Origin of the sequence: Kumtagia ephedrae (assembly GCF_003012745.1) — a bacterium.
In the GTDB taxonomy this organism is placed as follows: Bacteria; Pseudomonadota; Alphaproteobacteria; order Rhizobiales; family Rhizobiaceae; genus Kumtagia; species Kumtagia ephedrae.
This window is the reverse complement of the sequence record NZ_PXYK01000005.1, coordinates 226,755-281,810: the sequence shown is the minus strand read 5'-3', so window position 1 is coordinate 281,810 and position 55,056 is coordinate 226,755. Positions and strand designations below refer to the sequence as shown.

At 66.0% G+C, this 55,056-nt stretch carries 56 protein-coding genes and 1 tRNA gene (1 of these 57 cut by a window edge); 33 read left to right on the top strand and 24 right to left on the bottom strand.

Annotated features, from left to right (window positions below; all coding sequences use genetic code 11):
• The 5 genes in view from C7I84_RS07480 to C7I84_RS07460 are tightly spaced (each overlapping or abutting the next) and all read right to left on the bottom strand, a layout consistent with a single transcriptional unit that may run on beyond the window.
• Positions 1–776: the 5' portion of a GspE/PulE family protein gene (locus tag C7I84_RS07480; RefSeq protein WP_106771518.1), read on the bottom strand. It extends 553 nt beyond the left edge of the window; 776 of the gene's 1,329 nt are visible here — the first part of the coding sequence; the start codon lies at positions 774–776; its stop codon lies off the left edge, out of view.
• Positions 773–1,675, bottom strand: coding sequence for a ComEA family DNA-binding protein (locus C7I84_RS07475; RefSeq protein ID WP_106771517.1), 903 nt, complete (start codon positions 1,673–1,675; stop codon positions 773–775). Before C7I84_RS07475 ends, C7I84_RS07480 begins: the two co-directional genes overlap by 4 nt.
• Entirely contained in the window at positions 1,672–2,226 is a 555-nt protein-coding gene (locus C7I84_RS07470) for a hypothetical protein (RefSeq protein ID WP_106771516.1), read from the bottom strand. Before C7I84_RS07470 ends, C7I84_RS07475 begins: the two co-directional genes overlap by 4 nt.
• Positions 2,223–2,828 (bottom strand): type II secretion system protein GspM, encoded by a 606-nt coding sequence (gene gspM, locus C7I84_RS07465; protein ID WP_106771515.1) that lies wholly within the window; start codon positions 2,826–2,828, stop codon positions 2,223–2,225. Before gspM ends, C7I84_RS07470 begins: the two co-directional genes overlap by 4 nt.
• Positions 2,828–3,889: a PilN domain-containing protein gene (locus C7I84_RS07460; RefSeq protein ID WP_106771514.1), complete on the bottom strand. Its 1,062-nt coding sequence runs from the start codon at positions 3,887–3,889 to the stop codon at positions 2,828–2,830. Before C7I84_RS07460 ends, gspM begins: the two co-directional genes overlap by 1 nt.
• A 67-nt stretch (positions 3,890–3,956) precedes the next feature.
• Here C7I84_RS07460 and C7I84_RS29645 point away from each other — a divergent pair, with 67 nt between their 5' ends.
• Positions 3,957–4,265 (top strand): hypothetical protein, encoded by a 309-nt coding sequence (locus C7I84_RS29645; RefSeq protein WP_133170069.1) that lies wholly within the window; start codon positions 3,957–3,959, stop codon positions 4,263–4,265.
• A gap of 333 nt (positions 4,266–4,598) precedes the next feature.
• On the opposite strand, the gene C7I84_RS07455 is transcribed toward C7I84_RS29645, so the two are convergent.
• Complete coding sequence (locus C7I84_RS07455) at positions 4,599–5,354, bottom strand: helix-turn-helix domain-containing protein (RefSeq protein ID WP_106771513.1); 756 nt, start codon at positions 5,352–5,354, stop codon at positions 4,599–4,601.
• Between the two features lie 128 nt (positions 5,355–5,482).
• On the opposite strand from C7I84_RS07455, the gene C7I84_RS07450 reads away from it, so the two are divergent.
• Positions 5,483–6,799, top strand: coding sequence for an LLM class flavin-dependent oxidoreductase (locus tag C7I84_RS07450; RefSeq protein WP_106771549.1), 1,317 nt, complete (start codon positions 5,483–5,485; stop codon positions 6,797–6,799).
• Entirely contained in the window at positions 6,793–7,320 is a 528-nt protein-coding gene (locus tag C7I84_RS07445) for an NAD(P)H-dependent oxidoreductase (protein ID WP_106771512.1), read from the top strand. Before C7I84_RS07450 ends, C7I84_RS07445 begins: the two co-directional genes overlap by 7 nt.
• Before the next feature lie 197 nt (positions 7,321–7,517).
• On the opposite strand, the gene C7I84_RS07440 is transcribed toward C7I84_RS07445, so the two are convergent.
• The 4 genes from C7I84_RS07440 to C7I84_RS07425 all read right to left on the bottom strand — a co-directional run bounded on the left by C7I84_RS07440 (position 7,518) and on the right by C7I84_RS07425 (position 14,495).
• Entirely contained in the window at positions 7,518–8,417 is a 900-nt protein-coding gene (locus C7I84_RS07440) for a phosphorylase family protein (protein WP_106771511.1), read from the bottom strand.
• Positions 8,418–8,429: 12 nt separating this feature from the next.
• Entirely contained in the window at positions 8,430–11,087 is a 2,658-nt protein-coding gene (locus C7I84_RS07435) for a glycosyl hydrolase family 2 protein (protein WP_106771510.1), read from the bottom strand.
• 5 nt (positions 11,088–11,092) lie between these two features.
• Positions 11,093–13,327, bottom strand: coding sequence for an MGH1-like glycoside hydrolase domain-containing protein (locus C7I84_RS07430; RefSeq protein WP_245428340.1), 2,235 nt, complete (start codon positions 13,325–13,327; stop codon positions 11,093–11,095).
• An 88-nt stretch (positions 13,328–13,415) separates the two neighbouring features.
• Positions 13,416–14,495: an ABC transporter substrate-binding protein gene (locus C7I84_RS07425; protein ID WP_207770976.1), complete on the bottom strand. Its 1,080-nt coding sequence runs from the start codon at positions 14,493–14,495 to the stop codon at positions 13,416–13,418.
• Positions 14,496–14,757: 262 nt separating this feature from the next.
• Between C7I84_RS07425 and C7I84_RS07420 the strand changes: the two genes are divergently transcribed.
• Genes C7I84_RS07420 through C7I84_RS07405 form a run of 4 tightly spaced genes read left to right on the top strand, consistent with a single transcriptional unit; the run spans position 14,758 to position 18,005 of the window.
• Positions 14,758–15,621, top strand: coding sequence for an ABC transporter permease (locus C7I84_RS07420; RefSeq protein ID WP_106771509.1), 864 nt, complete (start codon positions 14,758–14,760; stop codon positions 15,619–15,621).
• 10 nt (positions 15,622–15,631) lie between these two features.
• Positions 15,632–16,414, top strand: a complete 783-nt coding sequence (locus C7I84_RS07415) for an ABC transporter permease (RefSeq protein WP_106771508.1) — start codon at positions 15,632–15,634, stop codon at positions 16,412–16,414.
• A 1-nt stretch (position 16,415) separates the two neighbouring features.
• Positions 16,416–17,489: an ABC transporter ATP-binding protein gene (locus C7I84_RS07410; protein WP_106771507.1), complete on the top strand. Its 1,074-nt coding sequence runs from the start codon at positions 16,416–16,418 to the stop codon at positions 17,487–17,489.
• Positions 17,490–17,513: 24 nt separating this feature from the next.
• Entirely contained in the window at positions 17,514–18,005 is a 492-nt protein-coding gene (locus tag C7I84_RS07405) for a MarR family winged helix-turn-helix transcriptional regulator (RefSeq protein ID WP_106771506.1), read from the top strand.
• Between the two features lie 104 nt (positions 18,006–18,109).
• On the opposite strand, the gene C7I84_RS07400 is transcribed toward C7I84_RS07405, so the two are convergent.
• From C7I84_RS07400 to C7I84_RS07390, 3 genes are read right to left on the bottom strand one after another with little or no spacing between them, the layout of a single operon-like run.
• Positions 18,110–21,619, bottom strand: a complete 3,510-nt coding sequence (locus C7I84_RS07400; RefSeq protein ID WP_106771505.1) for a molybdopterin cofactor-binding domain-containing protein — start codon at positions 21,617–21,619, stop codon at positions 18,110–18,112.
• The gene (locus tag C7I84_RS07395) at positions 21,616–22,104 is read right to left on the bottom strand and encodes a (2Fe-2S)-binding protein (RefSeq protein ID WP_106771504.1); all 489 of its coding nucleotides are present in this window, start codon (positions 22,102–22,104) and stop codon (positions 21,616–21,618) included. The genes C7I84_RS07400 and C7I84_RS07395 overlap by 4 nt, the downstream gene beginning before the upstream one ends.
• A gap of 31 nt (positions 22,105–22,135) precedes the next feature.
• Positions 22,136–22,645, bottom strand: a complete 510-nt coding sequence (locus tag C7I84_RS07390; protein ID WP_425351306.1) for a MarR family winged helix-turn-helix transcriptional regulator — start codon at positions 22,643–22,645, stop codon at positions 22,136–22,138.
• A gap of 325 nt (positions 22,646–22,970) precedes the next feature.
• On the opposite strand from C7I84_RS07390, the gene C7I84_RS07385 reads away from it, so the two are divergent.
• From C7I84_RS07385 to C7I84_RS07345, 9 genes are all read left to right on the top strand, one after another.
• Positions 22,971–24,119, top strand: a complete 1,149-nt coding sequence (locus tag C7I84_RS07385; RefSeq protein ID WP_106771502.1) for an FAD-dependent monooxygenase — start codon at positions 22,971–22,973, stop codon at positions 24,117–24,119.
• 11 nt (positions 24,120–24,130) lie between these two features.
• Complete coding sequence (locus C7I84_RS07380; RefSeq protein ID WP_106771501.1) at positions 24,131–24,943, top strand: alpha/beta fold hydrolase; 813 nt, start codon at positions 24,131–24,133, stop codon at positions 24,941–24,943.
• A 3-nt stretch (positions 24,944–24,946) separates the two neighbouring features.
• Positions 24,947–25,702, top strand: coding sequence for a maleate cis-trans isomerase family protein (locus C7I84_RS07375; protein WP_280954216.1), 756 nt, complete (start codon positions 24,947–24,949; stop codon positions 25,700–25,702).
• A gap of 13 nt (positions 25,703–25,715) precedes the next feature.
• Positions 25,716–26,348, top strand: coding sequence for an N-carbamoylsarcosine amidohydrolase (locus C7I84_RS07370; RefSeq protein WP_106771500.1), 633 nt, complete (start codon positions 25,716–25,718; stop codon positions 26,346–26,348).
• Positions 26,349–26,379: 31 nt separating this feature from the next.
• Entirely contained in the window at positions 26,380–27,411 is a 1,032-nt protein-coding gene (locus C7I84_RS07365) for a 2,5-dihydroxypyridine 5,6-dioxygenase NicX family protein (RefSeq protein WP_106771499.1), read from the top strand.
• A gap of 189 nt (positions 27,412–27,600) precedes the next feature.
• The gene (locus C7I84_RS07360; RefSeq protein WP_207770978.1) at positions 27,601–28,323 is read left to right on the top strand and encodes a glycosyltransferase family 25 protein; all 723 of its coding nucleotides are present in this window, start codon (positions 27,601–27,603) and stop codon (positions 28,321–28,323) included.
• Between the two features lie 405 nt (positions 28,324–28,728).
• Positions 28,729–29,784: a tonB-system energizer ExbB gene (exbB, locus tag C7I84_RS07355; protein WP_106771545.1), complete on the top strand. Its 1,056-nt coding sequence runs from the start codon at positions 28,729–28,731 to the stop codon at positions 29,782–29,784.
• Between the two features lie 13 nt (positions 29,785–29,797).
• Positions 29,798–30,274, top strand: a complete 477-nt coding sequence (gene exbD / locus C7I84_RS07350; protein WP_106771497.1) for a TonB system transport protein ExbD — start codon at positions 29,798–29,800, stop codon at positions 30,272–30,274.
• On the top strand, positions 30,271–31,239 hold the full coding sequence (locus C7I84_RS07345; protein ID WP_106771496.1) for an energy transducer TonB family protein: 969 nt from the start codon (positions 30,271–30,273) through the stop codon (positions 31,237–31,239). Before exbD ends, C7I84_RS07345 begins: the two co-directional genes overlap by 4 nt.
• A 9-nt stretch (positions 31,240–31,248) precedes the next feature.
• Here the strand turns inward: C7I84_RS07345 and C7I84_RS07340 are convergent, their stop codons facing one another.
• Positions 31,249–32,484: an ROK family protein gene (locus C7I84_RS07340; protein ID WP_106771495.1), complete on the bottom strand. Its 1,236-nt coding sequence runs from the start codon at positions 32,482–32,484 to the stop codon at positions 31,249–31,251.
• 239 nt (positions 32,485–32,723) lie between these two features.
• Here C7I84_RS07340 and xylF point away from each other — a divergent pair, with 239 nt between their 5' ends.
• From xylF to C7I84_RS07320, 4 genes are all read left to right on the top strand, one after another.
• On the top strand, positions 32,724–33,764 hold the full coding sequence (xylF, locus tag C7I84_RS07335) for a D-xylose ABC transporter substrate-binding protein (protein WP_106771494.1): 1,041 nt from the start codon (positions 32,724–32,726) through the stop codon (positions 33,762–33,764).
• Between the two features lie 115 nt (positions 33,765–33,879).
• On the top strand, positions 33,880–35,232 hold the full coding sequence (locus C7I84_RS07330; RefSeq protein WP_106771493.1) for a sugar ABC transporter permease: 1,353 nt from the start codon (positions 33,880–33,882) through the stop codon (positions 35,230–35,232).
• 11 nt (positions 35,233–35,243) lie between these two features.
• On the top strand, positions 35,244–36,035 hold the full coding sequence (locus tag C7I84_RS07325; protein WP_106771492.1) for an ATP-binding cassette domain-containing protein: 792 nt from the start codon (positions 35,244–35,246) through the stop codon (positions 36,033–36,035).
• A gap of 124 nt (positions 36,036–36,159) precedes the next feature.
• Positions 36,160–37,800, top strand: a complete 1,641-nt coding sequence (locus tag C7I84_RS07320) for a CHASE domain-containing protein (protein WP_106771544.1) — start codon at positions 36,160–36,162, stop codon at positions 37,798–37,800.
• Here the strand turns inward: C7I84_RS07320 and C7I84_RS07315 are convergent.
• The 5 genes from C7I84_RS07315 to C7I84_RS07295 all read right to left on the bottom strand — a co-directional run bounded on the left by C7I84_RS07315 (position 37,797) and on the right by C7I84_RS07295 (position 40,868).
• Positions 37,797–38,048, bottom strand: a complete 252-nt coding sequence (locus tag C7I84_RS07315; protein WP_106771491.1) for a glycine zipper domain-containing protein — start codon at positions 38,046–38,048, stop codon at positions 37,797–37,799. The genes C7I84_RS07320 and C7I84_RS07315 overlap by 4 nt on opposite strands.
• Positions 38,049–38,162: 114 nt before the next feature.
• Positions 38,163–38,489, bottom strand: a complete 327-nt coding sequence (locus C7I84_RS07310; RefSeq protein ID WP_106771490.1) for a hypothetical protein — start codon at positions 38,487–38,489, stop codon at positions 38,163–38,165.
• A gap of 164 nt (positions 38,490–38,653) precedes the next feature.
• A complete protein-coding gene (locus tag C7I84_RS07305; RefSeq protein WP_245428339.1) occupies positions 38,654–39,565 on the bottom strand; it encodes a sensor histidine kinase in 912 nt (303 codons plus the stop codon).
• Between the two features lie 276 nt (positions 39,566–39,841).
• A complete protein-coding gene (locus tag C7I84_RS07300) occupies positions 39,842–40,006 on the bottom strand; it encodes a DUF1328 domain-containing protein (protein WP_027166587.1) in 165 nt (54 codons plus the stop codon).
• Positions 40,007–40,073: 67 nt separating this feature from the next.
• The gene (locus C7I84_RS07295; protein WP_106771488.1) at positions 40,074–40,868 is read right to left on the bottom strand and encodes a response regulator; all 795 of its coding nucleotides are present in this window, start codon (positions 40,866–40,868) and stop codon (positions 40,074–40,076) included.
• Between the two features lie 194 nt (positions 40,869–41,062).
• Between C7I84_RS07295 and C7I84_RS07290 the strand changes: the two genes are divergently transcribed.
• Together C7I84_RS07290 and C7I84_RS07285 are read left to right on the top strand one after the other, a co-directional pair.
• Positions 41,063–41,257, top strand: coding sequence for a NepR family anti-sigma factor (locus C7I84_RS07290; protein ID WP_106771487.1), 195 nt, complete (start codon positions 41,063–41,065; stop codon positions 41,255–41,257).
• Between the two features lie 5 nt (positions 41,258–41,262).
• Positions 41,263–41,811, top strand: a complete 549-nt coding sequence (locus tag C7I84_RS07285) for a sigma-70 family RNA polymerase sigma factor (RefSeq protein ID WP_106771486.1) — start codon at positions 41,263–41,265, stop codon at positions 41,809–41,811.
• A 21-nt stretch (positions 41,812–41,832) separates the two neighbouring features.
• Here the strand turns inward: C7I84_RS07285 and C7I84_RS30935 are convergent, their stop codons facing one another.
• Positions 41,833–42,537 (bottom strand): response regulator, encoded by a 705-nt coding sequence (locus C7I84_RS30935; protein WP_425351305.1) that lies wholly within the window; start codon positions 42,535–42,537, stop codon positions 41,833–41,835.
• On the opposite strand from C7I84_RS30935, the gene C7I84_RS07275 reads away from it, so the two are divergent.
• The 5 genes from C7I84_RS07275 (at position 42,418) to C7I84_RS07255 (ending at position 45,546) form a co-directional block, all read left to right on the top strand.
• The gene (locus C7I84_RS07275) at positions 42,418–43,110 is read left to right on the top strand and encodes a Crp/Fnr family transcriptional regulator (RefSeq protein WP_425351309.1); all 693 of its coding nucleotides are present in this window, start codon (positions 42,418–42,420) and stop codon (positions 43,108–43,110) included. The genes C7I84_RS30935 and C7I84_RS07275 overlap by 120 nt on opposite strands.
• Before the next feature lie 167 nt (positions 43,111–43,277).
• Positions 43,278–43,610, top strand: a complete 333-nt coding sequence (locus C7I84_RS07270; RefSeq protein ID WP_106771484.1) for an ElaB/YgaM/YqjD family protein — start codon at positions 43,278–43,280, stop codon at positions 43,608–43,610.
• A gap of 18 nt (positions 43,611–43,628) precedes the next feature.
• Complete coding sequence (locus C7I84_RS07265) at positions 43,629–44,081, top strand: hypothetical protein (RefSeq protein WP_106771483.1); 453 nt, start codon at positions 43,629–43,631, stop codon at positions 44,079–44,081.
• Positions 44,082–44,174: 93 nt separating this feature from the next.
• Positions 44,175–44,357 (top strand): hypothetical protein, encoded by a 183-nt coding sequence (locus tag C7I84_RS07260; protein WP_106771482.1) that lies wholly within the window; start codon positions 44,175–44,177, stop codon positions 44,355–44,357.
• 205 nt (positions 44,358–44,562) lie between these two features.
• Positions 44,563–45,546 carry a PRC-barrel domain-containing protein gene (locus C7I84_RS07255; RefSeq protein ID WP_106771481.1) on the top strand — a complete coding sequence of 328 codons (984 nt, stop codon included), beginning with the start codon at positions 44,563–44,565 and terminating at the stop codon, positions 45,544–45,546.
• Between the two features lie 60 nt (positions 45,547–45,606).
• Here C7I84_RS07255 and C7I84_RS07250 read toward each other — a convergent pair whose 3' ends face one another.
• Positions 45,607–47,121 carry an alkaline phosphatase family protein gene (locus tag C7I84_RS07250; RefSeq protein ID WP_245428343.1) on the bottom strand — a complete coding sequence of 505 codons (1,515 nt, stop codon included), beginning with the start codon at positions 47,119–47,121 and terminating at the stop codon, positions 45,607–45,609.
• Positions 47,122–47,340: 219 nt separating this feature from the next.
• On the opposite strand from C7I84_RS07250, the gene C7I84_RS07245 reads away from it, so the two are divergent.
• The 3 genes from C7I84_RS07245 to C7I84_RS07235 are packed head-to-tail and all read left to right on the top strand — an operon-like array spanning position 47,341 to position 49,205.
• Positions 47,341–48,273: a VOC family protein gene (locus tag C7I84_RS07245; RefSeq protein WP_106771479.1), complete on the top strand. Its 933-nt coding sequence runs from the start codon at positions 47,341–47,343 to the stop codon at positions 48,271–48,273.
• Positions 48,274–48,286: 13 nt separating this feature from the next.
• Positions 48,287–48,916, top strand: coding sequence for an alpha/beta hydrolase (locus C7I84_RS07240; protein WP_106771478.1), 630 nt, complete (start codon positions 48,287–48,289; stop codon positions 48,914–48,916).
• Positions 48,909–49,205, top strand: coding sequence for a GNAT family N-acetyltransferase (locus tag C7I84_RS07235; protein ID WP_106771477.1), 297 nt, complete (start codon positions 48,909–48,911; stop codon positions 49,203–49,205). Before C7I84_RS07240 ends, C7I84_RS07235 begins: the two co-directional genes overlap by 8 nt.
• Positions 49,206–49,531: 326 nt before the next feature.
• Here C7I84_RS07235 and C7I84_RS07230 read toward each other — a convergent pair whose 3' ends face one another.
• The 3 genes from C7I84_RS07230 to cpdR form a co-directional block, all read right to left on the bottom strand.
• Complete coding sequence (locus C7I84_RS07230; protein WP_106771476.1) at positions 49,532–51,334, bottom strand: NAD(P)/FAD-dependent oxidoreductase; 1,803 nt, start codon at positions 51,332–51,334, stop codon at positions 49,532–49,534.
• Positions 51,335–51,657: 323 nt separating this feature from the next.
• A tRNA-Val gene (locus tag C7I84_RS07225) sits at positions 51,658–51,732 on the bottom strand.
• A 106-nt stretch (positions 51,733–51,838) separates the two neighbouring features.
• A complete protein-coding gene (gene cpdR, locus C7I84_RS07220) occupies positions 51,839–52,201 on the bottom strand; it encodes a cell cycle two-component system response regulator CpdR (protein WP_106771475.1) in 363 nt (120 codons plus the stop codon).
• Positions 52,202–52,388: 187 nt separating this feature from the next.
• Here cpdR and C7I84_RS07215 point away from each other — a divergent pair, with 187 nt between their 5' ends.
• The 3 genes from C7I84_RS07215 (at position 52,389) to C7I84_RS07205 (ending at position 54,932) form a co-directional block, all read left to right on the top strand.
• Positions 52,389–53,279, top strand: coding sequence for an N-formylglutamate amidohydrolase (locus C7I84_RS07215; protein WP_425351304.1), 891 nt, complete (start codon positions 52,389–52,391; stop codon positions 53,277–53,279).
• Positions 53,280–53,535: 256 nt separating this feature from the next.
• Complete coding sequence (gene hisN / locus C7I84_RS07210) at positions 53,536–54,309, top strand: histidinol-phosphatase (protein WP_106771473.1); 774 nt, start codon at positions 53,536–53,538, stop codon at positions 54,307–54,309.
• 116 nt (positions 54,310–54,425) lie between these two features.
• Positions 54,426–54,932 carry a DUF1579 family protein gene (locus tag C7I84_RS07205; RefSeq protein WP_106771472.1) on the top strand — a complete coding sequence of 169 codons (507 nt, stop codon included), beginning with the start codon at positions 54,426–54,428 and terminating at the stop codon, positions 54,930–54,932.
• The last annotated feature ends 124 nt before the right edge of the window (positions 54,933–55,056 follow it).

The window sequence follows — 55,056 nt, the reverse complement described above, 5'->3', positions numbered from 1 at the left end:
CGCACCACTGCCCGCAAGCGCCCGTCCTGGGGAATGCGCCGTTCCGCAATGTTCAATTGCGCCAGGATCTTGATACGCGTCACGATGCCCGCATGCATCGAACGCGCCACGGTCTCTGCGAGTAACAATAGCCCATCCAGACGAACCCGAATGCGTACATTGTCCTCCTGCGGCTCGATGTGGATGTCGGTGGCTCCACGTTCCACGGCCTCGTTGATCACCCGGCTGACCAGCCGAACGACCGGCGCCTCGCGGGCGATGTCGCGTAGTCTGTCCGCATCATTGAGATTGGCGTAAGCGTCGAACGCATCCGCCAAAACCTCTCCTTCCGCGCCCTGCCGGAGGAGCTTAAACTGCGCGGCAATCTGGCTGCGGGTAGCGATATGCAGCGAAGGCATGCGGTCGAGGTGGAAGGCCAGCGCATCGATCGCACCGCGTGAGAAAGGGTCGCTGACAGCCACGGAGACAACGCCGTCGGTCATGCCGAGCGGTAAGATGGAACTGCCTTCGCAGAACGAGAGCCCCACGAGATCGACCAACTGAGCGTCGAGGCCGAAAAGGTCGTTGAACAATGGCAATTGCAGGATCGAGGCGAGATGTCTGGCCAGTTCATCCTCCCGCAACAGGCCAAGTTCGGTCAAGACGATGTCGAATGGATGCGACGTGGAGGTCAGCGCGGCCCTGGCGCGGCCTGCTCCGTCCTGGGACAACGCACCATCGGCAACCAGACGGTTCAGTACCTCGTCCGCAGTCGGCCTTTGCAGATGGACATTCATGGGCCGAGCCCCGCAAGGACTTGAGCGATGTCGCTGGAAAGAGGCGCGGGACATGTGACCTGCGACTGTATATCGCGCGTCTCGTCCCGCGCCGCCAATAGTTTTTCGATGCGTCTGAACGGCCGATCGCGCCGCGTCGACGGCTCAATCAGGTATGCCGAATGACCACGGAAAGGCGATTTCGGCGCCTCTACGGCAACGCTGATCGCCGTCGGAGAACGGGACGCGCCGGCATCCGCATGCGGGCTGGCCGCATTCTCCATCATGATGGCGAGCCGCTTGGGTGCTCGCGACGAAACAACGATGCCCAACCGCGAATGCACTGTAAAAGTCGCATAGAGGGCGGCCGGCGGAATGTCGCGAAGCGGCTGAAAGTCCGAAAGCTCGATAACGGACTCGAACGGTCCCCGCTTCGCGCCGCCGAATATCTCGACTTCCGCGCCGCGCGTTTCGGATTGCGGCTCATAGCTTCGGTAGGTGACGATCGCTTCGGCGAGATCGTCCGCTTGATCTTCGGACACGCCAAGCGCCCTCAAGCCTGTCGCAAGCGTGCTTGCGTCTGCGGCGTTGAGATCGACCAGCCCGGTCTGGTCCTGGAGTTCGGCCGTGACCAAATAGCCCGAAATCTTGCAGACGACAGGTTGGGAATTAAGAGGCAAAGATTGCCGCGTCGCCACTCCGGCGGTCCCCAATTGTCGCATCGCTACCAAGGTCAAGACCGCGTCGGCAAGGCCATCCAGGCGGTCCTGCTGGGCCCGGTTGGCTGCGACCAGCCAGTTGGTTCGGGCCGCCATAGCGAAAGGCGCGACGATCGCTGCCACGAAAAGCAGGAACAATAGCACCGCGACCAGCGCGAAACCGGCATTGTCATGCTCCGGCCGACCCGGCGGCGCGCTCATTCGGTGACACTACTGGCCGGCGCGGCCGAATAAAGGGAAACCGTCAAATTCCGTCCACCACTCTCAAGTGTCACAGCGGCACGGGTAATCGAGACGACTGTCCATCCCGAAACTTCCTCGCCCCGGCCATACCAGCGAAAGTCGCCGCCTTTGGCGGGGCCGATCAGCGCGCGACTTCTATCGGACGTCAGACTGATGCCGGCCAGCCGCAGGTCCGGCATCGTCTCGGCCACCACCGACTCCGGTTCGATTTCGAGAGGGGGTGGCGGTTCCTCGACGAATTCTTCCTCCACGGGTTCGACCGGAGGCGGAACGAAGGGCCTGCGCATGGCATGAAACAGCGGCCGTAAAAGGCTCTCGACAGGCGCTAGCGCCAATTCCCGGTCGGGCTGGTCTGCATCGCCATCGGCCACTTGCGGATAAGACAGGTTCACGGCGTTGTTGGGCTCGATCGGCGAGAGGTCGGGCGGAGTCCGCCACCAGTGGATGTTGAGGAAAGCCATCGCCGCGCTGGCCGCCACAAGAGCAAGAGAGACGGGGGTCCGTATCATTGCACGGTTCCGGCTTGCGGCACGCCGAGATCGGAACGCAGGGCGCCGTAGACACGCAACTGCGCCGATATTTCCGGTGCCTGCCTTACGTTGGGGCCGATCGATCCGCTCAGCCACAGATTGGCGCTGCGCACGATCATTGGCTTCGACGTCTCGACCGATAGCACCGCGTTGTAGACCGCCTCCACAGTGCCGGATATGTCGGCGCCGACACCGACGTAACGCACGCCATTGACCGTCAGGTCGGGGACGTTGCTGATCGACAGTACATTGGCGTTCTGCGCGGTGATCACTTCGCTCAAATGCTTCTGCATGTTGCCGCGGATGACGGCCTCGGTCTCGCCTTCGAGAAATTCGGCACCAGCCGATGGTGAGGCCATCTCCCTTTCCCGCATCAACCCGGCCTTCAGGCCGGCGATCGCCTGCAGGCGGCCGATCGCCTCCCGTTTCTCACGAACCTCCGCGTTGACGTCCAGCACGGAGGACAGCGCCAGTTGGACAGCGAAACCGCTCGCCACAAGCACCATCACGAGCACGGCAAGGGCGATCGCCCGCCGCGCGCGGCGTGAAGCGTTGACGATGCGGGTGACTGGATCCCCCATCACCGCTCCAGCTTCATGACGAGGGTGAAGCGCTCGCCGTCGGCGCCAGGCGCTTTGACGACCGGAGCGGTGAAGGTCGGTCCGCTGAACAGCGGCGAGGCGTCGAGCGTCGCAATCAGCCCGGCGGCGGAAGACGAAAACCCTGAAAACGTCACCTTGTCGTCCTCGATAGAAAGATCGATGATCCAACTGTCGTCGGGCACGAGCCGTGTCAGTTCTTCCAGGATTTTAGCGAGCGGGATCGCCTGGGCGCGCTGCACGCGCACGCTCTCAATTTGCTCGACGCGCCGATTGCGTTCGTCCGACAGCGCGCGCACGGTCTTTACCTCGACTCCGAGCGCCTCGATCTCCGTATCGAGCTGTCTTATCCCTTCCCTGTAATGCCATTGGGCATGACCGAGGGTTGCGATAGCGAGCACGGCCGAGGCGGCGACCACGACTCGGAAAAAGCCGCGCTGCAACCTGTCACGCCAGGCCGGCCGAACGAGCGCGCCAAGTTCTTCGACATATAGCTCAACTGGGCCACCCTCGCTCTCCGCCCGCATGGTGCCGAGGCGTGCCCCGGCCTGCTCGATCGCGGCGAGAAGCGGCTTTAGCGTCTCCCGCTTGACGACGAAATAGCGGTGATCACTGCGATCAGCATCGCCGGTGGCAAACAGCATGATCACGGTGGCTGGATCGAGTGGGGTGGAGGACTGGAGGTCGAGCGCGGCCATAGCGCTAGCGCGGCGGCTGGGTAGGCGGAAGGGAGCAACTTGCCGCTCCAGAAAACGTCCCGAGCCCAGCACAAGGTCGACGATAGGGCGCTTCTTTTCATGAGCGGAACGCACGAGTCCTTCAAGTTCCACCCGCAAATCCTGGGGCTCGAACAATTCCCGCGGTTCGGTCACGTCGCCTGAAGCGCCTGCAGCGTGCCAGCTATGAACAGAGTCCCTTCCCACAACGAGGGTGCAATCTGCAGTTTGCTTTTTCCTGACCGCAGCCGGCGTCATGGCGACGAGTTCCGCCAGCCACCACTCGCCGAAATCAGCCAAATCGTTGCGCAGGGAGAATTGATGCATGCCGTCAGTCCGGCGCGTAGCAGCAGATAAGACGCTCTCTCATTAGCAAAAAACAGGAAAGCGTTCAGTGACCAATGGGAACGGAACCACGAAAATCACAGGTTTGTTTAGATCAGCCGAGCGAGCGGGGGTGAATCAGGAGTGTGACGAGTGTGAATATGGCTGGAAGAAGCCAAAGCCCGTTGGCGAGAAAAATTTCTATCAGTACGCCCCCGATCCTTCCGCTCCAACTTCAGTTTCGGTCAGTGGGCGTTACGCGTGCCGCTGGAAACCGCCGGTAGCTCTCCGCCTGGCACGCTTTCCACCGAAAAGCTTCGGCATGGCCGGCCGTGTTGATCCGGCAGACAGCCTGAATCAGCGTCGCCCTGATTTCTGAATCTCCTTCAATTAGTGCGGGTCATGCTCCAAGACTGTGCGCTTTGCCGGCACAAGAGGAAACAGCTTGCAGCTGAGCCGAGGCAGACAACGCTGGTAGCCAGCCCCCGCAACCAGAATTGCAAAGGCCCCGGTGGAAGCACCGGGGCCTTTGCAATTTTGTCAGCGCCAGGATGCCGGCGATCTCGCAACCAGCTCGATCTCAAGCCGTCCATCCCTGCGGGGTCAGCGTGATTTTCCGAGAAGGGGTGGAAGCACCCTCGGGGGGAGACGGTCTCAGCAGGCATACGTTTTAGCTGCGCAGGAGCGCCGCGGATCCGGTGCCCGGCTCTGTTCAGAATGAACCGTCTTCGGCACTTCTCAGGAGAGCGTGGCGTATGTCGCGGTCGAGCAGGTCGATGTCCAGCCGTTCGCGCAATCGGTTCAGTCGGTAGCGCAGCGTCGAAACATGAATGCCGAGCGCATCCGCTGTTCGCTGGAACCTTCCGTCGTGGAGGGCAAATGCCCGGGCGGTCTCAAGCATGTCGGCACGCTTCTCGCCCGCCAGCTTCAGAACGGCGGGGTGGACCTCGGCGCCGGGCGGCTCGGAATGACGCGTGGCGTCGATGTCGCCCAGCGCCAGAGCCAGGATGGATATGGCAAGCTGGAGCCAAGGCAAGGCGGCCTCCTCCCGGGAAAGCACCCGGCTGGAATGGCAGCTGACGACGAAACCCTTGTTGCCTTGCGTGCGCAAGAGCAGCATCGCCACGGACCGGTAGTCCTGGATGTCCGCATCGAGGCGGTAGAGCGGGAAAGCGGTGCTTTCCCGCATGTCCGGAATGAACCGCGGAGCGCCGCCTTTGAGGAATTCCCGCGCCGGGCTGAGGCCGAGCGGCCACTTGGTTCGCAGGCTCTCGAACAGCGGGCTGACCGGGCCATGCCGGGCCAGCAGCGTGACCGTTCCCGTGGAACCGTCGACCTCCAGCAGACCGGTATTCCGCCATTGCGGGCAAATCCGCGTCACGCCCGCCAGCCCCACGCGAATCCTTGCTTCGCTGCCGGTGCACGCGGCCAGCTCTCTTGCGAGACGATCGACGGCTTCCGGCTGCATGCCGCGCTCTCCTATGTTTCATAGGAAAACAATAGCGCACCCTTCCTATGGATTGAAGGATGCCCTTCCCGCATCGGAAAGGCAGGATGCCGGTCGACGTCCTCCACAACCGATGGAATGGCATTCCCATGCAACGCCAGATGCACCTCGTCGCCTACCTCAAGACCGGCCCGACGGCGCTGCATGCCGGCGGATGGCGGCATCCGGAGGCGACGCTCGCCGACATCTTCGAGCCGGCGCGCTACGAACATGTCGCGCGGGTGCTGGAGGATGCCTGCTTCGACGGCTGCTTCTTCGCCGACCTGTTCGGGCTCTACGACATCCACAAGGGCGGCTTCGACACCTATGTCGAGCGCGGCGGACAGATTTCCTTCCTCGATCCGCTGACCGTCCTGCCGGTCATGGCGCGCGCCACCAGCCGTCTGGGGCTCGGCGCGACGCTGTCGACCACACTTTTCCACCCCTATCACCTGGCGCGGTCGCTGCTTTCGCTCGACGTATTCTCCAGGGGACGCGTCGCCTGGAACATCGTTACGTCGGCGACGGATCTGGAGGCCAGGAATTTCGGGCTCGAGATGCTGCCCGACAAGGACGCCCGCTACGACCAGGCCGACGAGGTCGTCGAAGCCTGCCTGAAGCTTTGGCGAAGCTGGGATGCCGATGCATTCGTTCTCGACAAGACGACGGGCGTCTTCGCCGATCCGTCCAAGGTTCACTACAGCGACCATGCCGGCCGCTTCGTGAAGACGCGCGGTCCGCTCTCCATCCCGCAAAGCGCGCAGAAGCATCCGGTGCTGATGCAGGCAGGCTCCTCCGAGCGCGGCCGGCGGTTCGCGGCCCGCTGGGCGGAGGTCATTTTCGCGGCGCAGAAGGGCAAGGCCGAGATGCAGGCCTTCTACCAGGACATCAAAGGGCGGCTCGACGCGCATGGCCGCCGGCCGGAAGACTGCGCGATCCTGGTGCAGACGAGCTGCATCGTCGGCGAAACGGATGCGATCGCCGCCGAGAAGGCCGCCTATCTCAACGATCTGGCCGACGAAGAGCTGCGGCTGGCAACCACCTCCAGTTCCGTGGGTGTCGATATGAGCCGCTATGAGGACGGCCAGTCGCTGTCGGACCTGGCCGGCAGCCAGGGCATGCAGGGCTCGGTCGATCTGCTCGAGCAGGTGCGCAGGGACGGCGCCCTGTCGATTTCGCAAGCGGCGCGGAAGGCGCTTCCCAACCAACTGGTCGGCTCGCCGGCGACGATCGCCGACCAGCTGGAAGAGCTGTTCCTGGCGCAGGCCTGCGATGGTTTCGTGCTGGCGCCGGCGACTTTCCCCACCAGCCACGAGAGTTTTGCGCGCGCCGTGGTGCCGGAACTGCAGCGGCGGGGCCTGTTCCGCAAGGCCTATCAGGGCAAGACGCTGCGCGAGCATCTGCGCGAGGGGAACGCCGCATGCTGATCGGATTTTCCGCCAATCTCCAGCGGCCGTCGAAGACGCGGGCGCTGGTCGCGGAGATCGTCGAAAGGCTGGGCGACCGTTTCGGACCCGCCAGCCTGCACGATCTCTCCGAGACGGCACGCATGTTCGGCGGCGCCTTGCAGGCAGGCGAACTAACCGGCGAGGCGGCGGACATCCTCGCGGTAATAGAGCGGGCGGATGCACTCGTCGTCGCAAGCCCGGTCCACAAGGGCTCCTACACCGGGCTCTTCAAGCACGTCTTCGACCTCGTCCGGCCCGATGCGCTCTACGGCAAACCGGTGATCGTCGCGGCGACGGGCGGCGGCCCCCGCCATGCGCTGGTCGTCGAGCACCAGATGCGGCCGCTGTTCGGCTTCTTCCGCGCGCAGGTGATGCCTACCGCCGTCTATGCCTGCGATGCGGATTTTTCCGACGGCAAGCTCGTCGACAGGCTGGTGAAGGAGCGCGTCGCCGACGCGGCCGCCGAACTCGGGGACAGCCGTGCCGCCCTGACGGCCTGAGCGAGCATTTCCGTTTTTCTTCGGATCAACGGAACTGCTCTCTATCTCTTTGTTTTTTGCAATTCCGAACGCTGCGCACTTTTGCTGGAACCGCTCTAGAGCGGAATCCGGTCAAGATGGACCGGAATTCCACTCTATCTGTTTGTTTCGTCGCATGATCTTTGTCCAAAAAGTCTGCAACTTTTCGGGATCATGCTCTAGCCGCAGGTGAAACCGCGCTGGTTCTGGGCGAAGCGGATGTCTTCCCTGCGCGTCAGCGTGCGCAGCTTGTGACAGCCGCATTGCTCGCTGAGCGGCGCGCGGATCATGGTGCGCAGGCTGATGCGCGAGGCCGGGTGGCGCAGGCTTTCATGCAGGGCGGTCGAATCTTCCGGCGGCCGGTCCATGACGCCGTCCTGCCAGCGCACGATGAAGCTGGCGGCGACGTAGCAGGCACCGATCTCGCGGGCGAGCGAGGCCTCCGCGCCGGTCGAATGGTTCATCGCGTCGGCTCCCAGGACCTTGTAGGCATGCGCCTCGGCGCGGCTGCCGAAACGCGGCCCCCAATTGTGCGCGAACACGAGCTGCTGATCCTGCCCGACGACGCGGTGCGGATGCGGCCACAGCTCCTCGGCGGTCTCTTTCAGCAGGGCCGCGAGGTGCCGGCAGAAGAGCTGCACGGACTGGCAGGCGGCGGTCATCTTGCCCGACAGCGAGTAGCGCGTCTGCGAAAGGTCGAGCACGTCCCAGGGGATGATGAAATCTCCGGGCTTCAGCATCCGGTTCATCGAACCGGAGGTCGAGTCCGCCAAGATCTTCTTCACGCCGGCTTCCCGCAGGATCCAGGCAACCTTGCGAAAAGCCTCATGGTCGATGGAATCGATCGGCCACCCATGGGCGAAGACGTTGAGAATCCGCCTCGGCTCGCCATCCGGCGTGCCTTCGCCGGAGACCTCGATGACCTGCCAGTTCTCGCTCGGTCCCCAAGGCGTCTCGAACACCAGGCCGCGCTCCCTGACCGAGACGCCGGGCTCCAGCACGTCGTCGGGAAACATGAGACCCCATTGGGCACTGCCGGAAATAAGCGCGAAAGGGGTCTGCGGTATCGTGTCGGCCATGGGAGGAACCTTTCAAGAGGTCAGAATGCGGATATCGCCGACTGTCCGGACCTCGAGGCGCGGCGCGTCGGTGAGGCCGGAGGGCTGGCCCGCGCCGCTTTCATAGGACGTGCCGGGATAGTAGCGGTTGGCGGCGGTGTTGCGGACGCGCAGTTCGACCACGACACGACCGGCGCCCGGGAGAGCGAAGGCGGCCTCGCCGGCGACGTGGCGGCCGGTGACCGCGCCGCCCACCAGGCATTCCGCTGTGCCGGCGAGGCCCGGACAGACGAGATTCCAGTTGCCGCCGGCATCGAGCGGCGGGAGCTCGATCTCGCGGCGGTAGACGCCGGTGCCGGCGAAGGTCTCGAAACCCTGCCTCTCCCAGCCTCGATCCGTCCGGATCGGCTGGAACGGCCCGCCCGCGGAGAAGGTCCAGCCATCGGGCAGCGGGACCGGAGGCGGCAGGTCGGACATCGGCGCCGTCGCCGGCTGTGGGTCGGCCCCGCTGCCGGGCCGGGTTCCGATGCAGAGCAAGGCATGCGCGGCGACCTCGAAGCGGACCGCGCCGCTCAGCCCATAGGCGAAAGGCGACACCGCGCCGGTTTCCGGATGCCAGCGCAGGAGATCGACCGGGCCGTCCGGCAGGGATAGCCGTACGATGCGCCGTTCCGGCTGGTCGTTGAAAAGGGCGAGCCGCATCCCGCCATCGACGCGCGCCGCCGCGGCGAAGGTCGGCCCATGCTCGAAGCGCGCCGGCGGGACGGGAAAGGCAGCGCGGAGAAAGCTTGCGACGGTTTCGTAGTCGGGTTCGTCGACATGGCGGAGCGGCAGGCCGGCGAAGGCTGCGGCCAGTGCTTTGTCGAGGCCGGTCTCGCGCGTCTGCCGGGGCAGGCTGCCCGAGCCGATCAACCGGCCGCCCGCGGTCGCGAATTCCGCGATGATTGTCGCCGTGCGCGGCTCCGCCAGCGTGCTGACCGCCGGCAGAATCAGCGCGGCATAGCGGCCCGACGGCAGGAGCAACTCGCCGTCAAAAATCCGGGCGTCGGCGAGGCCGCTTTCGTCGACGATGTCGAAGCCGATGCCCGACAGCGTCAGGGCTTCGGCCCAAAGCCCGAAATGGCGGCCGCAATCGGAAGCGGGGCCTTCGGCGCGGATGGTATCGAGCGGATAGAGGAGTGCCACCGGGCGGATGGGCTCGCCGTCCTCCAGGAAGGCCGAGAGCCGCGCAAGTTCGTCGAGCACCGAGGGCGCATCCTGCCACCAGGGTTCGAAATTGAAGCCGGGCGCGAAATCGAAGCGTGGATTGGCGCCGGACCTTTCGCCCGGCGCGAAGCCGTCGGTCAGATAGAGCGCATGCAGCACGACGCGGCGTGCGCCCTGCAAGGTGTGGCGGATGGTCTGGGCGCGCAGGCGCTCCAGCGTCAGGCCCCATTGGCCGGCGGTTCCGGCCATGCCGGCCTCCCGGCCGGTCGAATACTGCTCCAGCGTGCAGCGGGCGCGGCCATTGGCGCGGGCGACCGAATCGCCGAGCCTGGCCGCCAGTTGCGGATGATAGTCGGCCGCGTCGACGGACGTCGCCGAGCGGTACCGGTCGACGCCGAAATAGTCGACACCGGGCATCGAGCGCGGGTCGATGCCCGTCAGGCCGTCGTGCAGGCCCCATGTTCCGACGTGAGTCAGCAGTTCGTGCCCGCTGAAGGCCACGCCATGCTTGTCGCACCAGGCGCGCAGCGTGCCGAAGAACGCCTCGTGCAGCCGGTCGGAGTAGGCGCGGAAGAAACGCGTGCGCATCGCCGCAGTGGCCGGCCCGACATCTCCGATCAGCGCGGCGAGCTGCAGCGCCAGCGGTTCGCCGCCGAGCAGGGCCGGCAGGCGTTTGTCCCACAGCAGGCTGTTGCCGACGTCGCCGTGCATGCCCTGCCAGTGATAGAAGCCGGCATAGGGATGATCGAAGAAAAAGCCCTTCGCGTCGGCGTTCGTCGCTGCAAGTAGCGGGCGATAGACTTTTTCGGCAAAACGCTGCGCCGCTTCGGGCATCAGGTAGTTGACGAGGCGCGAGCTGCGGCAGCGGGCAGCGACGAAGACGGTGACCGAGGCGTCGGTATCGGCCGGGATATCGACAGCGCATGAGACGTCGTCGGCCGCGACGATGCCGGCGCGGGAGGTGAGGTCGCGGAAGCGGCCATCCGGTCCATGGCCGGCGGCGGCGGCGATCTCCCACTCATCCCAGAGCGGCGCGGCGCCCTCGTAGCACCAGCGCAGCCCCTCGTCGCCGAGAAATTCCAGCCAGGGGGAGCGGATGTCGCCAAAGGTCGCCTGGGCACTGCCCCGGCGCACCGGCACGGTCAGCCAGAAGAGGTGGCGCTCGCGGAGATGGTCGGCGCCTTCGACCGTTCGTCCGCCGCCGTGGCCGGACATCCAGTTGTATTCGTCGTAAATCTCGATGGCGAGGCCCAGCCGGCCGGCCTCGTCGCAGGCCAGGCGATAGGCGTCGAGGAAAGCAGGCGACAGATAGTCGCCGAGCGGCAGCCCGAGCCGTGCCTGGATCATGATCGTGCCCAGGCCCGACCGGGCGATCTCCGCGAGGCGGGCGGCGATCTCGGCCTTGCCTGGGATATGGTGCCAGAACCAGAAGGCGCCCGGCCGAAACGGCTGGGCGGGAGACTGGAACCAATCCGGGGCTTCCATCGGGGTCAGGCGATCGGCGCCAGGTGGACGACGAGGCGGCGGCCGGCGGCGTCGGGCAGCGAGAACCGCAGGACGCCGGTGTCCCCGGTCGGGGAAACGGTCTCGCCGTCGAGATGCGCCGCAACCATCCGCCCGGGCTCGATCCCCGACAAGGCGATCTCGAAACTGTCGCCGACTTCAGGATGAAGCGTCATCGAGACACAGGTCTCGGCGAGCGTCAGGTTGGCGATGCGGCCGCGGGTCGGGGTCTCAAGCAGCGTTCCGCGGGACGTCGAAAGGGAAAGGGTGCCCTGCACGACGGCAACCGTCACCGGACCTATCGGGCTCTCGACAGGCCCGAGGCTTCCCGGCTCGCCGGTGTTGCGCAATTCCCAACCCGCCCACGGATTGATGTCCATGATATCGGCGACGCCGAGCAGCGGCAGCAGTGCGCCCCAGGAGTAGAACGGGTCGGTGTCGCCCTGATCCATGGCTTCGCCGGTTTCGGCGTTGTAGTTTTCGGCGATCACCCGATCCGCCCACGATTTTTCGAAGAGCTTCATGCATTTGGCGCCGAACGCCCTGGCCTCGGCCTCGAAGCCGTTGCGGCGAAGCGCATGCCAGACGAAATAGTTGACGTTCGGCCATATGCGGCCGCGCCAGTAGACGTTGTCGCGATAGGCCGGGTCGTCGCGGGTGGCGTTGGGGATGACCCATTCGCCGCCGAAGGTGCGGGGGTCGTCGAGATGCTGGAGCAGCCGCCCGGCCTGTTCGGGCGTGGCCGCGCCGCAGATCAGCGGATAGAAGCTCGTCGGCGCCAGGCTCCGCACGAAACCGCCGTTGCGCTGCCGGTTGGCGAAGATGCCGCGCGCCTCGTCCCACAGCTCGGTGCGGATCCTGTCGCGGCTCGATGCCGCCAGGGCGTCCAACTCCTCCGCCTCGCCGGTGCGGCCCAGTTCGCGGGCGATCAGCGCCAGCATCTCGGCGTCGAGCGCCAGCACCGAGTTCAAGCCGACGTCGAAGGTCGAGAGCGTGCGCGTTTCCGGCTCGTAGATCGCTTCGTCATGGGTGGCGGAATTGTCCATGCCGGTCTCGTTGCGCGCGCCGAAGTGCATGCCCTTGTACATGCCTTCGCCGACATCCGACGTGCCGCAGGAGACAAGCCCGCGCCGGTCGGGATCGCGCATTTCGCGCCACCAGAGCTGGTTGCGCCGGAGCGGCTCGTAGACGAGCTCGAGCAGCGAACGATCACGACTGCGCAAAAACATCATCCAGGCCATGAACGCCCCGTTGGGCGCCTGGGTGCGGTCGACCCAGGAATCGTTGACATTGGTGAGGCAGGCGAAATTTCCCTGCGGCGTGGCATTGGCCATTGCGGTCGCCATGTTGTCGAAGCCGAGCCGGCGATCGAACAGGCTGCACATCAGCGCATGGTAGGTGGCGTCGTTGTACCAGACGGCGAAGCCGCCGAGATCCCACATGCGACTGGTCGCGGTAAAATTGCGGTTGTGGGCGGTGTCGCGCAGGGTGTTCCAGCCCATCACGTCGCAAACCGCGTCGAGCGCGCCGGCATTACGGCCGGTCTGGACCGGCAGGGGCGGCGAGGATGCACCCTTGGCGAGGCATTCCCGCGCCTTTGCGATGGCCAGCGCGCGATCGTCCGCGACCGCGGCGGCGAAGCGCGTGTGCTTCGACATTTCGAGCTCGAAGCGCAGCGCCAAGGCCTTCGCCTCGTTGCCGCGGCTACCGAGATAGAAATAGCCGTTGGCGTCGAAATCGGCGACCAGATCGGCGACGCTCCTGTGCGCGGTGACCTGCACCGGCTGGGTGGAGGCGACGACGGCGACGAAGCGCGTTCCGACCTTGATGGTCGCCGCCTGCGCAGCCTCGTCGAAGACGGCGGTCGCGCCATTCTCGGCCGAAAGGCAAAGCGCTACCCAGTAGCGGAGACCCCATTCGCCATGATGCGTGCAGCGCCATTCGCCGTGAAAGGCCCAAGGATCGGTCTTGTCGTAGCGGAAATCCAGCTTCGTGCCGCCATAGCGCGTGTGGAAGGCGATATGCTCGCCGTCGATGCCATGGCGGCCGAGCGTCAGATCAGGCCCCGGAGCGATGGTCGTCGCCTTGCCGGCCCGGCTTGAAAACAGCACGGGCGTCAGGCGGACGCCGAGGGGCAGGAAGACCATCTCGCCCGGCCGGTTGGACCAGGTATTCCAGGCCCGTGCGGCCGGAACGTTGGCATCGACTAGCATCGTCAGCATCCGTGCATGCGGGCCGGTCAGCCTATCCGACCGGCCGAAAAACCGGGACGGGCCTGGCGCCCGTCCCGTCGGTATCGGGCAGTCGATGCTACCGCGCGAACTCCGTCTTGACCTCGGCCCACATGTCCGAGATCTCCTGCCGCTGTTCTTCCGTCAGCGGAAGGGCGAACTTCAGGCGCTCGAGAACTTCCGGGTTGCCCATGACGGTCCTGTTGAAGGCGTCCTCCGGCAACGCCGCGACCGCCTTCGCATTGGCCGAAACGGCCGCGCCCGCGTTCGTGTCCCAGGTGACGTAGAAGTCGGGGCTGATCATGTAGTCGATGAACTTCTCGGCGGCTTCCTTGTTCGGCGCGTCCTTGGCGATCATCATGACGTCGAACCAGGCCGAGGCACCCTCGGTCGGGACGACGAACTCGATCGGCAGCTTGTGGCGCTTGATGGCGCGCGCCGCGCCGCCGGCCCAGATCTCGCCGATGTCGAAGTTCTTGGCCGCGATGCCCTTCATCCACTCGTCCTCGGACGCCCAGAAGGAGCGGATCTGCGGCTTGAGCGCGAGCAGCTTCTCCTTGATCGCCGCCATGTCCGCCGGGTGGTTGATGTCCTGGCCGAGAGCGAGCGCCGCCATCTGGACGTTGTAGATGCCGTCGTCGCGCAAGGAGACGCGGCCCGCATATTTGGGATCCCACAAGGCGTTGACCGAGGTGAGCTTGTCCTTGATGGTCTCGGTGTTATAGGCGAACGAGTTGATGCCCCAGACCCACGGCACTCCCCACGTCTCATCGCCGACCTTGACGATGTCGCTGTCCCTGAACTGCGCGGACACGTCGGCGAAGTTGCTGATCTTGGAGGTGTCGATCGGCTCGATCAGCCCCTCGTCGCGGGTCGCCGGCAGGAAGGGCGTGCCGACCACGACGACATCATAGGCGCCGGGGCTGGTGCGCATCTTGGTGAGCATTTCCTGCTCCGACGTATAGTAGTCGTGGACGACGGTGACACCCGTCATCTCCTTGAACTTCTCCACTGCGAACTTCTCGTCCGTGCCGTAGCCGTTCCAGTTCAGAACACGGATTTCCTGTGCCTGCGCGGCGGTCGTGCCCGCCGCCAGCGACAGCATCGTCGTCCCGGCGAGCGCCGCCGCGGCCGACAGAATGATCTTGCGCCTGTTCATTTTGATGTCCTTCCCCTGGAGAGATGCGCATGCCCGCGCAGTTTCGGTCTCGCGAAGATGCGGTTCCACGCATGTTCGTACACTAACAATATCCAACGGAGTCCCTTGCGCAAGAGGGGAAGGAGGCGAATTTTCGGGCGCAGCGGGCACTTGCGCAAAAATCGACTTGCTAGGGTGGCGGAAACCGGCTTTAGTTCGTATACGAACAGTAAACGGGGAACGCGCCGGCGGCAACGCCCGGCGCCGTCTTGTCGAGGTAGCCATGACCAGCAGCGCCAGACGCCTGCGTGCAATCATCGGCCTGAGTGGGCCGACCGCCCTGTGGCTCACCGTGACGGTCGTGCTGCCGCTGGCGGCCATGTTGGTGTTCAGCTTCCTGACGGTCGTGCCGGTGGGAGGACGCGAGGCGGCGTTCACGCTCAAGCACTATACCGACTTCTTCACCCGGCCGCTCTATCTGACCAACGCCTGGCGTTCGGTTCGGCTCGGCCTGGAAGTGACCTTCTTCTGCGCGCTGATCGGCTATCCGGCAGCCTACATCCTCGCCAAGGCCATCAAGGGCCGCTGGCGCGAGGCCCTGCTCCTGCTCATCGTCCTGCCGTTCTGGAGCAACAGTCTGGTGCGCACCTTTTCGTGGACGATGGTGCTCAGCGACAACGGACTGCTCGCCCGGACGATCCACGGCATCCTGCCCTTCGCGCCCTCCTTCGACCTGCTCTACACCTACCCGGCGATCGTCATCGGACTGGTGCAGTCCTACCTGCCCTACATGATCCTCACCTGCTACATCTCGCTGCAGGCGATCGAGGACAGTCTGACGGAAGCGGCCTACAGCCTCGGCGCGTCGCGCTTCGACGTCTTCCGCCGCGTGATCCTGCCCCTCAGCCTGCCGGGGCTCATCGCCGGCTCGGTCCTGACCTTCGTGCCGGTGCTGGGCGCCTTCATGGAGCCGCGCATCCTCGGCGGCCAGCAGGCCATCATGCTGGGGACGCTGATCGAGAACCAGTTCACGGCCTCGTTCAACTGGCCCCTCGGCGCGGCGCTCGGCTTCATCATGCTGGCAATCGTGCTGCTGATCATGGGCCTGTTCTATCCCGTGCTGAAGAAGCACATCTCGGTCAATTGAGGGTGTGACGATGAACAAGGCAAGCTCCGCCCTCTCGGGCCTGTACCTCCTGCTGATCCTGTTCTTTCTCTACATCCCGATCATCGTCATGATGATCATGTCGTTCAACCGGTCGGAACTCTACCTGCTTCCGTTCGAGTTCGACCTTGTGTGGTACCAGCAGCTTGCGCAGAACGACCAGCTGATCGGCGCGGCGCGCAACAGCATCGTCATCGCGCTGGTCAACACGGTGATCGCGACGACGCTGGGCACGCTGACGGCGCTGTGCTTCGCGCGCTACGAGTTCCGCGGCAAGCGGGTGCTGCAGGGCATGCTCGTGCCGACGCTCACAATGCCGTGGCTCATCACCGGCACGGCGATGCTGATGTTCTTCTTCTGGTCGGGCATCGGCCGCGGACTCCATTCGATCCTGCTCGGCCACGTCGCCCTGTCGCTGCCCTATGTCGTCATCATCGTCGGCGCGCGCCTGCGCAGCCTCGGCGTGTCGATGGAAGAGGCCGCCGCGACGCTGGGCGCGAATGGATGGCAGACCTTCTGGCGCGTGACCGCGCCGCTGATGGCGCCGGGCATCGTGGCGGCGGCACTGTTCGCCTTCGCGATTTCCTTCGACCAGTTCGTCATTTCCTACTTCCTTGCGCCCGTCGGCACCTCGACGCTGCCGGTGCAGATCTACTCGGCCATCCGCAAGGGTTTCACCCCCGAGATCAACGCGATCTCGACGATCATCATTCTCGCCTCGATGGTGCTGATGATCGGTTTCGCCCGCTTTTCCAAGTTCGGTGGAGAACGCTGAAATGAGTGCTGTCGGCATCAGCAACGTCGCGAAGTACTACGGCAAGGTCGCCGCACTCGACGACGTCTCCATGACCGTCCAGGACGGCGAGTTCTTCGGCTTGCTCGGTCCCTCCGGCGGCGGCAAGACCACGCTGCTGCGTGCGATCGCCGGTTTCGTGGAACCGGATCGCGGCGAGATCACCATCGCCGGCAAGGCAGTCTCGAACATCCCGATCAACAAGCGCGACATCGGGATGATGTTCCAGAACTACGCCTTGTTTCCGCATCTGACGGTGGCGGAAAATATCGGCTTCGGCCTCTCCGTCCGTCATCGGCCGAAGGCGGAGATCGCCGAACGTGTCAGGCAGCTGCTGGAGCTCGTCCGGCTGTCCGGTTTCGAGGGCCGCAAGCCCAAGCAGATGTCGGGCGGCCAGCAGCAGCGCATCGCGCTCGCCCGCGCGCTCTCGACCAATCCGAAAGTGCTGCTTCTCGACGAACCGCTGGGCGCACTCGACAAGAAGCTCCGCGAGGAGATGCAGTTCGAGCTCAAGCAGATTCAGCGCGACGTCGGCATCACCACCGTCTTCGTCACCCACGACCAGGAGGAGGCGCTGACGCTGTCGGACCGTATCGCCATCATGAATGGGGGCAGGGTCGAGCAGATCGGTGCGCCACGCGATATCTATGAGCGGCCGCGCACGGCGTTCGCCGCCAGCTTCCTAGGCACCGCCAATTTCTTCGAAGGTGTCGTTTCCGGGCGCGGCGACGGGGTCACCCGGATCGAACTGCCGGACGGGCAGGCGATCTTCACCACCGACGAAGCGCCGGCCGGCGCGAGGGTCACTGCCGCCGTGCGGCCGGAGAAGCTGCTTGCCGGGCCGGTCGGAGCCCAGGGCCAGGAGGGCCGCACGAACACCATCCAGGGTCGCGTCATGGCCGAGGTTTTCGCCGGCAACAGCGTGACGTACAAGGTCGACGCGGGGAACAAGCCGGTGACGGTTTTCGTCCAGAACCGCACCGACGAGCGGTTCGGCCCGGACCAGACCATAGCTTTGACCTGGGCGCCGTATCATACCATTCTTGTTGCGGCCTGAGGGTCGCGCAGAGTGAAGGCCAGGATGGTGAACCGGGGCGTGCCGGAGAAGCGGGAAGGCACGGGCGAGGAGGCGGAAATCTCCGCATCGCAACGCGGCGAGTCACGCGACTATGTGCTCGACGAGCAGGTGGGATTCATCCTGCGGCAAGTCCAGCAGCGGCATGCCGCGCTTTTCACCACCCGTGTCGGCGGCGATCTGACGCCGACCCAATGGGCGGTCCTGGCCAAGCTCGCCGAGGTGGGCGGCATGTCGCAGAACCTGCTGGGCCGCCAGACCGCGATGGACAACGTCACGATCAAGGGTGTCGTGGAGCGCCTGGTCAAGCGCGGGCTGCTGGTCACCAGGCGCGACCCGGCGGACCCCAGACGGTTCTCGATCTCCCTTTCGCCGGCGGGCAGCGCGGTCTACGCGGAGCGTGTCGGGCCGGCGCGGGAAGTCACGCGCGAAACGCTCGAGCCGCTCGACAGCGAAGAGCGCGACGCCCTGCTTCGCCTGCTGTCGAAGCTGCGCTAGACCGATCCTGAGATCCGGGCGATCCCGGTACCGCCCGGCCGCGCGTTCCGGAAGGATACGGCAGCTTGATTCCGAGGTTCGCGTTGGCGGCTTCGAATTCCCGGTTATTTCGTTGCCAGTCGCCTGACCGTGCCTGCCGTGTCGGCCCAGTCCGGCTTCTGCGGCGCGAAGCGGGCGCGCATGTAGTCCGACAACTCGGCGATCGCCTGGTGGGACAGCGATGCGCCGAAGGCGGGCATGGCCATGACCTCCTCACGCTCGCCGACCGGTTCGGGAATGCCGTGCAGGATCGTCTGAATGAGGTTGTCCGGCGTTTCGGTATGGACGTTCGAGTTGAGCGCGAGCGAGGCGACCGGGGCCGTATCGTTGTGGCATGAGGCGCAGGCGCCCTCGAAGAGGCGGGCGCCGACGGGAAAGCGCATCCGTGCTGCCGGTTCCGCGGCGCTTGCGGCTTCGATCGCGCCGGCGCTGGCGCTTCTGGGGTCCGTCGCGGGCTTGTCGTTCAAGCTGGCGAGATAGGTTGCCATGGCGCGGATGTCGGAATCGGGCAAGGGCGCGAGCGACTCGACGACGTGCGCCATCGGTCCGGCAGCCGGACCGTGATCGGCGGCCCGGCCCTTCCGGAGATAGTCGTAGAAGGCATCCTCGGTCCAGCCGACAGGCGAGGCCGAAAGGGCGGTCAGCGCCGGCGCATGCCAGCCGTCGGCATAGCCGCCGCCAAGGTGCCGGTCGCCTTTCACCTCCGCGCCGAGGATGTTGCGCTCCGAGTGGCAGGCGCTGCAGTGGCCGAGCCCTTCGACCAGTTCGGCACCCCGGTTCCATGCCGCGCCGCGGCTTGCATCCTTCGGGACCGGCGAGGAGGATAGATAAAGCGCGTTCCAGCCTGCCATCAGGGGACGGACGTTGAAGGGGAACCGCAATTCGGTCTGCGGCACCTTCCGGGGGGATGCCGGCTGCTGCATGAGATAAGCATAGAGGGCCTGGAGATCGCTCTCGCTCGCCTTGGCGAAGGACGTATAGGGATGGGCCGGGTAGAGGTGGCTGCCGTCGCGGCTCACGCCCTGTCGCATCGCCCGCTCGAAGGCGGGATAGGACCAGGCGCCGATGCCGGCCTCCGGATGCGGCGTGATGTTGGGGGCATGGACGACGCCGAAGGGGGTTTCGAGCGCGCGTCCCCCGGCGAAGGCCAGCCCGTCATTTCCGATGTGGCAGACATTGCAGGCACCCGCGGCGGCGGCCAGCCGCCCACGCTCGATGGCGGCGGCCGAGAACATGTCGGAGGCGGGGCGCTCGACCGGTGCGATCGGCGCGCGCCATGGCAGGACCGCCGCGCCCAGCGCCAGAGCCCCGGCAAAAGCGCCGACCAACGGTCCGGCAACCCGGCGGCGGGCGAATTTAGGCTTCTCCTGCGTCGGGGCCGGGGGCAGCGGGTTGAGCGCCGCGCGCACACGCTCCGGGGTCAGCGGCAGCTCGCGAAAGCGCACGCCGGTCGCATCGAAGATCGCGTTGGTGATGGCCGCGGCGCTGGGCACGGAGGCCGATTCGCCCGCACCAAGCGGCGGTTCGTCCGGCCTCGGCACCATGAGCACGTCCACCTGCGGCACCTCCGGGAACCGCAGGATCGGGTAGGCTCCCCATTCGAGGCTCTGCACGGCGTCGGCGGAGAAGTTCACCTCCTCCTTGAGGACGCGGCTGGTGGACTGGATGACGTTGCCATGGATCTGGTGCCGGACACCGTCGGGATTGACGACCTGGCCGGTGTCCTGACCGCAGACGACCCTGGTGACGGCGATCTCGCCGGTTTTCCTGTTGACCGCCACGTCGGCGACCCAGGCCGACCAGGCGGCCGCCGTTCCGGGGAAGGTGCCGTGCACGTAGACGGCATAGGCGAAACCCCGGCCGTAGAGGATGTCGCCGTCGCCGCCATGCGAGAACGGCCCGGTGTGCGGCTGCCAGTTCGCCCGTTCCGCGACTGCGCGGACAAGGTCGACGGCGCGCGGATCATGCAGGTAGCGCAGGCGGTATTCGATCGGATCGACACCCGCGGCCGTCGCCAGCTCGTCGATGAAGGATTCGTGCGCGAAACTGTTCGGCATGGCCGAAACGCCGCGGAACCACGAAGCGCGCGCGATCGGCGGCATGTCGTGCACCGTCACCCGCATGTTGGCGTATGCGTAGGGCGGAATTGCTGTCCGGTCGCCCATCTGCGCGACGCCGGCGACGGGCGGGATCTTGCCGGTGAGAATGAGCGGCAGCGTCGGCGCGAGGTTCGAGGGGTAGCGTGTCTCGAACTCGTAGGCGGCCGGGCCGCCTTCGAGGTCGAGACCGCCGCGCACGTCGATGACCTGGCCCGCTCCCTTGGGCTCCCAGCCGTGCTCCTGCTCGCGCGTCAGCTGCACGCGCACCGGCTTGCCCGCGGCGCGTGAGAGCAGGGCGGCGTCGGCCGTCACGTCGTCGGCGCAGTTGCGGCCGTAGCAGCCGGCGGCCTCGAGCCGTTCGACGACGATCAGGTCCTCCGGCATGTCCATCAGGCGCGACAGGTCGCTGCGCATCGGGAACGGGTTCTGGGTACCCGACCAGACCGTCAGCCCGTCGGGCCGCCAGTCGGCGACCGCGCAGGAGGGACCGATCGATCCGTGCATCTGGAAGGGCCAGACATAGCTGCGGTTCATGATGTCGCCGACGCCCTTCAGCGCGCGCTCCACGTCGCCCCGGTCGGCCAGCTTGCGGGGCGTCGCCGGATTGTCGCGGATGGCTTCCTCGGGACGGTTCAGGTCGGGGATGGCGGGGATGTCGCGCCAGGTGACCTTCAGCTTCTGCATGGCGAGGATCGCATTCTCCTCGCGTGTGGCGACGACGCCGACGAAATCGCCGATCGTCACGACGCAGACCAGGCCCGGAACGTCCGCGACCGATCCCTCATCCACGCCCGCAAGGCTCGCGCCAACGTGAGGGCCGTGGTCGAAGCCGGCATAAGGCGGCCGGATCACCCGGCCGTGCAGCATGCCGGGCAGCCGCACGTCGTGCACATAGGTGAAGGCGCCGGTGGCCTTCTCGGGAAGGTCGATGCGCGGTTGCGCGCGGCCGACCACACGGTAGGCCGAACTTGCCTTGAGGGCTGCGCCCGCATCCAGGCGCAGGCGGATGCCACGGCCGGCGATGAGGTCGCCATAACGGGCGAAGCGATTGCTTTCCGCCCTCGGCCGGACCACGCCGTCCTCGACCAGCAGGTCGTCCGGCACGCAGTCGAGCTGTTCGGCGGCAAGCCGCACCAGATGCGCCCGGGCGGTGGCGGCAGCCTGACGAAGCGGAATCGCCGTGACCTGGATCGTCTCGCTGGCGATCGTCGGACCCTGGTTCGGGGCCGCCTCGGTGGCGCCGAGCACCATCTCGACGGCCTGGAACGGCACGTCCAGCTCTTCCGCGACGATCTGAGCCAGGGCGGTGCGGATGCCCGTGCCGAGGTCGACATGGCCGTTGAAGGCGCGCACCTTCCCGTCGGCGCCGATGGCGACGAAAAGCTCCTCCCGACCGGTATCCGAGACCCGCGTGACGGTGAGCATGTCGGCGTCGCCCAGATAGGCTGAGATCGGCTTTTCGCGGGGCTGCTTCATGGATGGTCCCGATGCGTTTCGTCCGGGCTGCCGGCTCGCGCCGCGGCGCGCACGGCGTCCAGGATCTCCAGATGCGTGCCGCAGCGGCATAGGTGGTGGCGCAACGCCTCCCGGATCTCGCTCTCGCTCGGATTGTTCGTGCGGCGCAGCAGGGCGACCGTGGCGATGATCATGCCGTTCAGGCAGTAGCCGCATTGCGCCGCGTTCCGGGCAATGAAGGCGGACTGGACCGGGTGGGGCCTTTCGCGGGTCCCCAGGCCCTCCAGCGTCGTGACCGGCCGGCCCTTCAGGGCCGAAAGCGGGACGGCGCACGAGCGAACCGCGCGGTCCGCGACCAGCACCGCGCAGGCGCCGCATTCGCCGAGGCCGCAGCCATATTTGGGACCGTTGAGGGCAAGATCGTTGCGCAGGACGTAGAGCAGCGGCGTCTGCGGGGAGGCCTCGACCTCGACCCGCTCGCCGTTGACCAGAAGTTCGACCGTCATGGCTGCGGCTCTGGCATGTGGCCCGGAATCGTTACTCGAGCGTGTCGGTTCCGATGATCTGCCGCAGAGTGTGCATCAGCGCCAGCCGTTCTGCCGGGTTGAGCCGCTCCACGGTCAATTCGCTGATCCTGCGGGCGCAGGGGATCATCGCATCGAGAACGGTCCTGCCTTCTTCCGTGATCGTCACGATGACCTTGCGGGCATCCGAGGGGTCCTCGCCAAGCGCGACCAGCGAGCGCGCCTGCAGGCGCGCGATGATGCCCCGGATGGTCGCCTGGTCGATCGCGGTCGAGCGGACCAGCTCCCCCTGCGACTGCGGCCCGCGGTCCTTGAGGGCACAAAGCGTCGCGAACTGCACCGACGTCAGCTGCGGATCGGAGGCGTTTGCCTGGAAGATCGCCAGGTGCTTCTGATAGGCGCGACGCAGGAGATAGCCGATCTGCTCTGAAAAGGCGTATTCGTTGTCTGGCTGCCCTGCATCCTGTTTCCCGAGCATTCTCGTTTCCGTCGCTTTCCGCGGCACCTTCAGCGATCCAGGCATGAAGCGCCGAACGCGAGCGGCCGTCAATGTGCGCCGGCGCGCGGCAATGCCCTGCTGCCCGGCCCATGCGCATCGCGTTATGGCGCATGTCGACGACCTTCACTCGGCCCAGCCTTTCATAAAGAGTGCAATCACTTTAATCGTGTTTTACGATGCCCTGTCGATCTCTCGAAATTCATGATGCGAATCAGTGCGATTTGCAAGGGTCTCGCTTCCAAGATGTTCGCCGGTGAGGAGCAAATCTGAAGCAGAAAAAAGTGTAGACACTTGAAATATTCGTCTGTTGGCCGTACTCGTTGCGTGAATGCGCTGCGGAGATAAAGTCATGGCGAAACTACAGAAGATTGCCGTCGTGGGTGCCGGGCTGGGCGGGGTCGCGGCCGGCGCGCTGCTGCAGAAGGCGGGCTTCCAGGTCGACATCTACGAGCAGGCGCCCGCCTTTTCCCGCCTTGGCGCCGGCATCCATATGGGGCCGAATGTCCTCAAGATATTCCGCCGCATGGGGATCGAGGACGCGCTGGTCGCGATGGGGAGCCAGCCGTCCTTCTGGTTCAGCCGCGACGGCGCAACCGGCGACTATCTCTCGCGCATCCCGCTGGGCGACTTCGCCCTCAAGGAATACGGCGCGCATTACGTCACCGTGCATCGCGGCGACCTTCACACCTTGCAGATTTCAGCGCTGGAGACCGGCACGCTGCACTTCGACAAGCGCCTCGAGGCCCTCGTCGAGGACGAGACCGGGGTCAACCTGACCTTTGCCGACGGCTCGACGGCGAAGGCCGACATCGTGGTCGGCGCCGACGGCATCAATTCGCGTGTCCGCGAGGCGCTGCTCGGGCCGGAGAAGCCCAACTACTCCGGCTGGGTCGGCCATCGCGCGCTGATCACCGGCGAGAAGCTGCGCCGCTACAATTTCGATTTCGAAGCCTGCGTGAAATGGTGGTCGGAAGACCGCCACATGATGGTCTATTACACCACCACCAGGAAGGACGAGTACTACTACGTCACCGGCGTGCCGCACGACGCCTGGGACTTCGACGGCGCCTTCGTGCAATCCTCCCGCGAGGAGATGGAAGCGGCCTTCGTCGGCTATCACCCGATCGTCCAGGCGCTGATCGCGTCGACGGACGAGGTCACCAAATGGCCGCTGCTCAACCGCAATCCGCTGCCGCTCTGGAGCAGCGGCCGCATGGTCCTGCTCGGCGACGCCTGCCACCCGATGAAGCCGCATATGGCGCAGGGTGCGGCCATGGCGATCGAGGACGCGGCCATGCTGGCGCGCTGCCTGGCGGAGACCGGCATCGGCGACCACGCCAGCGCCTTCCAGCTGTACGAGGAGAACCGGCGCGACAGGGCCTCCCGCATTCAGGCGGTTTCCAACGCGAACACCTGGCTGCGGACCCAGGAGGATCCGGCCTGGGTGTTCGGCTACGACATCTACGCGGCGCCCCTGAAGAGCGCCGCGGCGGCCTGAGGAGAGTGACCATGACTGCTCCCACCGGCCACAACGTTTCCGCCAATGGCATCCGCCAGCATTTTCTGCGCTATGCAGGGCAGGGCGCTCCCCTCGTCGTCGTGCCGGGCATCACCAGTCCGGCGATCACCTGGGGCTTCGTGGCCGAGCGGCTGGCGGAGGCCTTCGACGTACATGTGCTCGACGTGCGAGGCCGTGGCCTGTCGTCGAGCGGACCCGATCTCGACTATGGCACCGACGCCATGGCGGCCGATCTGGTTGCCTTCATCCAGGCGCTGGAACTGCGGGACGCGACGGTGCTCGGCCACTCGATGGGTGCCCGCATCGGCGCGCGCGCGGCCCATGCGCAGGCTTCGGGCATCGCCCGCCTGGTGATGGTCGATCCGCCGGTCTCCGGCCCAGGACGGCGCTCCTATCCCTCCAAGCTGCCCTGGTATGTCGATTCCATCCGGCTGGCCACCGCCGGTACGGATGCGGAGGGCATGCGCGCCTTCTGCCCGACCTGGACGGAGGAGCAGCGGGCGCTGCGCGCCGAATGGCTGCACACCTGCTACGAGCCGGCCATCGTCAAGGCCTTCAACGATTTCCACGACGACGATTTCCACAAGGATCTGCCAGGCCTGCCGGTGGAAGCCAGCCTGATGGTCGCCGGACGCGGCGGCGTGATCGAAGACGTCGACCGTGCGGAGATAGAGCGGCTCAACCCGTCTATCGCCATGACCAAGGTCGACAATGCCGGGCACATGATCCCGTGGGACGACCTCGGAGGTTTCATCGCCGCGGTCAACACGCTGCTTGGCTCAAGCATTCCGGTCAGGAGCTGATTCATGAACAAGACCCATTATCGCATCGGCCAGATCGTCCCCAGCTCCAACATCACCATGGAGACGGAGATCCCGGCGATGCTGGCGGCGCGCCAGCTCATCCTGCCGGAGCGCTTCACCTTCCACTCCGCGCGCATGCGCATGAAGCACGTAACCAAGGACGAGCTGGCCGCCATGGACGCCCAGTCCGACCGCTGCGCGCTGGAGCTGTCCGACGCGCGCGTCGACGTGCTCGGTTATGCCTGCCTCGTCGCCATCATGTCGATGGGCCACGGCTATCACCGCGAGAGCGAGAAGCGCCTGCATGCCGTCACCGTGGCGAACGAGGCGGCCGCGCCGGTGGTCACCAGCGCCGGCGCCCTGGTCGATGCGCTGGGCGTCATGGGAGCCAGGCGCATCGCGCTGGTCGCGCCCTACATGAAGCCGCTGACCAGGATGGTGATCGACTATATCGAAGCCGAGGGCGTCGAGGTCGTCACCCACAAGGCGCTCGAGATATCCAACAACCTCGAGGTGGCGGCGCACGATCCGGCAAACCTGCCGGGCATCGTGCAGGGGCTCGACACGTCGGGCGTCGATGCGGTCGTGCTTTCGGCCTGCGTGCAGATGCCGTCGCTGGCCAGCGTCGCCCGCGTCGAGGCGATGACCGGCAAACCGGTGGTGACGGCGGCCATCGCGACCACCTACCAGATGCTGAAGGCGCTGGAGCTGGCGCCGATCGTACCGGGCGCCGGCGCGCTGCTGTCGGGCGCCTATTGAGGAGGAGCAGGCGATGAGCCAGTCGGCGCAGGACAACTACCAGGGAGTCTGGGGCAACCGCATCGGCTTCGGCAAGAGTCCGGCCGTGCTCGTCATCGACTTCATGAAGGCCTACACCACCGAAGGCGCGCCGCTGTACGCGCCGGGCGTCGTCGCCGCCGTGGCGCGGACGCCGGCGCTGCTGGCGATGGCCCGGCGCACGCAGACGCCGGTCGTCCACACCAACATCCTCTATCACGCACCCGGCTGCGCCGACGGCGGCATGTGGGTGAAGAAGAGCCCGGTGATGGCCGCCATGGTCCCCGGCAATCCGCTCGCCGAGTTCTGCGAAGGCGTCGAGCCGGCCGCCGGCGAGCCCGTCTTCACCAAGCAATATGCTAGCGCCTTCTTCGGCACCAGCCTTGCGCCGATGCTGCACGCACAGGGCATCGACACGCTTATCCTGGCGGGTTGTTCGACCAGCGGCTGCATCCGCGCGAGCGCTGTCGACGGGGTGCAGCACGGGTTCCGCGTCATCGTCGTGCGCGACTGCGTCGGCGACCGGCACGATGGTCCGCACGAGGCGAACCTCTTCGACATCGATTCCAAATATGGCGACGTCGTCCGTCTCGACGAGGCGCTCGACTATCTCGGGAACCGGCACTGAGCCGCAGGGCACGCACTCTAGGAGAACCAGAATGGATCAGTTCAGCTTTACGGAGATCTGCCTGCATCAACTCAAGATGTCGGGCGTGCATGAAGGCGAGCGGCTCATCGTGCTCACCCAGGGCAACGAGCGCCTCGACTATGCCGACGCCTTCATGGCGGCCGGCCAGCGTCTCGGTGCGAAGATGTATCACATGCGCCTGCCGGCCGTGCCGCCTGCGGGCGCCTGGGCGGTGGGCAAGACCGGCCTGGCGGCTATGCCGGAGGCTGTCGAGGCGCTGAAGGCCGCCGACATGCTGATCGACTGCATCTTCCTGCTGTTCAGCCCGGAGCAGATGGCCATCCAGGCGGCGGGCACGCGCATCCTGACGGCGGTCGAGCCGCCGGAACTGCTTGCCCGGATGCTGCCGAGCAAGGCGCTGCGCGAGCGCGTCGAGTTCGCCGGCCATCTCCTGTCGAAGGCGAAGGTGATGCGCATCACCTCGCCGCACGGGACCGACGTCACCTACAAGCTCAACACCTATCCGGCGGTCACGGAATATGCCTGCACCGACGAGCCGGGCCGCTGGGACCACTGGCCTTCGGGCTTCGTGTTCACCGGCGGCGACGACGACGGCGTCGACGGCACGATCGTGGTGGCGCCGGGCGACATCCTGCTGCCGCAGAACATCTATGTCCGCGATCCGATCGTCTACACGATCGAGAAGGGCTGGATCACCGATATCCGCGGCGGCCTCGACGCCGAACTCGTCAAGTCCTACATGGACGCCTTCGACGATCCCCGCGGCAAGGGCATGAGCCATGTCGGCTGGGGCCTGAACCCCGACGCCAAGTGGCATCGCATGGTGCCGGGCGAGTTCCCCGGCGGTATGGGCATGGAACCGCGCTCGTTTTACGGCAACGTGATGTTCTCGACCGGCCCCAACAACGAGCTCGGCGGACCGAACGACACCGCCTGCCATCTCGACATCCCGATGCGCAACTGCTCGCTGTTCCTGGACGACGAGCCCGTGGTTCTCGACGGCGACGTCGTCGTCAAGGAGATGCAGCACAAACGTGGCTGAGGCGGAGGCGCAGCAGCCCCTCGGAAAGAACGGCCGCCCCTTCAAAGGTCGGCGTCGCACCGCAGCTCGTGGGCTGGCGGACCGGCTTGTCTCCTCGGCCCCGTTCCATGCTATAGGCCGGCCTCGATCCCAGCGGAGCTGACCCTGATCCAGGTCGACGACACAGCCATTCCCGCCCCGGCAGGCGGCATCAAGGCGTTCATCATCCACTTGCGGCGCGCGCACGATCGCCAGCCGCAGGTGCAGCGGCTCGCGGCAGGACTGCCGGTGCCGGTCGAGGTCATGGACGCCGTGGATGCGCTGGATCTGAGCGACGCGGACATCGATCGCGTCTACCGCAGGCACCTGCATCGACCACGTTATCCCTTCGCGCTGTCGCGGAGCGAGATCGCCTGCTTCCTGTCGCATCGTGAGGCCTGGCGGTCCATCGTCGACCAGGGACTCGATGCCGGACTGGTGCTCGAGGACGACGTCGCATTGGAGCCGGGCTTTCCGGCGGCCTTCGCCGCGGCGCGCGCGTGTCTTCGGCCCGGCGATCTCATCCGCTTCCCGGTGCAGGAGGGGAGGGAGCGCGGGCCGGAGGTCTTCGCCGCCGACGGGCTTCGCATCATCCGGCCGAACCCGGTCGGGCTGCGCATGGCCGCGCAACTCATCGGACGGGACGCCGCCGGCCGGCTGCTTGCCGCCACCGAACGATTCGACCGGCCCGTCGACACGACAGCCCAGATGAGCTGGGTCACCGGTCTTTCCCCGCTCAGCGTCGAGCCGAGCGGGGTCCGGGAGATCTCGGCGACGCTCGGCGGCAGCACCATCCAGAGGAAGAAGCGGCCGCTGCTGGACAAGCTGGCGCGCGAGATATTGCGTCCGCTCTACCGGATGAAGGTCGCGGCCCGCTCGCGCGCGGGCGGCTGACTGGGAGGTCGGCAGCTCGCATCTGTGCCGAAGCAGCCGGTGCGACGCCGGGTTGCACTTTTTGGTGAATGGGAAGGACCGAGGACCGGCGCAGGCGGACTTCTGCCGGGGGGAGGCGGTCAGGTGGGAATAGTTCAGCCAAATAATTGTTGAATGGATTAGTCAGGAATGTTACGTCCCCGCCCGTCAAGGCGATCATGGCTTGACGAAGGGTTCGCCGTGTTCCGACGGGGATGGCGGGCTTTTGCGGCGCGAATAGCGCTGGTGTCGGCTCGCGGCTACCGCGACAAAGCCGCGTTTCGCAGCAGCAAGGGCGAGAGCGAGGTCACGATGATCTGTTTTCCGGGCGGACAGCGAGTGCAACTGCCGAGTGTGTTGAGGGCAGCCCTGACCGCGGCGCTTCTGATGTCCGCCGGCCACGCCGTGGCTCAGGATGCCGGCGGCACGCCGCAAGCCAATCCGCGGCCTGCAGTGGAGGCGCCGTCGCAGCCGACGGCAACGCCGCAGGTCGACCAGCCCGGCGCCGCGCCGGCGCCGGCCCCCACGCAGGAACGGCTAAGCCAGCCGCAGGTAGCTCCGGACGCGCAGGCGCCGGTCGCTGCCGAGCCCGCTGCAGGCGGGACGGCGGTAGATGGCGTCGCGCCGACGACCGCGCCGGCCGATCCGGTTGCAGCGGGAGAGGGCGCTACGGTGGCCGTCGAGGACGAGGCTGCAAATTCCACGCTGCCGCACGACCTTTCGCCCTGGGGCATGTTCATGGCGGCCGACTGGGTGGTCAAGGCGGTGATGATCGGCCTTGCCTTCGCCTCGCTGGTCACTTGGACGGTGTGGCTGGCCAAGTCGCTGGAGATCGCCGGCGCCAAGACGCGGCTGCGCGGCGTGCTGCGGGTGCTCGGCTCGGTCAGGACGCTCGACGAGGCGGTGACCGAGGTCAGCAAGCGCGGCGGCCCGGGCGCGGAGCTGGTCCGGGCGGCGGCGGAAGAGGTCGGCCTCTCCGCCGGGGCGCTGCAGCACGCGTCGTCTCACGGTCTCAAGGAACGCGTGAACTCGCGGCTCGGCCGTATCCAGGCGCTGGCCGGGCGCAGGATGACCAAGGGCACCGGCGTGCTCGCCACCATCGGCTCGACCGCCCCCTTCGTCGGCCTGTTCGGCACGGTATGGGGCATCATGAATTCCTTCATCGGCATATCGGAAGCGCAGACCACCAACCTCGCCGTCGTGGCGCCGGGCATCGCCGAGGCGCTGCTGGCGACGGCGATCGGGCTGGTCGCGGCCATACCCGCGGTCGTCATCTACAACGTGTTCGCCCGCTCCATCACGGCCTATCGCCAGGCGCTGGCCGACGCCGCCGCCGGCGTCGAGCGCCTCGTCAGCCGCGACCTCGATTTCCGCTTCGCCCCGGCGGTCGAGCGGCAGTCGGACGGAGGCCGTCCGGTGCTGATCCGCGACGCGGCCGAGTAGGGGACGTTCCGTCATGGCCGGCGGCATAAAAGAATCCTTCGACGGCGACGATCTCGACGAGAACCACGAGATCAACGTCACGCCCTTCATCGACGTCATGCTGGTGCTGCTGATCATCTTCATGGTGGCGGCGCCGCTGGCCACCGTCGACGTGAATGTCGACCTGCCGGCCTCCACCGCGACCGCTGCGCCGCGGCCGGACAAGCCGCTGTTCGTGACGGTCAAGGACGATCTCTCCATCGCCATCGGCGAGGACACGGTCGGCCGGCCGGCGCTCGGCGCCGCTCTCGACCAGACGACCGGAGGCGATAAGCAGCAGCGCGTGTTCCTGCGCGCCGACCGGGCGGTCGACTACGGCGCGCTGATGGACGTGATGAACCTGCTGCGCGCCGCAGGCTATCTCAAGATCGCGCTGGTCGGGCTGGAGACGGTGCCGGCCGGCGGCGAGGTGGCACCGGCGGGCGCGGCGGCGAGCGGTCCGGCGCAATGAGCGTGCATGCTGGCCTGATCTCCGACCTCGTCGGGCCGCGTTTCCACAAGCGCGAAGTGGCCCTGTGGTCCGGGGCGGCGGTGCTCGTCGTGGCAGCGCATGTCGGGTCGGCCTGGCTGATCCATCAGTCAAGTCCGTTGCCGCCTCCTCCCGATGAGGCACCCCCGGCGATCATGCTGGAGATGATCGCCCCCACGGTCGTGATGCCGAATGCCGTGCCGCTGGACATGGCCGAGATAGCGGAGAGTCAGGCGACCGAATCGGTCGAGGAGCCGGTCGAAACCGCCGAGCCGGTTACGGAGGAGATGGACCCGGTCGAGGAAACCGAGGTGGCCGAGGCCGTGCCGGAGGAGGTGCAGGAGGTCGCGCCGGATACGGTGGAAACCGAGCAGGCTCCCGAAGTGGTCCCCGAAGAAACGATCACCGAAGCCGAGGAGGTGGTCCCGGACCTGGTCGAGGTACCGCTGCCGGAGGTCGCGATGGCGATCCCCGAGCCGCGTCCGGAGATCGAAGAGCCAAAGCCGGTTGTGAGGAAGAAGGCCGACCAGAAACCGGCCAGGGAAAAGCCTGCCGAAAACAAGCCGGCCGAGAAGACCACGAAGAAGAAGACTCCGCCGAAGCCGAGTGTATCCGCTCAAAAATCCGCACAGAATGCGCCGCGGGCGGCGTCGGCGCGGAGCGCTACCGCCGGTGCCGGAGCAACCGCATCTGAAATCGCGCGCTGGCAGTCGCTGGTCCGCAGGAAGATACAGCGAACACTGCGTTCGATGAACCGCAAGGGCGACGTACACGTGACGTTCACGATCAATGCCGGCGGCCGGCTCCAGTCTTCTTCAGTCTCGCGTTCATCCGGGGATGCGAGGCTCGACAGGGAAGCCCTGTCCATGGTGCGTCGCGCATCGCCGGTGCCCGCGCCGCCGCCCGGGGCGAAGCTGCATCTCACCATACCGATCAACTTCGACTGATGGCCCCGCTCACGCCACATCCCTGCCGCGCACAGGCGCGGCGCCGGCGAGCACTTCCTGATCGATGAAGGTCAGCGCCCGCATGGCGCAGCCGAGCGCGATCAGCGGGACCTCGTCGGTCTCGGTGGCGAAGGAGATCGCCTTGGAGTGCTGGCCGCCGGCGGTCATGGCGATCGCGGCGCGCAGCGACGGCTCGATCAGGTCGAAGGCGGCGGCACCGATGCCGACCAGCGCCACCGGCGCGGGATCGATCAGCGCGAACAGGCTGCCGAAACCGTAGCCCAGCGCCTCGCCCGCCTTGCGGTAGGCCTCGCGCTCCGGACCGTCGTGGTCGCGCGCCGCAGCAGCGAGCCGCGCCATGTCGGCGGCGTCGATGTCGGAGATCGGCGCCTCGTCCTCGCTGGCGCCGCTGGCACTGCGCCAGATCGCATAATTTCCGGCATAGGCTTCCACGCAGCCGCGGCGGCCGCAGCGGCAGAGCGCCCCGTCCGGCCGGTGCACCATGTGGCCGAACTCGCCGCCCGAGGAGTGGGTGCCGGTGAACAGCTCGCCCTTCAGCACGAGGCCCATGCCGATGCCGTGCGACAGCAGGATGGCGATGAAGTCGTCGCGGTAGCGCTCGGGATCGCGCCACCGCAGCGCGACGGCGATCATGTTGCAGTCGTTCTCGACCGTCACCGGCACGCCGAAGGCCTGCGCCAGACGTTCGCCGAAGGGGATGCCCTCGTGCTCGGTGATGGGAGACCACAGCATGGTGTGGCCGGCGGCATCGGTGGTGCCCTGGATGGCAAGCACGATCCTCAGGATGCGCCGGCCGGCGGCGTCGCGCTTGGCGAGCTGTCGTCGCACCAGGGCGATGCATTCGCCGACGAGTTCGTCCTCGCCGAGGTCGAAGGTTTTGAGCTTCCTGCGTTCCTCCACGATGGTGCGGCCGGCATAGTCGACGACCGAGACCGCGAGGAAGTTGAAGAGCAGCACGATGGTCACCACCGTGGCGGCGTCCGGATCGAGGCCGATCGCCACCTGCGGGCGGCCGCGCTTGAGCGTGCCCACCTCGGCATTCCTGGCCTCGGCCAGGATGCCTTCGGCGATCAGATCGGACGAGATGGCGGAGATCGTCGAGTGGCTCAGGCTGGTGGTGGCGGCGATTTCGGTGCGCGACGCCTGGCCGGCACGCCGGACGGCGGAGATGACCATCGCGCGATTGCGCCGCCGCAAGTCGTCGTGACGGATTCCGACCGACATGGCGTAAGTTTCCTCCCCGGCCAACGATTGCGATCCTATCGCGACCGATCGTCGACTCGGGCGAGAGTGTGGCAGAAAGCAAAAGGGCTGTCACCATTTACTTCGGGTTCCGAAAAAAGTACCTGTCGGCGTCGCAAATCCCCAGTTGACAGCAGCCTCGGGCCGAGGCATATTTTTTTCGAAGCTCGAAAAAAAGCTTCGGAGCTGTAGGAGCGCCGCAAAGGCGCAGGGAGGAAATCATGAACAAGTTTGCAGCCGCCATGCTGGCGGGTGTCGCGCTGTCGATGTCGCTCGCCACCGTCGCGAGCGCCAAGGACAAGGTCATCGGCGTCTCGTGGTCGAACTTCCAGGAGGAACGTTGGAAGACCGACGAGGCGGCCATGAAGGCGGCGATCGAGGCAGCCGGCGACAAGTACATCTCCGCCGACGCGCAGTCGAACCCCGGCAAGCAGCTCACCGACGTCGAGAGCCTGATCGCGCAGGGCGCCAACGCGCTGATCATCCTGGCGCAGGACGCCTCGGCCATCGGCCCGGCCGTGCAGAAGGCGGTCGACGAGGGCATCCCGGTGGTCGGCTACGACCGCCTGATCGAGAACAAGGACGTCTTCTACCTGACCTTCGACAACAAGGAAGTCGGCCGCCTGCAGGCCAAGGGCGTGTTCGCCGTCAAGCCGGAAGGCAATTACGTCTTCATCAAGGGCTCGGGCGCCGACCCGAACGCCGACTTCCTGTTCTCCGGCCAGATGGAAGTGCTGAAGGAAGCGGTCGACGCCGGCAAGATCAAGAATGTCGGCGAGGCCTACACGGACGGCTGGCTGCCCGCCAATGCGCAGAAGAACATGGAGCAGTTTCTGACCGCCAACGACAACAAGGTCGACGCGGTCGTGGCTTCGAATGACGGCACCGCCGGCGGCGCGATCGCCGCGCTCGCCGCGCAGGGCCTTGCCGGCTCGGTGCCGGTCTCGGGCCAGGACGGCGACCACGCGGCGCTCAACCGCATCGCGCTCGGCACGCAGACCGTGTCGGTATGGAAGGACGCGCGCGAGCTCGGCAAGAACGCCGCCGAGATCGCCGCGCAGCTTGCCGACGGCAAGACGATGGCCGACATCCCGAACGCCGTCGACTTCACCACGCCCGGCGGCAACACGGTGAAGTCGGTGTTCCTGACCCCGGTGGCGATCACCAAGGACAACCTCAACGTCGTCATCGACGCCGGCTGGATCTCGAAGGACGTGGCCTGTGCCGGCGTCGCCGCAGGCAGCGTCGCCGCCTGCAACTGATCGGCTCAACCGCCGATGAAAACGGGCGCCGCGGTTTGCGAAAGCCGCGGCGTTTTCTTAAGCTCGTCAACAGCCGGCAAACCGCGACAGACGGCCGACCGGCAGGGAGGAAGCGATGACCGATACGGCCACCAAATCGTCGGCCGACCTCGCGCGGGCATCCGAGCTCGGCGGCGTCGCCCGCTTCCTGAAGGCCACCGAGATCGATACCCGCATGCTCGGCATGATCGGGGCGCTGCTGATCATCTGGATCGGGTTGCAGGTCATCTCGAGCGCGCGGATCGGCGTCAATCCGTTCGACTTCGACAGCCGCACCTTCCTGTCGGCCCGCAACCTCTGGAATCTTTCCGTCCAGACCTCCTCGGTCGCCATCATGGCGACCGGCATGGTGCTGGTGATCGTCATGCGCAACATCGACCTGTCGGTGGGATCGGTGGAAGGCGTGGTCGGCATGATCATGGGTTTCGCCCAGGTTCATTTCCTCGTCCGCGTCGTCGGGCTGGAGCTCGGCAATCCCTGGATATGGGTGCTGGCCCTGGCCATAGGCTTGGCCATCGGCCTTTTGATCGGCGGGTTCCAGGGCTTCATCATCGCCTATATGGACGTTCCTGCCTTCATCGTGACGCTGGGCGGCCTGCTGGTGTGGCGCGGCGCCGCCTGGTGGATCACCAGCGGCCAGACGATCGCGCCGCTCGATGCCACCTTCCAGCTGATGGGCGGCGGCCCGCAGGGCTCGATCGGCGCGCGCTGGAGCTGGATCGCCGCGATCGTCGCCTGCGGTGCCGTCGTGCTGATGCTCCTGCAGGCGCGCCGGCAGCGCAAGCGCTTCCGCTTTCCGCTGCGGCCGGTGTGGGCCGAGGTGCTGCGCGGCGCCGTCACCTGTGGCATCATCCTCGGCGCTGTAGGAATAGCCAATTCCTATCCATGGCCGACGGGCATCGTGCGGCGCTATGCCGAGCAGAACGGCATCGCCGTGCCGGAAGGCGGCCTGTTCATCGCCCATGGCATCGCCATTCCGGTGCTGATCGCGATCGCCGTCGGCATCGTCATGACCTTCGTGACCAACCGCACCCGCTTCGGCCGCTACGTCTTCGCCATCGGCGGCAATCCGGAGGCGGCGAACCTCGCCGGCATCAAGACGCGCTGGGTGACCATGAAGGTGTTCATGATCATGGGCGTGCTGGCGGCGATCAGCGCGGCGGTGTCGTCGGCGCGTCTCAACTCGGCCACGAATTCGCTGGGCACGCTCGACGAACTGCTGGTCATCGCAGCCGCTGTCATCGGCGGCACCTCGCTCGCCGGCGGCTCGGGCACGGTCATCGGCGCCATGCTCGGCGCGCTGCTGATGCAGTCGCTGCAGTCCGGCATGGTGCTGCTCGGCGTCGACTCGCCGCTGCAAAGCATCGTCGTCGGCGCGGTGCTGGTCATCGCCGTGTGGCTCGACACCGTCTATCGCAAGCGCGTCTGAAGGAGGACATCATGGCCGACAGCCGCACGCCTCTGATCGAGATGAAGAACATCTCGATTGCCTTCGGCGGCATCCGCGCCGTCGACGACGCTTCCGTCGATCTCCATTCCGGCGAGGTGGTCGCCCTGCTCGGCCACAACGGCGCGGGAAAATCGACGCTGATCAAGGTCCTGTCAGGGGCCTACAAGCGCGATGCCGGCCAGATCTTCGTGAACGGCGAGGAGACATCGATCTCCAATCCGCGCGACGCGAAGAAATACGGGATCGAGACGATCTACCAGACGCTCGCCCTGGCGGACAATGTCGACGCCGCCGCCAACCTCTTCCTCGGCCGCGAGCTGATGACGACATACGGCACGCTGGACGACGTCGCCATGGAGGCCGAGGCGCGCAAGGTCATGGGCCGCCTCAATCCGCGCTTCCAGCGCTTCAAGGAACCGGTGATCAAGCTTTCGGGCGGCCAGCGCCAGTCCGTGGCGATCGCCCGCGCCATTCTGTTCAACGCCCGCATCCTGATCATGGACGAGCCGACGGCCGCACTCGGCCCGCAGGAGACGGCGCAGGTCGGCGAACTGGTAAAGCAGCTCAAGGCCGACGGCATCGGCATCTTCCTGATCAGCCACGACATCCATGACGTGTTCGACCTCGCCGACCGTGTCTGCGTGATGAAGAACGGCCAGGTGGTCGGGACGGCGCGCACGCAGGACGTCACCAAGGACGAGGTGCTCGGCATGATCATCCTCGGCAAATGCCCGCCCGGCGCCACGCCGGGTCCCGGCGCAATGCGGATGGCCGCCGCCTGAACGGCACCAAGCCGTTGCGCCGACACGATGATCTTGGCCCTGTTGCAGACCGGCCACGCGACATCATTGCTTTCGCCGCGGCCAGCCTCCATAAAGTCGGCACCTCAGAGAGAGCATGTCGTACTTGAAGAAGCTGCTACCCTATCTGGCGTTCGCGGCGGTGGCCATTGCGAGCCTCGTGACAGCCGGCTACGCCTACCGGACTGGCGAGGAAGCCGCCCGCTACAAGTTCCAGGCGGCGGCCGACGATGCGCTCAGCCGGCTGCAGAGCAGGCTGCAGCTCGATCTGTCGCTGCTGGTGTCGACGCAGGCCTTCTTCGAGGCGCGGTTCGGCAATGTCACCCGGGTCGAGTTCCGCGACTACTACCGCGCGCTCGAGGTCAAGGACAACTTTCCCGGCCTGCGCGGCCTCGGCTTCGCCGCGCTGGTCGCCCCGGGCGGCGAGCCCCTGCTGGAACAGCGCCTGGCGACCGAGCATGGCGCCGACCTGAAGGTCTACCCGCCGTCCGATCAGGAATGGCGCACGCCGATCACGCTGTTCGAGCCGCTCGACGACGATACGCGGACGGCGATCGGCTACGACATGTATTCGGACCAGGTGCGCCGGGCCGCGATCGAGGCGACGCTTGCTACCGGACAGGCGCGGTCCTCTGGACTGGTCGTGCTCGGCCAGGCAACGGGTGGAGCGCAGCCGGCGCCCGGCATCCTGGTGTTCTCCGCGCTGAGGTCCAAGCTGCCCGGGCGGGAGGACAAGAACGATCCGCCGGCCGGTCTGGTCTACGCTTCCTTCAGAACGTCCGAGCTGTTTTATGCAGCGCTGGCCAGGCCGCCGCTGCTGCCGGCCAGTGTCGAGGTCTTCGACGGCGAGCCGTCCATCGACAGACTGCTGTTCCGCTCGGAGGTTCCGCCCGACCAGCGGTTTTCCGACGATTTCCTGGTCACCCGCGAACTAACGGTCGCCGGCCGCAAATGGACCTTCCAGTTCCGCCCGACCAGCGCCTTCGAGCGCCCGTCGTCACGCGCCCTTCCGGTGCTGCTGGGGCTCGCCGGCCTCATGCTCGCCGGTGCGATCGCCACCGTGGCGCGCTACCAGCAGCGGGCCTACGAGGCGAAATCGCGGCTGCACGAGACGACGGAACGGAGCCTTGCCGAAAAGGATCTGATGCTTCAGGAGATGAAGCATCGCATCAAGAACTCGATCGCGCGGGTGCTGGCGATAGCCAGGCAGACCGCGGCGAATTCCGCCGACATCAAGGAGTTCTCGGATTCCTTCGCGTCGCGGCTGCAGGCCATGTCGGCATCGCAGGACATGCTGACGCGGTCGCGCTGGCAGAAAGCGGAACTGCGCGATCTGCTGCGGATCGAGCTGGAACAGGTCTTCGGCAAGGAACTGCCGGAGGATGCCCTGAAAGGACCGAAGGTGCTGCTCAACGAAACCAGCACTCAGGCACTGGGACTGACATTCCACGAACTCGCGACCAACGCGCTGAAATACGGAGCCATCGGCTCCTCGGCCGCGGCGCTTGCCGTCACCTGGACGGTCGAACGCGGCTCTTCCGAGAGGCGGCTGAAACTGCGATGGGAAGAACGCGGGCCATCGGCTCAGGAGCCGGTGAAGCCGGCCGGTTTCGGCACCAAACTGATCGACATGAACATCACGCGCGAGCTTCGGGGAAAGATCGCGCGTGAGTATGGCGAAGCCGGCCTGACGATCGAAATCGACATCCCGCTCGACCGGGAACTCAATCGCAACGGGCAGGCCTAGCGGCAGCGCGCCTCGTAGAGCCGGCCACGGTGGTCGCGATAGACGCACCAGCCGGTGCGCGTCGCCTTGCCTATCAGCACGCCGCTGACCGCGCCGATCGCGCCGCCGACCAGCGCTCCGCCGGCATCACCCGTGGCCAATCCGCCGATGACGGCGCCGGCGGTGCCGCCGAGCGCGGCGTCCTTTTCCGCCGTCGTGCATCCGGCAAGCGCAGCGACCGCCGCTAGCGCGAGAACCATTTTCCTCATCGATCACTCCTGGTGCCAGTCCCATTCACTGCAAGGGATAACACGCAGAGGGCGATCTCGCCTATCCGTCGGCTGTTCTGCTGGTTATTTTCAGGTGTGGAAATCCAAAGGCGGTCAATGGCGGACGCTGGCGGTCTTGGCGCTACGGTCGACCCGCGAGGCGACATCGGCGTTATAGGACTCGACCGACGCCGTCAGCTTGCCATCGGGCGTAACGTCCCAGACGAGCTCGGCGTCCGCCTCTTCCATGGCAGGGTCGACATAGACGCACTGCCCCAGGATCCTGTCACGGCGTCCGGCAAAATGGGAGAGCGTCGGCTGAAGATCAGCCTGGCATTCCTCGTAGGTTTCGTAGATGGAGACGTCCACAGGCATCTCGTTGCAGACCTTCAGGTCTCCGGAGCATCCGACGATCAGAAGAAGAGCCGCTATGTGTTCCATGGCGATTTCCCTTTCCAATGCATTAACGTAGGAAGGCTTCGCCGAGTTCCCGAATAACGAAGTCGTGAGAGTCTTGGGACGATCGCCGGACGACTGAAGGGCGGTGATTTCGTCAAAGATTGCGGTGGAAGAGCGGCCTCTGCGGTCTTGAAAGACCTGGGCCGTCAGTCGGCCTGGAAGCTGCCGTGGGGCACGAGCAGGGAATAGGTGAGACGGTCGCTGGTGAGTTCCAGCGTCGCCGAGCCGTTCAGCGCAGCCGGCACCACGCGTTCCAGCGCCACGCTGCCGAAGCGTTTGCGACCGATCGTCTGGTCGGCGAGGCTGATCGTCTCTGTCCAGACGAGGGAGAGAGCAGGGGCCGCGCCCCCGTTCATCCGGGTAGCGTTGATGGATACGTAGCCGTCCGGCCGGGCCAACGCACCGTAGCTCACCGAATTGACGGCAAGCTCGTGCAAGGCGAGCCCGATATGCAGCGAGGCGTTGGGGTTGAGATAGGGTTTGTCGCCGCCCAGCCGGATGCTGACCGCCGGATCGGCGGTATATCTGGCGACCTGTTCCACCACCAGATCCTGCAGCGCGGCGCCACGCCAGTCCGAGGACGTCACCAGATCCTGCGTGGACGCCAGCGATTGCAAGCGCCCGCGGAAGCGCGACAGAAATCCGTCCACGGTCTCCGAATGGCGGCCCGTCTGTGTGGCGATGCTCTGGATGATGGCGAGCAGGTTCTTCGAACGGTGCGCGACTTCGCGCAACAGCGTGCGGAGCGTCTGCTCGCGGCGCTTCTGGTCGGTGATGTCGACGGCGGTGGTGACGATGCCGAGCGCTTCGTCCTTCGCCGACCAGTCGGAATCGATCCATACCGAAAACCAGCGCGCCCCGTCGTCGTCCGGCAGGCTCATCTCGAGGGTCTGCGACAGCCCCGAGGACAGCACTTCCTGTTTGGCGAGCGATAAGGCCGCGGCGGCATCGGCGGCAAGGAATTCGCCCACGGGCAGGCCTTCGATGGGTCTGTCGGCCCAGGCGGGCGGAAGGTTCTCCGTCCAGACGACGCGCAGATCCAAGTCGAAATAGATCACCGAGATGCCGGTATTCGACAGTGCCTTGAGCAGGCTGCTGCCGCGATCGGACGTGGTCCTGCTGCTATCCCGGGTGCCCATATCCTGCCCCCGTGTGCCCGATATCTCCCCAACAACGGGCGCGGTGCCCGACCTCGGTATCTATCTTGGCTGCTGGTTTCACTGGAGACTCTAGCTATTGAGGCGGTTCCGCCGGACCGCACCGCTTTCGCTAGCACGGCCCGGCGGCGGCTGGAAACCGTTTGAGGGGAGCGGTCTCCAGTTCTGCGTCCTCGGCTAAGCGCGCCGGATGAGACCCGCGATCAGCGAGATCACCAGGAAAGCCAGGAAGATGAAGAACAGAATCTGCGCGATGCCCGCCGACGTGCCTGCAATGCCGCCGAAGCCGAGCGCGCCCGCGATGATCGCCACGACCAGAAACACGAGTGCCCAATAAAGCATTGTTCCGTCTCCTGATTTGTGAAGCGAAAACGCCCGCCGCGCTGGATGGTTCCAGGGTGACGCCGATCTATGCGGCGGCCTTGGCCTGCCTGTCGAAGAACAGCGCCTGGCTGATCAGTGCCTTGACCATCTCCGGGCTGAACGGTTTTGTGACCAGGAAGGCCGGCTCCGGCCTTTCGCCGGTGAGAAGCCGCTCGGGAAAGGCGGTGATGAAGATCACCGGCACGGAAGCGGTCGTCAGTATCTCGTTGACGGCCTCGATGCCGGAGGTGCCGTCGGCAAGCTGGATGTCGGCCAGGATCATCTTCGGCTGAGTGCGCTTGAAGAGATCGGTGGCCTCCCTATGGGTGCGCGCCGTCCCGACGACGCGATGGCCAAGGCTCTCGACCATCTGCTCGATGTCCATGGCGATCAGGGGCTCGTCCTCGATGATCATGATGTCGGTCGCAACCTGACGCGATATCTCGGCGCTGGCCTGGGCCAGAAGCCGGCCGAACTCATCCACGTCGACATCGAGAACCTCCGCGGCCTCCTCGTCGGTGAAGCCTTCGACCGCTACCAGAAGGAAGGCCTGCCGGGCGCGTGGCGAGATGGCGGTGAGATTGGCCGCGGCCTTCCTCTCCCATCCCGTCGCGGCCTGCTCGTCCGGAACCCGGATGACTACCGAGGTGAACAGCCGCGCGAAGACCTTGTAGAGCGCGATGCGGGCGTTCGACGCCTGCGGAAACATGTCGACGTCGGCGACGATCGCCTCCAGCATCGCCGCCACCAAGGCGTCGCCGCTCTGCTGCGAGCCGGAGACGGCGCGCGAGAATCGGCGCAGATAAGGCAGGTGGGGGGCGATGCTTGCTGACAAACTCATGGGGTCCCTCATTGAATGCGTGACGAATTGCATAGGCGAGATGCGCCCACAACGGGCCCCTCCATAAAAAGTTCCGCGCGTCCGGAACCATATTTGAGCAGCCGCGTTTCCGCCCCCAACGGGTTTGGGTCACGCGGCAGGGGGCCGCGGGAGTCTGAAAACTGACCAAGAAACAGGGCAACACGGTGAAATTGATGAAGGAAAGTCTCGCCCCCGGCGAATCGCCACCGCCGGCGCGCGGCTCGGCAGATGTGCTCGGCACCAATTCCGAGATAGGTCGCAAGCTCAAGCAATATTACGACGAGCTCGTTTCAAGCGACGTGCCGGACCGCTTCACGCAGCTCCTGAGCGAGCTCGAAGCAGCCGAAACCGCGCAGAAAAAGGGCTGAAGGGGATGGCGGTGGCGCCTGAGTTCAAGAGCGAACTGCTCGCGGCCATACCCAGCCTGCGGGCTTTCGCGGTATCGCTGACCCAAAATTCCGACAGGGCCGACGATCTCGTCCAGGAAACCCTGGTCAAGGCGTGGGACAAACACCACAGTTTCCAGATGGGCACCAATCTCAAGGCCTGGCTGTTTACCATCCTGCGCAACGAGTTCTATTCGCAGATGCGCAAGCGTGGCCGGGAAGTGCAGGATTCGGAAGGGGTGATGACTGAACGGCTGGCCGTCCATCCGAGCCAGCACGGCAAGCTCGATCTCGCCGATTTCCGTGCCGCCCTGGAACTGCTGCCGGAGGACCAGCGCGAGGCGATCATCCTGATCGGCGCCTCCGGCTTCTCGTACGAGGAAGCGGCGGTGATCTGCGATTGCGCCGTGGGCACGATCAAAAGCCGGGTCAGCCGGGCCCGTACGCGGCTGCAGGACATCCTGCAGATATCCGGGGAAGAGGACTACGGTCCCGACGCCATCGCGACACAGGTGCTGGGGTCGAACGCCGCCTGATCGCGACGGTGGGGCGGCGTGTCAGGGACGCCGGCCGGCGTCGGCGATTGCCTGCACCAGGTCGTCGCCGGAATAGGGCTTGCCGATGATCCTGATTTCGGGGAACGCGCTGGCGATCTCGTCCAGATCGGAATAGCCCGACGCAAAGGCGAAGGGGATCCGGCGCTCCCGCAGGGAAGCCGCGAATTCAAGGGTCGAGTCGTTTCCCAGCATGATGTCGATGATTGCCGCGTCGAAGACCGAATTGGCCGCCGCCGCTTCGGCCTCTTCGAGCGTGCGGGCGATGAGCACCTGCGAGGCGCCGTGGTCGCGGCAGATCTGCTCGACGTCCATGGCGATGAGAAATTCGTCCTCGAGCACCAGAATGCGACGCCCTTCCAGCAGTTTCGTCACGGAAATCCCTCCAGCAAGCTGCCTGTCATCGCGGCAAAAGCACGGCGTGTCATTTAACTTTGACATGTTTTCCTCGGGAACCCCATCGCCTCCCGAAGCGTTGTCGCTCTCGCAACTATCCCTCGTCAAAATTGGAGGTCCTGATTGTTCGGGCTGGAGGCCTATCCGACGTCCGCCGCTTACACGCCGTGTCAGAAATGTCCACTGCGGCGCCTGAAGACTTTCCGGGAATTCGAAGCGGAGGAACTGGCTTTCATCGGCCATTTCAAGCGCGGAGAACTCAGTATCGGCAAGGGTGAGACGGTCCTGACCGAAGGAGTCGACAGCGTCCATCTGTACACTGTCCTGGCGGGATGGGCCTTTCGCTACAAGCTCCTGCCCGACGGCCGCAGGCAGATCCTGAATTACGCGATGCCGGGCGACCTGATCGGCCTGCAGGGCAGCCTGACCGGCGAGATGCAGCATTCGGTCGAGGCATTGTCGCCGATGGTGCTGTGCGTCTTCGAACGGGAAAGATTGCTCGACCTCTATCGCAACCATCCGGGACTGGCCTTCGACATCACCTGGATCGCTTCGCGCGAGGAGCAGATCCTCGACGAGAACCTGCTCAGCGTCGGGCGGCGCTCTGCCGTCGAGCGAACGGCCTATCTGCTCTCCTTCATCGGCAGCCGCGCCCGCAGCGTCGGGCTCAACGGCGAGGTGCCGTTGCTCATTCCGATCACCCAGCAGCACATCGCCGACACGCTCGGGCTGTCGCTTGTCCACACCAACAAGACGATCCGCAAGCTGGCGGACCGCGGCTTGATCACCTGGCGAGGTGGCGGCTGCCAGATCAGGGATCTCGACGGATTGTTGGCGGCGGCTCGGTGGGAAGGGCTGAGCGAGACGGTTCGGCCGCTGGTTTGATAACCCGCCGACGGAAAGGCTGAGCCGCCGGCATTTTCGCGGCACCTCTCGCTTTCGGCTCTACGATCCCGTAGCTTTCGGCCGACGCAGCGGAACAACGCCCGCGCCAGAGCGTTTCGAACCCGTTCAACAACGGAGCGACCCAAATGGCAACAGCAAGCAAGTCGATGGCGACGGCGGCCAAGGCGGCGGAAGACATCGCGGAAGATGCGGCGCGACCCGATCTGGAAGCGGATATCCGCCAGTTGCGGCAGGACATCGCCAAGCTGGCAGAGCAGTTGACCAAGACCGGGCAACACTCCTACGGCACGGCGCGGCGTGCGGCGGCCGAAGGCGCCGAGCAATTGCGGGCGCAGGGCGAGGCGGCCATACAGAACCTGAAAAGCAATGCGCGTGACCTCGAGGACCAGCTGACGACGACCGTCCGGGAAAAGCCGATCACGTCGCTGGCGATCGCCGCAGGCGTCGGCTACCTGCTCGCGCTCCTGTCGCGACGCTGACGCCGGCGCGGAGGGGTCATGCTGGCTTCGCTGATTGCCGGTCTGGCGACCGGGGAGACCATGGCGGCGCTGCGCCGGACGAAGCGGGCACTGATCAGCTATGCGCTCGCCGGCCTGCTGGCGCTGGCCGGATTCTTGTACCTGCTGGCCGCCCTCACCATCTGGGCGGCGGACCGTTATGGCGCCGTCGAGGCTACGCTGGTCATCGGCGCGGTCTTTCTGGTGGCGGCTCTGCTGGTAGTGCTTTTTCATGGCATGACGAGGCGCGCCCGGGCGAAGATCGCAGCGAGGCAGCGGAGCCGCGATTTCACCAAGGCGGCAATCGCCGCCGGCATTGCCGCCGCGCCCGTTCTCCTGAAGGGGCGGGCGGGACTGGCTTCGCTTCTCGTCCCGGCGGTCGCGGCGATCGCCTATGCGATCTACCGCGAGAACAGCAGCCGACCGTCCTCCGACGATACGTCTGAGGACTGAGAGCCTACGGGTGATCTCCGGGAGACGGGGAACCTCCCCGTCCGGCGGGCATTGTCGATCGACAACCGCCCCCAAGACCGGAGACCCCCAATCATGCCAAAACCCCTCCCCCCCGAGAAAGCCCGGCAAGGCAAGCTCGGCCGTCCCGTGCTGGTCGTCCTGATCGCCGCACTGGTCCTGGCGATGGTCGTCTGGGCCGGAGTCGAGTTCTGGGGTGAACGGATCGATACGCCGGCCGCCGACGACGCCGGCGGCATCAGCACCGATTCCAACTGACGCTTTCGACGGGACGCTCGTCGGCTCTGTTTCATCCCGCCACGAGAGCCGCGCTTGGGTCGGATCTGCCCGATTGGCAAATCTCTGTCACGGAACCGAATTTCAGCGATCACGTTGTGAGCATGTAACGACGCGCCCGGCCTCCCCTGCGACGGTTCAGTCGGACGCGCCCGTGCATGGATTTCACGCACAAGGAGAGAGTATCATGGTCCGCAAACTTTTGGCTACCACCGCGCTGATGACCCTTCTGGCGGGCGGCGCCTATGCGCAGGAGGCCACGCAGCCGGCGTCCCCGGCGCCGGCGACCGAGGCCCCGGCGGCTCCAGTCGCCAAGGCTGACGGGTTCCTCGCAACGAATCTGATCGGCGAAACCGTCTATAACGGCACCGGCGACAATGCCGAGAACATCGGCCAGGTCAACGACGTCGTCATCGGCTCCAACGGCAATGTCGAGTCGGTGGTGATCGGCGTCGGTGGTTTCCTCGGCATCGGCGAGAAAAATGTCGCCATGAACTATGGCGATATTGATTGGGCAGAGCGCGACGGCGACCGCTGGATCGTCGTCAACGCCACCAAGGAGCAGCTGCAGGCACAGGCCGACTTCGACCGCCGCCCGTATGATCCGGCCCCGGCCACGACGTCCTCGGCGCCCGCGCCGGACGGCACCATGGCGCCGACCGACAATACGGCGGCCGCTCCGGCTGCGCCGGCGGACGACACGACTGCCCAGGCACCTGCGGCGCCTGCGGACGACACCACGGCCCAGGCGCCGGCGGCGCCTGCCGATGACACCACGGCCCAGGCGCCGGCTGCGGCTCCTGACCAGACCCAGACCGGTGCGATCGACAGGTCGCAGCTCACCGAGATGCCGGCCGGCGACATCCGCGCCGAAGACCTCGTCGGCACCACGGTCTACGGCGCCAACGACGCCAATATCGGCGAGATCGGCGATGTCGTGCTGACGCAGGACGGCAAGGTCGACGCGCTCATCATCGATGTCGGCGGCTTCCTCGGCGTCGGCGAGAAGGAAGTTGCCGTCGGCATGGACAATCTCGCATTCATGACCGATGCGGACGGCAACAAGTATCTCTACACCAACTTCAGCAAGGAGCAGCTCGACGCCGCGCCGGCCTATGACAAGAGCACCTGGGCCGACAACCGCGACACGCAGCGCATCATCATGCGCTAAGCTGTCCGATCCTGCTCAGGCAAGAATCCGCGCCGGCGACGGCGCGGATTTTTTGTCACCTCATCCAAACGTCACCGGTCCCTTGCCGGTGAGTTCCGTCAAGGCCAGAGACTGGTCGAGATGCTCGGCCCGCCAGGCAAGCAGCCGCTCCGCGAAGTCCAGCCGCGTCGAGCGGTAGAGCGGATCCGCCGCGCGGTCGCGCAGCTCGCCTGGATCGTCGGTCAGGTCGAACAGAAGCGGCGGCAGCCTTCCGCCGAAATGAACATATTTGAACCGCTCCGAGCGGATCACCGCGAGATTGCATTGCTGCGGCCTTAGGCCGAAATGCTCTTCCGCCTCGCCCTTCGCCACCGACCGGAAGTCGAATTCCCAATGGGCGCAGTCGCGCCAATGCGGCGTTTTCGCGCCCCGCAGGAAGGGCACAAGCGAGCGGCCGTCGAGCCAGGGTGGCGACTTGCCGCCGGCCAATTCGACGATCGTCGGCGCAACATCCACCGCTTCGGTGAAGCGGTCGACCGTGGTGCCGGCCGTCTTTGCGGCGGCGGGATCGCGGACGATCAGCGGAATGTGAAAACTCTGGTCGAAGTAGCCGCCCTTGCCCAGCATGAAATGGTCGCCCATCATCTCGGCATGGTCGGAGGTGAGCACGATCACCGTGCTTTCCCAGGCGCCGGCAGCGCGCAACGCAGTCCAGATGCGGCCGAGCTGAGAATCTACTTCGGAGATCATGCCGTAGTAGATGGCGCGGATGGTGCGGAATTCGTGCTCGCTCCAGTCGCGCACCTTGCCCCGGGCGCCGGGCAGGAATTTCGCCTTGCGCTGGCGGGCGAGCTCGTAGGCGAGCCAGGGGTGGCTTTTCGCCTCGTCCTTCCAGCGCCGGGCGCGGTGGAAAGCGGGGCCATCGCCGGGATCGTACATGTCGTTGAACGGCGCCGGCACGACGAAGGGCGGATGCGGGCTGATGAAGGAGAGATGGGCGAACCAGGGCCGCCCCGCCTCCTGCTCGCCGAGCCAGCGGATGAACTCGCCGGCCATGAAGGCGGTCGGCGTCTCGTCGCTGGAATAGACCGGCGCGGCCCGTGTCACCTCGCCATGGCCGGAACCGGCCGGCCTGTGGATATCGGGATAGCCGGCGCTTGCGTCGACGCCACGGGCGGCGAGCCAGGAGAGCCACTGCCTCTGGTGCTCCGGTAGCAGCTGCCGCGACGTGAAGCCGGGCAGCATGCCTTCGTAAGTTCTGAGCACCGGATCTCCCGGCGCATGGCTGCGCGGATCGGGCGCCACGTCGGTGTAGCCGAACAGGGTCGGATCGTAGCCCATCGCCCGGGCGGCGAGCGCCACGTTCCAGTGGCGCCGGTCCATCGGCGTGCCGTTGCGGCAGACGCGGTTGGTCATCTGGTAGAGGCCGGTATAGAGGCAGGCGCGCGCCGGCGAGCAGGGCGCGGCGCCGGCGAAATGCCGCCGGAACAGCACGCCTTCCCGTGCCAGCGCATCGACGTTGGGTGTCCTCACCGTGGGATGGCCGGCGGCCGAGAGACAGTCGCCGCGCCACTGGTCGCAGGTGACGAACAGGATGTTCCGAGGGGCGGCCGGGCGGCCGGTCTTCTTCGACCGCTCCTTCCCACCGGCAGTCGCCGCCGGCGCCGTTCCATATTCTATGAACGATCCTGCAATATCGTTTCCAATCAATGAACGATCCATCCTCTGTTTGGCGCCTACCGGGCGAAGCGCTTTTGCCCGACATAGAAGCCATCCGAGCAACACCCCTGCAACTCGAAAGAAGGGAGACAGATCATGCTCAACCAGATCAGAGGCATTCACCACGTCACGTCGATGGCCAGGGACGCCAGCGAGAACAACCGGTTCTTCACCGGCAAGCTCGGGCTGCGCAGGGTCAAGAAGACCGTGAACTTCGACGCGCCCGACGTCTACCACCTCTATTACGGCGACGGCCAGGGCACGCCGGGCTCGGTGATGACCTATTTCCCGTTCCCCAATATCGGCAAGGGTCGCCGCGGCGCCGGCGAGGTTGGTACCACCGTGTTCTCCGTTCCCGCCGGCTCGCTGGGCTATTGGGAGCAGCGTCTCGCCGAACAGGGCGTGACCGGATTGTCGCGCGAGACCAGCTTCGGCGAGAACCGCCTGCGCTTCGACGGTCCCGACGGCGACGGTTTCGCTCTGGTCGAGATCGCCGATGACGGGCGCGCGCCATGGGGCGAGGGCGGCGTGCCGACCGACGAGGCGATCCGCGGCTTCCATTCCGCCTCGCTCAGGCTGCGCGACGGCGGCGCGACCGAGGAGCTGCTGAAGTTCATGGGCTACGAGCCCGTCGATACCTCCGGCAACGTCAAGCGGCTGGCGATCGGCGACGGCAACGGTGCCGACGTGATCGACATCGAGACCGTTCCGGGAGCGAACTTCGCCGATCTCGGCGCCGGCTCCGTGCATCACATCGCCTTCGCGGTGGAGAACCGGGCGAAGCAGCTCGAGGTGCGTAAGGCGCTGATCGACACAGGCCATCATGTGACGCCGGTGATCGACCGGGACTATTTCTGGGCGATCTACTTCCGCACGCCCGGCGGCGTGCTGTTCGAGGTGGCCACCAACGAGCCCGGATTCGACCGTGACGAGGATGCCGCCCATCTCGGCGAGGCGCTGAAGCTGCCGACGCAGCATGCGCATCTGCGGCCTTATCTGGAACAGCACCTGCAGCCGCTGGGCGCCTGACGGGAGAATGCCGATGTCGACTGGTTCCTACATCCACAAGCGCCTGCCCGGAGAGCCGGGCGGGCCCCTGCTCCTCGCCTTCCACGGTACGGGCGGCGACGAGAACCAGCTGGTATCCCTCGGACGCGATCTTGTGCCCGAGGCAACGATCGTCTCGCCGCGCGGCGACGTGTCGGAGGGCGGCGCCGCCCGCTTCTTCCGGCGCACCGGCGAGGGCGTCTACGACATGGCCGACCTGGCGCGGGCGACGGCCAGGATGGCTGCCTTCGTCGAGGCGCAGCGGGCGGCCGAGAAGCCGTCGGCGGTGCTCGGCATCGGCTATTCCAATGGCGCCAACATTCTTGCTTCGGTGTTGTTCCGGCAGCCGGAGCTGTTCGACGCCGCCGTGCTGATGCATCCGCTGATCCCTTTCGAGCCGAAGGTCGAAGGCAGTCTGGCCGGCCGCCGCATCCTCGTCACAGCCGGGCGCCGCGATCCGATCTGCCCGCCGGAGCTGACGTCGCGGCTGGCCGCCGGTTTGCGCGCGGCCGGCGCGGATGTCACAGTCGACTGGCATGAAGGCGGGCACGAGGTGCGGCCCGGCGAGATCGAGGCGGCGCGGCGCTTTCTGGCCGGTGTGGTGAAGGAGAAGAACAATGTCTGAGCAGGTGCCGGAGATCGAATTCGAGGAGAGCGGCTCGAAAGGCCGCTATCTCTACCGCGCCGACGGCGCCGAGGCGGAGATGACGTTCTCCAAGGCCGGCGAAAAGCTGATCATCATCGACCACACCGGCGTCCCCGACGCTTTTCGGGGGCAGGGGGTCGGCCTGCGGCTGGTGACCCGCGCGGTCGAGGACGCCCGTGCCGCCGGCAAGAAGATCATGCCGCTATGCCCGTTCGCCAACGCGCAGTTCCGCCGCCATCCGGAATGGGCGGACGTGCTGAAGGGCTGATGGGGCGTTGCGATAGCGTTGCGGACTGTACCCCCACCCCTAACCCCTTCCCACAAGGGGGGAGGGGGACTTTGCGGCGGCCGCTATGCAACGCATAACCGTCGACGATGAGTGCTCGGCGGAGACGTCAGCCGGTCTCCCTCCCCCTTGTGGGGAGGGGTTAGGGGTGGGGGTAAACTCATATGCGATAGCCCGGCCCTCCCGGGGAGAGGAGCGCTGGCCGCAAGGTGAGCGCCTATCGCTGGAACTGCGCATTCGCCCCAAGTGTGGGAGAGGGGCTCGAAGGGCCGGTGAGGGTTGCGTTTCGCAGCACAACGCCCGCGGCATCAGCCCTTGTGATGCACCTCCTGCAGGCCGTAGACCGGCGTCGGGATGCCTTCCTGCCGCGCCTTGAGCTGCAGCGCCAGGAACTGCGAATAGTGGCGCGACTGGTGCAGGTTGCCGCCGTGGAACCACAAACCCTCCTGCTGCGTCGGCTTCCACATGTTGCGCTGCTCGCCCTCCCAGGGACCGGGATCCTTGGTCGTGTTGGAGCCGAGACCCCAGCATTTGCCGACCTTGTCGGCCACCTCGCGCGAGATCAGCTCGGCCGCCCAGCCGTTCATCGACCCGTAGCCGGTGGCGTAGACGATCACGTCGGCCGGCAGCCTTGTGCCGTCCTCCAGCAGCACCGCGTCCTCGGTGATCTCCTTCACGCCGGAGCCGCTCTTCAGCTTGATCGAGCCGTCGATGACGAGATCGCAGGCGCCGACGTCGATATAATAGCCGGAGCCGCGCCGCAGATATTTCATGAACAGGCCGGAGCCGTCGTCGCCCCAGTCGAGCAGGAAGCCGGCCTTCTCCAGATCCGCGTAGAACTTCTGGTCGCGATCCTTCATCTGCCGGTAGAGCGGGATCTGGAACTCGTGCAGGATTTTGTAGGGCAGCGAGGCGAAGATCAGGTCGGCCTTGGCGGTGGTCATGCCGTTGCGCACCGCCTGCTCGGAATAGAGCGCGCTCAGCCCGACCTCCATCAGCGTCTCGGAGCGCACGATGTGGGTGGACGAACGCTGCACCATGGTGACGTCGGCGCCGGCTTCCCACAGCGCCGCGCAGATGTCGTGGGCGGAGTTGTTGGAGCCGATGACGACCGCCTTCTTGCCGGCATAGGCGTCCGGCCCCGGATGCCGCGAGGAATGGTGCTGGTCGCCCCTGAATTTTTCCATGCCGGGGAATTTCGGCAGGTTGGGCCTGCCGGACATGCCGGTCGCCAGCACGAGCTGCTTCGGCTTCAGCACGATCTCCTTGCCGTCGCGCTCGACCACGACGGTCCATTCCCCTGCGGCCTCGTCGTAACTGGCCTTCTTCGCGGTCGTGGAGGTCCAGTAGTTGAGCTCCATCACCCTGGTGTACATCTCCAGCCAGTCGCCGATCTTGTCTTTTGGCGAGAACACCGGCCAGTTCTTGGGGAAGTCGATATAGGGCAGGTGATCGTACCAGACGGGGTCGTGCAGGCAGAGCGACTTGTAGCGCTTGCGCCAGCTGTCGCCGGGGCGCTCGTTCTTCTCGACGATGATGGTGGATACGCCGAGCTGCTTCAGCCGGGCGCCGAGCGCGATGCCGCCCTGGCCGCCGCCGACGATGACGCAATAGGGCTGGCGGCTGAAGCCGAGTTCGGCGATCTCCTCCTCGCGCTCCTCCTTCCACGACTTGCGGCCCTTGCCGTGACCGTGCTTGGCGCCGAGCGGGCGGGTGAAGCCGGCCTTCTCCTCATGCCCCTTCAGCTCGGCCATGGTGGTGAGCAGCGTCCAGATCTTACCGTCCTTCAGCCGGATCTGGCCGTAGCCGCGCGCCACCTTCGTCTCGAAGCTGATCCAGCCTTCCAGCAGCCCGTCCGCCTCTGCGGCGTCCTCGCCCTCGGCAACCGCCCAGTTCGACGGCCCGACATCGGCGAGTCGGCTCTTCAGCATGTCGCGGATCTGCTCCTTGCCCTCCATCGTCCTGATGTTCCAGGTGAAGGCGACGAGGTCGCGCCAGTAGCAGTCGTCCTGGAACAGCGACACCGCGGCGTCGATGTCGCCGGAGGCCAGGGCCGCGCCGAACTTTTCGAGAAGTCCGGCGAGTTTCTGGTTCGGGGCCTTGTCGAGCATGCATTCCTCCCTTCACTGGCTGTCCGGCCGACGGCGAACTCGAACGTCGACGCAACGGTTCACCGCCACGTCCTGCATCCGGTGCTGCGAATTTCCTCCGTGACGCGGCGATCGCGAGCGTGACCGAGACATGCCTCCTGCATACCCCAATGTCGCGCGCGGCCTCCTCCACGCCGAAATCCGATGGCCGCCGACGATCATACGGAATGAGCGCGCGATGACCAGAGCAAGGCCTTTCGACTTTCGGTCAGAGGGCGGTGGAGGGTCCCCGGACGGTGCGCCGATGGACGCAGCGGACGGTCTGCATATTGGAGAAGTTCGAATGGTGGGCGTGACAGGGATTGAACCTGTGACCCCTACGATGTCAACGTAGTGCTCTCCCGCTGAGCTACACGCCCATCCGAATGCCGCGCATACACCATGTTTGATCGGGCGCGTCAATAGTTCCGATGGCGGCTATTTGCGCCGGCGCAGGCAGGTCGCTCTGCCGGGCGAAAACCGCGTTCAGGCGGCCTGCAGCATCTTCTCCACCTCGCTCACGAGCTCGCGCAGATGGAAGGGCTTCGACAGGATCTTGGCATCCTTCGGCGCCTTGGAGTCGGGGTTCAGCGCCACGGCGGCGAAGCCGGTGATGAACATGACCTTGAGGTCCGGGTCGATCTCGGTGGCGCGGCGGGCAAGCTCGATGCCGTCCATCTCCGGCATGACGATGTCGGTCAGGAGCAGCGAGAACGGCTCCTCGCGCAGCCGCTCGTAGGCGCTGGCGCCGTTGTCGAAATCGCTCACGTCGTAGCCGGCGCGCTCCAGCGCCTTGACCAGGAACCGGCGCATGTCGTCGTCGTCTTCCGCCAGCAGGATGCGTGCCATGTCTTCCCGTCCGAATCAGTTCGGCGAGCCGTCGCCGGACGGCCCGTTAACCATGACTTGTATATGAAGAGCGGCGGGTAAATATCAAGTGAATGCCTGCGGTTCCGCGGGGCCGGGCGAAGCTGGACACGGGCCGCGGCAGATGGCAGTTTCGAACAATGGTGTACCGAGTCCAGGAACAGCGCAGATGACCACCGCCGCCGACTTCGGCGCGGTCGCGCCTTTCGAGATTCGCGCCGCCGCCGAGCAGCGGGTGCCGTTCGTCTTCAACTCGCCGCACAGCGGCCGCTACTATCCCGAGCGCTTCCTGGCGATGACCAGGCTCGACGCGACCGCGATCCGGCGCTCGGAGGATTCTTATGTCGACGAGCTTTTTGGCGGCGCGGTGGCGCTGGGGGCTCCGCTGCTGGCCGCCAACTTTCCGCGCGCTTATCTCGACGTGAACCGCGAGCCGTGGGAGCTCGACCCGCGCATGTTCCACGAGCCGGTGCCGTCCTTCGCCAACATCCGCTCGGCGCGGGTGGCGGGCGGGCTCGGCACCATCCCCAAGCTAGTCGGCGAAGGGCTCGACATCTACCCGTCGCGGCTGCCGCTCGGCGAGGCGCTCGGCCGCATCGAGGGCGTCTACAAGCCCTATCACGACACGCTGAAGCGCCTGCTGGCCGAGACGCATTCGCGCTTCGGTTATGCCGTCCTGGTCGACTGCCACTCCATGCCGGCAAGCATCCGCGTGGGCGACAGCGGCATCCGCCCGGATTTCATTGTCGGCGACCGTTTCGGCGCCTCCGCTTCGGCTTCCTTCGTGGAAGTGGTGATCTCGCTGCTGTCGACGATGGGCTACACCGTCGCCCACAACAAGCCCTATGCCGGGGGGTTCATCACCGAGCATTACGGCCGGCCGGCCCGCAGCCTGCACGCTTTGCAGATCGAGATCAACCGCGGGCTCTACATGAACGAGCGGACGTTTCAGAAGTCGCCCGGCTTCGACGCGCTCGCCGACGATCTCAGCCGCTTCTCAGCCGACCTGATGTCGCTGCCCGACCACGTCTTCGGGGGATTGCCGCTCGCCGCCGAATAGCGTAGCGGGCTCGGCTGGCGCCGGTCAAAAAAAACCGCGTTGTTCGCACAACGCGGTCGAAGTCTAGGGAGGAAACGCCCAAGGAGGGCATGAACAGGGAAACCCTGTTCACCGATAAGCATATTGTGCATCGCACAAATGTCAAGCGACCGTGACGGAATTCTTAATTCAGAGTGATATTTGATATCCCCGTTCGCCCGGTTTGCGATATTTTTGCAACAATCCCGCTGTTGAGAATCCCTGGAAAGGACCTTTCGTGATCGTTCCCGCAGATTTCCTGCGCCGAATCGCCGCCGCGGCGGCGGCCGAAACGCTGCCGCGCTTCCGCAGCCAGGGCGCCGTCGCCAACAAGCTTGCCGCCGGCTTCGACCCGGTGACGGAGGCCGATCGCGAGGCGGAGCATGCGATCCGGGCGATCATCAAGGCCGAGTATCCCGACCACGGCATCCTCGGCGAGGAGCACGGCGCCGAGAACCCGTCAAGCTCGTACCAGTGGATCATCGACCCGATCGACGGCACGCGCGCCTTCATCTCCGGCATTCCGGTGTGGGGCACGCTGGTCGGGCTGACCGTCGACGGTGAGGCGCTGGCCGGGATGATGTCGCAGCCTTTCACCGGCGAGCTCTTCTACGCCACCGGCACCGGGTCCCGCTACGAGGGTCCGGGCGGCGAGCGGGCGCTCGCCACGCGCAAGACAACGGCGCTGGCCGACGCCATCCTGTTCACCACCACGCCGGCGCTGTTCAAGGGCGGGATGCGCGGCTGCTACGACCGGCTGGAGCAGGCGGTCCGGCTCTCCCGCTACGGCACCGACTGCTATGCCTTCGCCATGGTCGCGGCGGGCCAGGTCGACATCGTCACCGATCCGGGGCTGCAATCCTACGACATCGCCGCGCTGATCCCGATCATCGAGCAGGCCGGCGGCGTGGTCACCACCTTCGACGGCGGTCCGGCCGAGGACGGCGGCGACATCGTCGCTGCGGCGACGCCGGAGCTGCACGAGGCGGCGATGGCGATGTTGCGGGGCTGAATGCTCGCCGCCTGTCCGGCCACGGACCGCCGCCTGAAACCTCCTGACAGAGTGGTGTCAGCAGGACCGGACTAGCCTGCAAGCTCAGCGAAATCTTCGCATCGGAGACAACCGCAATGCCGGAACAAGTCATCCACAGCCAGGATACGCAAGCCGAGGGCCATACCGATTTCGATCGCCTGTTCGGGCGCTGGAACGTCCGTCATCGTCGGCTGCAAAAGCGGCTCGAGGGCGACACCAGATGGGACGAGTTCGCCGGCACCAGCGAGACGCGGCCGATGCTCGGCGGCTTCGGCAATGTCGAGGACAATTTGATCGAATTTCCCGACGGCACCTATCGCGCTGCGGCTGTCCGGACCTTCGATCCCGCGACGGGGCTTTGGGCGATCTGGTGGATCGACGGGCGCAACCCATCGGTCATCGACGTGCCGGTGCGTGGCTCGTTCAAGGACGGCGTGGGCACGTTCCTGTGCGACGACGTCTTCGACGGAAAGCCGATCAAGGTTCGCTTCATCTGGTCCGAGATCACCGAAAGCGCCGCACGATGGCAGCAGGCCTTTTCCGCCGATGGCGGCGAAACCTGGGAGACAAACTGGGATATGCGGTTCAGCCGCGCGGCGTGATTCCGCACCGGCACGCGCCGCTTCATGCCTGGCATTCTGGTTGAGGCACGCTGACCGGTCGCCGACTGTCGAGGCGGCGACATCGTGGCGACGGCACCTGAACTGCACCAGCCGGCCGCGCGAC

What these genes read in the sequence shown, in the direction of transcription:
- C7I84_RS07475 (WP_106771517.1), bottom strand. Translation starts at nt 1,675, where the DNA reads ATGAGCGCGCCGCCGGGTCGGCCGGAGCATGACAATGCCGGTTTCGCG.
- C7I84_RS07470 (WP_106771516.1), bottom strand. Translation starts at nt 2,226, where the DNA reads ATGATACGGACCCCCGTCTCTCTTGCTCTTGTGGCGGCCAGCGCGGCG.
- gspM (WP_106771515.1), bottom strand. Translation starts at nt 2,828, where the DNA reads ATGGGGGATCCAGTCACCCGCATCGTCAACGCTTCACGCCGCGCGCGG.
- C7I84_RS07460 (WP_106771514.1), bottom strand. Translation starts at nt 3,889, where the DNA reads ATGCATCAATTCTCCCTGCGCAACGATTTGGCTGATTTCGGCGAGTGG.
- C7I84_RS07455 (WP_106771513.1), bottom strand. Translation starts at nt 5,354, where the DNA reads ATGCAGCCGGAAGCCGTCGATCGTCTCGCAAGAGAGCTGGCCGCGTGC.
- C7I84_RS07450 (WP_106771549.1), top strand. Translation starts at nt 5,483, where the DNA reads ATGCAACGCCAGATGCACCTCGTCGCCTACCTCAAGACCGGCCCGACG.
- C7I84_RS07445 (WP_106771512.1), top strand. Translation starts at nt 6,793, where the DNA reads ATGCTGATCGGATTTTCCGCCAATCTCCAGCGGCCGTCGAAGACGCGG.
- C7I84_RS07440 (WP_106771511.1), bottom strand. Translation starts at nt 8,417, where the DNA reads ATGGCCGACACGATACCGCAGACCCCTTTCGCGCTTATTTCCGGCAGT.
- C7I84_RS07435 (WP_106771510.1), bottom strand. Translation starts at nt 11,087, where the DNA reads ATGGAAGCCCCGGATTGGTTCCAGTCTCCCGCCCAGCCGTTTCGGCCG.
- C7I84_RS07430 (WP_245428340.1), bottom strand. Translation starts at nt 13,327, where the DNA reads ATGCTGACGATGCTAGTCGATGCCAACGTTCCGGCCGCACGGGCCTGG.
- C7I84_RS07425 (WP_207770976.1), bottom strand. Translation starts at nt 14,495, where the DNA reads ATGAACAGGCGCAAGATCATTCTGTCGGCCGCGGCGGCGCTCGCCGGG.
- C7I84_RS07420 (WP_106771509.1), top strand. Translation starts at nt 14,758, where the DNA reads ATGACCAGCAGCGCCAGACGCCTGCGTGCAATCATCGGCCTGAGTGGG.
- C7I84_RS07415 (WP_106771508.1), top strand. Translation starts at nt 15,632, where the DNA reads ATGAACAAGGCAAGCTCCGCCCTCTCGGGCCTGTACCTCCTGCTGATC.
- C7I84_RS07410 (WP_106771507.1), top strand. Translation starts at nt 16,416, where the DNA reads ATGAGTGCTGTCGGCATCAGCAACGTCGCGAAGTACTACGGCAAGGTC.
- C7I84_RS07405 (WP_106771506.1), top strand. Translation starts at nt 17,514, where the DNA reads ATGGTGAACCGGGGCGTGCCGGAGAAGCGGGAAGGCACGGGCGAGGAG.
- C7I84_RS07400 (WP_106771505.1), bottom strand. Translation starts at nt 21,619, where the DNA reads ATGAAGCAGCCCCGCGAAAAGCCGATCTCAGCCTATCTGGGCGACGCC.
- C7I84_RS07395 (WP_106771504.1), bottom strand. Translation starts at nt 22,104, where the DNA reads ATGACGGTCGAACTTCTGGTCAACGGCGAGCGGGTCGAGGTCGAGGCC.
- C7I84_RS07390 (WP_425351306.1), bottom strand. Translation starts at nt 22,645, where the DNA reads ATGCCTGGATCGCTGAAGGTGCCGCGGAAAGCGACGGAAACGAGAATG.
- C7I84_RS07385 (WP_106771502.1), top strand. Translation starts at nt 22,971, where the DNA reads ATGGCGAAACTACAGAAGATTGCCGTCGTGGGTGCCGGGCTGGGCGGG.
- C7I84_RS07380 (WP_106771501.1), top strand. Translation starts at nt 24,131, where the DNA reads ATGACTGCTCCCACCGGCCACAACGTTTCCGCCAATGGCATCCGCCAG.
- C7I84_RS07375 (WP_280954216.1), top strand. Translation starts at nt 24,947, where the DNA reads ATGAACAAGACCCATTATCGCATCGGCCAGATCGTCCCCAGCTCCAAC.
- C7I84_RS07370 (WP_106771500.1), top strand. Translation starts at nt 25,716, where the DNA reads ATGAGCCAGTCGGCGCAGGACAACTACCAGGGAGTCTGGGGCAACCGC.
- C7I84_RS07365 (WP_106771499.1), top strand. Translation starts at nt 26,380, where the DNA reads ATGGATCAGTTCAGCTTTACGGAGATCTGCCTGCATCAACTCAAGATG.
- exbB (WP_106771545.1), top strand. Translation starts at nt 28,729, where the DNA reads ATGTCCGCCGGCCACGCCGTGGCTCAGGATGCCGGCGGCACGCCGCAA.
- exbD (WP_106771497.1), top strand. Translation starts at nt 29,798, where the DNA reads ATGGCCGGCGGCATAAAAGAATCCTTCGACGGCGACGATCTCGACGAG.
- C7I84_RS07345 (WP_106771496.1), top strand. Translation starts at nt 30,271, where the DNA reads ATGAGCGTGCATGCTGGCCTGATCTCCGACCTCGTCGGGCCGCGTTTC.
- C7I84_RS07340 (WP_106771495.1), bottom strand. Translation starts at nt 32,484, where the DNA reads ATGTCGGTCGGAATCCGTCACGACGACTTGCGGCGGCGCAATCGCGCG.
- xylF (WP_106771494.1), top strand. Translation starts at nt 32,724, where the DNA reads ATGAACAAGTTTGCAGCCGCCATGCTGGCGGGTGTCGCGCTGTCGATG.
- C7I84_RS07330 (WP_106771493.1), top strand. Translation starts at nt 33,880, where the DNA reads ATGACCGATACGGCCACCAAATCGTCGGCCGACCTCGCGCGGGCATCC.
- C7I84_RS07325 (WP_106771492.1), top strand. Translation starts at nt 35,244, where the DNA reads ATGGCCGACAGCCGCACGCCTCTGATCGAGATGAAGAACATCTCGATT.
- C7I84_RS07315 (WP_106771491.1), bottom strand. Translation starts at nt 38,048, where the DNA reads ATGAGGAAAATGGTTCTCGCGCTAGCGGCGGTCGCTGCGCTTGCCGGA.
- C7I84_RS07310 (WP_106771490.1), bottom strand. Translation starts at nt 38,489, where the DNA reads ATGGAACACATAGCGGCTCTTCTTCTGATCGTCGGATGCTCCGGAGAC.
- C7I84_RS07300 (WP_027166587.1), bottom strand. Translation starts at nt 40,006, where the DNA reads ATGCTTTATTGGGCACTCGTGTTTCTGGTCGTGGCGATCATCGCGGGC.
- C7I84_RS07295 (WP_106771488.1), bottom strand. Translation starts at nt 40,868, where the DNA reads ATGAGTTTGTCAGCAAGCATCGCCCCCCACCTGCCTTATCTGCGCCGA.
- C7I84_RS07290 (WP_106771487.1), top strand. Translation starts at nt 41,063, where the DNA reads ATGAAGGAAAGTCTCGCCCCCGGCGAATCGCCACCGCCGGCGCGCGGC.
- C7I84_RS07285 (WP_106771486.1), top strand. Translation starts at nt 41,263, where the DNA reads ATGGCGGTGGCGCCTGAGTTCAAGAGCGAACTGCTCGCGGCCATACCC.
- C7I84_RS30935 (WP_425351305.1), bottom strand. Translation starts at nt 42,537, where the DNA reads ATGGACGCTGTCGACTCCTTCGGTCAGGACCGTCTCACCCTTGCCGAT.
- C7I84_RS07270 (WP_106771484.1), top strand. Translation starts at nt 43,278, where the DNA reads ATGGCGACGGCGGCCAAGGCGGCGGAAGACATCGCGGAAGATGCGGCG.
- C7I84_RS07265 (WP_106771483.1), top strand. Translation starts at nt 43,629, where the DNA reads ATGCTGGCTTCGCTGATTGCCGGTCTGGCGACCGGGGAGACCATGGCG.
- C7I84_RS07260 (WP_106771482.1), top strand. Translation starts at nt 44,175, where the DNA reads ATGCCAAAACCCCTCCCCCCCGAGAAAGCCCGGCAAGGCAAGCTCGGC.
- C7I84_RS07255 (WP_106771481.1), top strand. Translation starts at nt 44,563, where the DNA reads ATGGTCCGCAAACTTTTGGCTACCACCGCGCTGATGACCCTTCTGGCG.
- C7I84_RS07245 (WP_106771479.1), top strand. Translation starts at nt 47,341, where the DNA reads ATGCTCAACCAGATCAGAGGCATTCACCACGTCACGTCGATGGCCAGG.
- C7I84_RS07240 (WP_106771478.1), top strand. Translation starts at nt 48,287, where the DNA reads ATGTCGACTGGTTCCTACATCCACAAGCGCCTGCCCGGAGAGCCGGGC.
- C7I84_RS07235 (WP_106771477.1), top strand. Translation starts at nt 48,909, where the DNA reads ATGTCTGAGCAGGTGCCGGAGATCGAATTCGAGGAGAGCGGCTCGAAA.
- C7I84_RS07230 (WP_106771476.1), bottom strand. Translation starts at nt 51,334, where the DNA reads ATGCTCGACAAGGCCCCGAACCAGAAACTCGCCGGACTTCTCGAAAAG.
- cpdR (WP_106771475.1), bottom strand. Translation starts at nt 52,201, where the DNA reads ATGGCACGCATCCTGCTGGCGGAAGACGACGACGACATGCGCCGGTTC.
- C7I84_RS07215 (WP_425351304.1), top strand. Translation starts at nt 52,389, where the DNA reads ATGACCACCGCCGCCGACTTCGGCGCGGTCGCGCCTTTCGAGATTCGC.
- C7I84_RS07205 (WP_106771472.1), top strand. Translation starts at nt 54,426, where the DNA reads ATGCCGGAACAAGTCATCCACAGCCAGGATACGCAAGCCGAGGGCCAT.